The sequence below is a fragment of the Streptomyces curacoi genome (assembly GCF_001513975.1).
Classification (GTDB): domain Bacteria; phylum Actinomycetota; class Actinomycetes; order Streptomycetales; family Streptomycetaceae; genus Streptomyces; species Streptomyces curacoi.
Genome location: NZ_KQ947985.1, coordinates 801,689 through 859,359 on the forward strand (window position 1 = coordinate 801,689; position 57,671 = coordinate 859,359).

The 57,671-nt window shown below is 71.3% G+C and carries 47 protein-coding genes, 1 tRNA gene and 1 pseudogene (2 of these 49 running past the window's edge); 34 read left to right on the forward strand and 15 right to left on the reverse strand.

Annotated features, from left to right (window positions below):
- From AQI70_RS09160 to AQI70_RS37190, 4 genes and pseudogenes are all read left to right on the forward strand, one after another.
- On the forward strand, window positions 1-254 hold the 3' portion of the coding sequence (locus AQI70_RS09160; protein ID WP_062146259.1) for a type II secretion system F family protein. The gene continues 535 nt to the left of window position 1, outside the view; only the last 254 of its 789 coding nucleotides appear in the window; its start codon lies beyond the left edge, outside the window; it ends in the stop codon at window positions 252-254.
- A gap of 119 nt (window positions 255-373) precedes the next feature.
- The gene (locus AQI70_RS09165) at window positions 374-583 is read left to right on the forward strand and encodes a DUF4244 domain-containing protein (protein ID WP_062146261.1); all 210 of its coding nucleotides are present in this window, start codon (window positions 374-376) and stop codon (window positions 581-583) included.
- Window positions 570-974 (forward strand): TadE family type IV pilus minor pilin, encoded by a 405-nt coding sequence (locus AQI70_RS09170; protein ID WP_079051208.1) that lies wholly within the window; start codon window positions 570-572, stop codon window positions 972-974. Before AQI70_RS09165 ends, AQI70_RS09170 begins: the two co-directional genes overlap by 14 nt.
- Window positions 971-1,426: pseudogene (locus AQI70_RS37190) on the forward strand (Rv3654c family TadE-like protein); the annotation flags it as partial. The gene AQI70_RS09170 and the pseudogene AQI70_RS37190, both read left to right, overlap by 4 nt.
- On the opposite strand, the gene AQI70_RS09175 reads toward AQI70_RS37190, so the two are convergent.
- Window positions 1,356-3,896 carry a DEAD/DEAH box helicase gene (locus AQI70_RS09175; protein ID WP_079051209.1) on the reverse strand — a complete coding sequence of 847 codons (2,541 nt, stop codon included), beginning with the start codon at window positions 3,894-3,896 and terminating at the stop codon, window positions 1,356-1,358. The pseudogene AQI70_RS37190 and the gene AQI70_RS09175 sit on opposite strands and share 71 nt — an antisense overlap.
- Before the next feature lie 82 nt (window positions 3,897-3,978).
- Between AQI70_RS09175 and bldG the strand changes: the two genes are divergently transcribed.
- From bldG to AQI70_RS09230, 11 genes are all read left to right on the forward strand, one after another.
- Window positions 3,979-4,320 carry an anti-sigma factor antagonist BldG gene (gene bldG, locus AQI70_RS09180; protein ID WP_003975386.1) on the forward strand — a complete coding sequence of 114 codons (342 nt, stop codon included), beginning with the start codon at window positions 3,979-3,981 and terminating at the stop codon, window positions 4,318-4,320.
- Between the two features lie 122 nt (window positions 4,321-4,442).
- A complete protein-coding gene (locus AQI70_RS09185) occupies window positions 4,443-4,880 on the forward strand; it encodes an ATP-binding protein (protein ID WP_003999171.1) in 438 nt (145 codons plus the stop codon).
- 305 nt (window positions 4,881-5,185) lie between these two features.
- Window positions 5,186-7,591: a sodium-translocating pyrophosphatase gene (locus AQI70_RS09190; protein ID WP_062146267.1), complete on the forward strand. Its 2,406-nt coding sequence runs from the start codon at window positions 5,186-5,188 to the stop codon at window positions 7,589-7,591.
- A 195-nt stretch (window positions 7,592-7,786) separates the two neighbouring features.
- On the forward strand, window positions 7,787-8,401 hold the full coding sequence (locus AQI70_RS09195) for a hypothetical protein (RefSeq protein ID WP_062146269.1): 615 nt from the start codon (window positions 7,787-7,789) through the stop codon (window positions 8,399-8,401).
- Window positions 8,402-8,438: 37 nt separating this feature from the next.
- Window positions 8,439-9,968: a DUF7059 domain-containing protein gene (locus AQI70_RS09200; RefSeq protein ID WP_062146270.1), complete on the forward strand. Its 1,530-nt coding sequence runs from the start codon at window positions 8,439-8,441 to the stop codon at window positions 9,966-9,968.
- Between the two features lie 575 nt (window positions 9,969-10,543).
- Window positions 10,544-10,741 (forward strand): hypothetical protein, encoded by a 198-nt coding sequence (locus AQI70_RS09205; RefSeq protein ID WP_062146272.1) that lies wholly within the window; start codon window positions 10,544-10,546, stop codon window positions 10,739-10,741.
- Window positions 10,742-10,987: 246 nt separating this feature from the next.
- Entirely contained in the window at window positions 10,988-13,810 is a 2,823-nt protein-coding gene (gene topA / locus AQI70_RS09210) for a type I DNA topoisomerase (RefSeq protein ID WP_062146274.1), read from the forward strand.
- Between the two features lie 210 nt (window positions 13,811-14,020).
- Window positions 14,021-17,296, forward strand: coding sequence for a dTMP kinase (gene tmk / locus AQI70_RS09215; protein WP_062146276.1), 3,276 nt, complete (start codon window positions 14,021-14,023; stop codon window positions 17,294-17,296).
- Between the two features lie 165 nt (window positions 17,297-17,461).
- Window positions 17,462-18,667 carry a DNA polymerase III subunit delta' gene (locus tag AQI70_RS09220; protein WP_062146580.1) on the forward strand — a complete coding sequence of 402 codons (1,206 nt, stop codon included), beginning with the start codon at window positions 17,462-17,464 and terminating at the stop codon, window positions 18,665-18,667.
- Window positions 18,668-18,809: 142 nt separating this feature from the next.
- A complete protein-coding gene (locus tag AQI70_RS09225; protein ID WP_244181528.1) occupies window positions 18,810-20,441 on the forward strand; it encodes an alpha/beta hydrolase in 1,632 nt (543 codons plus the stop codon).
- 184 nt (window positions 20,442-20,625) lie between these two features.
- Window positions 20,626-20,699: transfer RNA gene (locus AQI70_RS09230), tRNA-Thr, on the forward strand.
- Between the two features lie 135 nt (window positions 20,700-20,834).
- Here AQI70_RS09230 and AQI70_RS09235 read toward each other — a convergent pair.
- From AQI70_RS09235 to AQI70_RS09245, 3 genes are all read right to left on the reverse strand, one after another.
- The gene (locus AQI70_RS09235) at window positions 20,835-25,154 is read right to left on the reverse strand and encodes a S1 family peptidase (RefSeq protein WP_062146278.1); all 4,320 of its coding nucleotides are present in this window, start codon (window positions 25,152-25,154) and stop codon (window positions 20,835-20,837) included.
- Entirely contained in the window at window positions 25,135-25,485 is a 351-nt protein-coding gene (locus AQI70_RS09240) for a CU044_2847 family protein (RefSeq protein WP_208607318.1), read from the reverse strand. Before AQI70_RS09240 ends, AQI70_RS09235 begins: the two co-directional genes overlap by 20 nt.
- A gap of 307 nt (window positions 25,486-25,792) precedes the next feature.
- Window positions 25,793-26,872 carry a methyltransferase domain-containing protein gene (locus AQI70_RS09245; protein WP_244181529.1) on the reverse strand — a complete coding sequence of 360 codons (1,080 nt, stop codon included), beginning with the start codon at window positions 26,870-26,872 and terminating at the stop codon, window positions 25,793-25,795.
- Window positions 26,873-27,162: 290 nt separating this feature from the next.
- Here AQI70_RS09245 and AQI70_RS09250 point away from each other — a divergent pair, with 290 nt between their 5' ends.
- Complete coding sequence (locus AQI70_RS09250) at window positions 27,163-28,560, forward strand: hypothetical protein (protein ID WP_062146284.1); 1,398 nt, start codon at window positions 27,163-27,165, stop codon at window positions 28,558-28,560.
- 545 nt (window positions 28,561-29,105) lie between these two features.
- Here AQI70_RS09250 and AQI70_RS09255 read toward each other — a convergent pair.
- On the reverse strand, window positions 29,106-31,484 hold the full coding sequence (locus AQI70_RS09255; RefSeq protein ID WP_062146286.1) for an ATP-binding SpoIIE family protein phosphatase: 2,379 nt from the start codon (window positions 31,482-31,484) through the stop codon (window positions 29,106-29,108).
- Window positions 31,485-31,768: 284 nt separating this feature from the next.
- On the opposite strand from AQI70_RS09255, the gene AQI70_RS09260 reads away from it, so the two are divergent.
- Entirely contained in the window at window positions 31,769-32,665 is an 897-nt protein-coding gene (locus AQI70_RS09260; RefSeq protein WP_062146287.1) for a glycosyltransferase family 2 protein, read from the forward strand.
- A gap of 441 nt (window positions 32,666-33,106) precedes the next feature.
- Window positions 33,107-36,337, forward strand: coding sequence for an AfsR/SARP family transcriptional regulator (locus AQI70_RS09265; RefSeq protein WP_062146289.1), 3,231 nt, complete (start codon window positions 33,107-33,109; stop codon window positions 36,335-36,337).
- On the opposite strand, the gene AQI70_RS09270 is transcribed toward AQI70_RS09265, so the two are convergent.
- The gene (locus AQI70_RS09270) at window positions 36,338-38,041 is read right to left on the reverse strand and encodes a bifunctional 3'-5' exonuclease/DNA polymerase (RefSeq protein WP_062146291.1); all 1,704 of its coding nucleotides are present in this window, start codon (window positions 38,039-38,041) and stop codon (window positions 36,338-36,340) included. It lies immediately after the preceding gene.
- A gap of 34 nt (window positions 38,042-38,075) precedes the next feature.
- Window positions 38,076-38,819: a Clp protease N-terminal domain-containing protein gene (locus AQI70_RS09275; RefSeq protein WP_062146292.1), complete on the reverse strand. Its 744-nt coding sequence runs from the start codon at window positions 38,817-38,819 to the stop codon at window positions 38,076-38,078.
- 132 nt (window positions 38,820-38,951) lie between these two features.
- Here AQI70_RS09275 and AQI70_RS09280 point away from each other — a divergent pair, with 132 nt between their 5' ends.
- Complete coding sequence (locus tag AQI70_RS09280) at window positions 38,952-40,067, forward strand: DUF2786 domain-containing protein (protein ID WP_062146294.1); 1,116 nt, start codon at window positions 38,952-38,954, stop codon at window positions 40,065-40,067.
- Window positions 40,068-40,073: 6 nt separating this feature from the next.
- Here the strand turns inward: AQI70_RS09280 and AQI70_RS09285 are convergent, their stop codons facing one another.
- The 4 genes from AQI70_RS09285 to rpmB form a co-directional block, all read right to left on the reverse strand.
- Window positions 40,074-40,655, reverse strand: coding sequence for a DUF4232 domain-containing protein (locus tag AQI70_RS09285; protein WP_244181530.1), 582 nt, complete (start codon window positions 40,653-40,655; stop codon window positions 40,074-40,076).
- Complete coding sequence (locus AQI70_RS09290; RefSeq protein ID WP_062146586.1) at window positions 40,655-41,143, reverse strand: hypothetical protein; 489 nt, start codon at window positions 41,141-41,143, stop codon at window positions 40,655-40,657. The genes AQI70_RS09285 and AQI70_RS09290 overlap by 1 nt, the downstream gene beginning before the upstream one ends.
- Before the next feature lie 160 nt (window positions 41,144-41,303).
- Window positions 41,304-41,609: a 30S ribosomal protein S14 gene (rpsN, locus tag AQI70_RS09295; protein ID WP_062146296.1), complete on the reverse strand. Its 306-nt coding sequence runs from the start codon at window positions 41,607-41,609 to the stop codon at window positions 41,304-41,306.
- Window positions 41,609-41,845, reverse strand: coding sequence for a 50S ribosomal protein L28 (gene rpmB / locus AQI70_RS09300; RefSeq protein WP_031482567.1), 237 nt, complete (start codon window positions 41,843-41,845; stop codon window positions 41,609-41,611). Before rpmB ends, rpsN begins: the two co-directional genes overlap by 1 nt.
- A gap of 61 nt (window positions 41,846-41,906) precedes the next feature.
- Between rpmB and rpmG the strand changes: the two genes are divergently transcribed.
- The 5 genes from rpmG (at window position 41,907) to AQI70_RS09325 (ending at window position 44,369) form a co-directional block, all read left to right on the forward strand.
- Window positions 41,907-42,071 carry a 50S ribosomal protein L33 gene (gene rpmG / locus AQI70_RS09305; protein WP_003999141.1) on the forward strand — a complete coding sequence of 55 codons (165 nt, stop codon included), beginning with the start codon at window positions 41,907-41,909 and terminating at the stop codon, window positions 42,069-42,071.
- Window positions 42,072-42,080: 9 nt separating this feature from the next.
- On the forward strand, window positions 42,081-42,338 hold the full coding sequence (locus tag AQI70_RS09310) for a type B 50S ribosomal protein L31 (RefSeq protein ID WP_062146298.1): 258 nt from the start codon (window positions 42,081-42,083) through the stop codon (window positions 42,336-42,338).
- 1 nt (window position 42,339) lies between these two features.
- Complete coding sequence (locus AQI70_RS09315) at window positions 42,340-43,563, forward strand: CobW family GTP-binding protein (protein WP_062146299.1); 1,224 nt, start codon at window positions 42,340-42,342, stop codon at window positions 43,561-43,563.
- Window positions 43,564-43,803, forward strand: coding sequence for a 30S ribosomal protein S18 (gene rpsR, locus AQI70_RS09320; protein WP_208607330.1), 240 nt, complete (start codon window positions 43,564-43,566; stop codon window positions 43,801-43,803).
- 347 nt (window positions 43,804-44,150) lie between these two features.
- The gene (locus AQI70_RS09325; RefSeq protein ID WP_052032434.1) at window positions 44,151-44,369 is read left to right on the forward strand and encodes a DUF397 domain-containing protein; all 219 of its coding nucleotides are present in this window, start codon (window positions 44,151-44,153) and stop codon (window positions 44,367-44,369) included.
- A 95-nt stretch (window positions 44,370-44,464) separates the two neighbouring features.
- Here the strand turns inward: AQI70_RS09325 and AQI70_RS09330 are convergent, their stop codons facing one another.
- Entirely contained in the window at window positions 44,465-44,968 is a 504-nt protein-coding gene (locus AQI70_RS09330) for an ATP-binding protein (RefSeq protein WP_062146303.1), read from the reverse strand.
- A gap of 354 nt (window positions 44,969-45,322) precedes the next feature.
- Between AQI70_RS09330 and AQI70_RS09335 the strand changes: the two genes are divergently transcribed.
- From AQI70_RS09335 to AQI70_RS09365, 7 genes are all read left to right on the forward strand, one after another.
- Window positions 45,323-46,147, forward strand: coding sequence for a helix-turn-helix domain-containing protein (locus AQI70_RS09335; RefSeq protein ID WP_062146305.1), 825 nt, complete (start codon window positions 45,323-45,325; stop codon window positions 46,145-46,147).
- Between the two features lie 112 nt (window positions 46,148-46,259).
- Entirely contained in the window at window positions 46,260-47,720 is a 1,461-nt protein-coding gene (locus AQI70_RS09340) for an aldehyde dehydrogenase family protein (RefSeq protein ID WP_062146306.1), read from the forward strand.
- Window positions 47,721-47,783: 63 nt separating this feature from the next.
- Window positions 47,784-48,047 carry a type II toxin-antitoxin system prevent-host-death family antitoxin gene (locus AQI70_RS09345; RefSeq protein WP_062146308.1) on the forward strand — a complete coding sequence of 88 codons (264 nt, stop codon included), beginning with the start codon at window positions 47,784-47,786 and terminating at the stop codon, window positions 48,045-48,047.
- Window positions 48,044-48,295 (forward strand): type II toxin-antitoxin system RelE family toxin, encoded by a 252-nt coding sequence (locus AQI70_RS09350; protein WP_062146309.1) that lies wholly within the window; start codon window positions 48,044-48,046, stop codon window positions 48,293-48,295. The genes AQI70_RS09345 and AQI70_RS09350 overlap by 4 nt, the downstream gene beginning before the upstream one ends.
- Window positions 48,296-48,360: 65 nt before the next feature.
- A complete protein-coding gene (locus AQI70_RS09355; RefSeq protein ID WP_062146311.1) occupies window positions 48,361-49,002 on the forward strand; it encodes a PadR family transcriptional regulator in 642 nt (213 codons plus the stop codon).
- 75 nt (window positions 49,003-49,077) lie between these two features.
- Entirely contained in the window at window positions 49,078-50,043 is a 966-nt protein-coding gene (locus tag AQI70_RS09360; RefSeq protein WP_062146313.1) for an ATP-binding cassette domain-containing protein, read from the forward strand.
- Window positions 50,040-50,795 (forward strand): ABC transporter permease, encoded by a 756-nt coding sequence (locus tag AQI70_RS09365; RefSeq protein WP_062146314.1) that lies wholly within the window; start codon window positions 50,040-50,042, stop codon window positions 50,793-50,795. The genes AQI70_RS09360 and AQI70_RS09365 overlap by 4 nt, the downstream gene beginning before the upstream one ends.
- Window positions 50,796-50,807: 12 nt before the next feature.
- Here AQI70_RS09365 and gad read toward each other — a convergent pair whose 3' ends face one another.
- Window positions 50,808-52,235, reverse strand: coding sequence for a glutamate decarboxylase (gene gad, locus AQI70_RS09370; protein WP_062146316.1), 1,428 nt, complete (start codon window positions 52,233-52,235; stop codon window positions 50,808-50,810).
- A gap of 88 nt (window positions 52,236-52,323) precedes the next feature.
- Here gad and AQI70_RS09375 point away from each other — a divergent pair, with 88 nt between their 5' ends.
- Both AQI70_RS09375 and AQI70_RS09380 read left to right on the forward strand, forming a co-directional pair.
- Window positions 52,324-53,085 (forward strand): MerR family transcriptional regulator, encoded by a 762-nt coding sequence (locus AQI70_RS09375; protein WP_062146318.1) that lies wholly within the window; start codon window positions 52,324-52,326, stop codon window positions 53,083-53,085.
- Between the two features lie 218 nt (window positions 53,086-53,303).
- Window positions 53,304-54,254, forward strand: coding sequence for a DedA family protein (locus AQI70_RS09380; RefSeq protein WP_062146320.1), 951 nt, complete (start codon window positions 53,304-53,306; stop codon window positions 54,252-54,254).
- Between the two features lie 56 nt (window positions 54,255-54,310).
- Here AQI70_RS09380 and AQI70_RS09385 read toward each other — a convergent pair whose 3' ends face one another.
- Together AQI70_RS09385 and AQI70_RS09390 are read right to left on the reverse strand one after the other, a co-directional pair.
- Window positions 54,311-55,948, reverse strand: coding sequence for a threonine/serine exporter family protein (locus AQI70_RS09385; RefSeq protein WP_062146322.1), 1,638 nt, complete (start codon window positions 55,946-55,948; stop codon window positions 54,311-54,313).
- Window positions 55,949-56,082: 134 nt separating this feature from the next.
- Window positions 56,083-56,574, reverse strand: a complete 492-nt coding sequence (locus AQI70_RS09390) for an inorganic diphosphatase (RefSeq protein ID WP_062146588.1) — start codon at window positions 56,572-56,574, stop codon at window positions 56,083-56,085.
- Window positions 56,575-56,653: 79 nt separating this feature from the next.
- Here AQI70_RS09390 and dacB point away from each other — a divergent pair, with 79 nt between their 5' ends.
- Window positions 56,654-57,671 carry the 5' portion of a D-alanyl-D-alanine carboxypeptidase/D-alanyl-D-alanine endopeptidase gene (gene dacB / locus AQI70_RS09395; protein WP_244181532.1) on the forward strand. Its footprint extends 605 nt past the window's final position, so 1,018 of the gene's 1,623 nt are visible here — the first part of the coding sequence; the start codon lies at window positions 56,654-56,656; its stop codon lies beyond the right edge, outside the window.

Here is a 57,671-nt window from a genome sequence, read left to right on the forward strand (position 1 = left end):
CGGGGGCCGGCGCGCTGGCGCGGTTGCTGGAACGGGCCGATGTGTCGGGGCTCCCGGCGGCCGGGCCGGTCGCGCGGCTCGCCGCGGACGCCCGCGCCGACTGGGCGCGCGCTGCTACAGAACGGGCCCGGCGGGCGGCAGTCATGGTCACGGCACCAGTGGGGCTGTGCTTCCTGCCCGCCTTCATCGCGATCGGCGTGGCGCCGGTGGTGATCGGGCTGGCGGGCGGGGTGCTGGGAGGGAGCGGGGGATGACGGGGGTGGTGGGAGGGGTGAGGGGGTGAGCGCGACGAACGGGCGCAGACAGCGGCAGTGATCCAGCAGCAGGCATTCGACGGCTGTTTTCAACGGGACTGAACCTTACGGGGGTTGAGATGTGCAAGGCGGTACGGGCGCGGATGCGCGCGTGGGTGTGCAGGGTGCGGGCGGCGCGGAGGGATGCGGGGATGGTCACCTCCGAGTACGCGATGGGGATCGTGGCGGCGGTGGCGTTCGCCGTGGTGCTCTACAAGGTCGTGACGAGCGGGCAGGTCAGCGCGGAGCTGCAGGACATCGTGAAGCGGGCGCTCGATGCGCGGATGTGAGCGGGAGGCGAGAGAGCGGGGGCCGCACCGGAGGTGGTCCCTGGGGTCGGACCGGGGGTTCGTGACGGCGGAGTCGGCAGTCGTGCTGCCGGTGCTGGTGATGTTCGCGATGGCGCTGGTGTGGGGGCTGCTGGTCGTGGCCGCGCAGATCCAGTGCGTGGACGCGGCACGGGCGGGCGCCCGCGCGGCGGCCCGGCAGGATCCGGCCGACGCGGTCATCGAGGTGACGCGTGAGGCGGCACCGCGCGGGGCGGCGGTCACCGTCGGCCGGGAGGGTGACGAGGTCCGCGTGGTCGTCGTGGCCAAACCGCCGGTGCTGCGCGGACTGCCCTTCGAGGTACGGGAGGAGGCCGTGGCGTCGGCGGAGGAGATGGTGGGGGCGGGGCCATGAGAGCGGGCTTGGCAGTGAGCGGACAAGCGGACCAGGGCCATGCCGTCCACCGACAAGCGGACCAGGGCCGTGCCGTCGGCCTGCGCTCCGACCGCGGTTCCGCCACCGTATGGAGCGTCGGCGCCATCACCGTGCTCTGCGTCGTCTTCGGGGTCGTACTGGCCCTGGGGCAGGCCGTCGTGACCCGGCACCGTGCGGCCGGCGGTGCCGATCTCGCGGCGCTCGCGGCGGCCGACCACTGGGCGCAGGGCGCTACGGCGGCCTGTGCCCGGGCGGACCAGGTGGCCCGGGCACAGGGCGTGCGGCTCGTGCGGTGCGCACTGGTGGGCGAGATCTCGGACGTGACGGCGGCGTCGGGCCGGGGGCCGTTCGCGGCGGAGGTCAGGGCGAGGGCGGGACCGGCCGACCCCGCCTCTCCTCCTGGGCCGGTGCAGGCTCCCCCTCCCCGGCCAGGCCCGACGACTCTCCCTTCTCCTCCGGTGCCCCCCGAAGCAGCACCGTGAGCAACCGCACCGCCCCTCTCTTGTGCAGCGGGTCGTTCCCGTTGCCGCACTTGGGGGACTGGATGCAGGACGGGCAGCCGGCGTCGCACTCGCAGGAGGCGATGGCCTCGCGGGTGGCGGTGAGCCAGGCGCGGGCGGTGTGGAAGGCGCGCTCGGCGAAGCCCGCGCCGCCGGGGTGGCCGTCGTAGACGAAGACCGTCGGGAGCAGCGTGTCGGGGTGCAGCGGGATCGAGACGCCGCCGATGTCCCAGCGGTCGCAGGTCGCGAAGAGGGGCAGCAGGCCGATCGAGGCGTGCTCGGCGGCGTGCAGGGCGCCGCCGAGGATCTCCGGGTTGATCCGGGCCTCGTCCAGCTGGTCCTCGGTGACCGTCCACCACACGGCGCGCGTGCGCAGCGTACGAGGAGGGAGGTCGAGTTTCGTCTCGCCCAGTACTTCACCCGTGATGAGCCGACGACGCAGGAAGGAGACGACCTGGTTGGTGACCTCGACGGAGCCGTAGCACAGGCGGCCGTCGCCCCAGGGGACCTCGATGTCCGTCTCCAGGACGGAGATCGACGTCGTGTCGCGGGCGACCGTCGAATACGGCGGGGCGGCCTCCTCGACCAGGGCGACCGAGTCCTCCAGGTCGAGGGAGCGCACGAGATAGGTGCGGCCCTGGTGCAGATGGACCGCACCCTCGTGCACCGTGCCGTGCGCGGCGCCCGCGTCGACCGTGCCGAGCAGCCGGCCCGTCCCGGCCTCGACCACCTGGACCGGGCGGCCGCTCTCGCCGCGGATGTCGGTGAGGTCGGCGGCCCGTTCCCGGCGCGTCCAGTGCCATGCCTTCGTCCGGCGGCGCAGCAGCTTCGCCGCCTCCAGTTGCGGCAACAGCTCCTCGGTCTCCGGGCCGAACAGGGCCAAATCCTCTTCCGTCAGCGGGATTTCCGCGGCGGCGGCGCACAGGTGCGGAGCCAGCACGTACGGGTTGTCGGGGTCGAGGACCGTCGACTCCACCGGCCGGTCGAACAGGGCCTCGGGATGGTGGACGAGGTAGGTGTCCAGCGGGTCGTCCCGGGCCACCAGGACGGCCAGCGCGCCCTGCCCGGAGCGGCCGGCCCGGCCCGCCTGCTGCCACAGGGAGGCGCGGGTGCCCGGGTAGCCGGCGATCAGTACGGCGTCCAGGCCGGAGACGTCGATGCCGAGCTCCAACGCGGTCGTGGCGGCGAGACCCAGGAGTTCGCCGGAGTGCAGGGCCTGTTCCAGGGCGCGGCGCTCCTCGGGGAGGTAGCCGCCGCGGTAGGCCGCGACACGCCGGGCCAGGGAGCGGTCGACCTCGGCGAGGCGTTCCTGGGCGATGACCGAGATCAGCTCGGCGCCGCGCCGGGAGCGGATGAAGGCGACCGTGCGGATGCCCTGCACGGCGAGGTCGGTCAGCAGGTCGGCCGTCTCGGCGGTGGCCGTGCGCCGGACGGGCGCGCCCTTCTCGCCCTGGAGTTCGGTGAGCGGGGGCTCCCAGAGGGCGAAGACCAGCTCGCCGCGTGGAGAGGCGTCGTCGGCGACCTCGACCACCGGGAGGCCGGTGAGGCGGCGGGCGGCCACCGCGGGCTCGGCGGCGGTCGCGGAGGCCAGCAGGAAGACGGGCGAGGCGCCGTAGCGGGCGCACAGGCGGCGCAGGCGGCGCAGGACCTGGGCGACGTGGGAGCCGAAGACGCCGCGGTAGGTGTGGCACTCGTCGATGACGACGTACTTGAGCGCCTTCAGGAAGGAGGACCAGCGGGGGTGGGACGGGAGTATGCCCCGGTGCAGCATGTCGGGGTTGGTGAGGACGTAGTTGGCGTACTGGCGGATCCACTCGCGTTCCTCGAATGGAGTATCGCCGTCGTACACAGCCGGGCGTACGGAATTGCCCAGCGGATGTGAAAGTTCCTTCACCGAACGGCACTGATCCGCCGCAAGCGCTTTGGTCGGAGCCAGGTAGAGGGCGGTGGCGCCACGGCCGTTCGGGGCCTCGGAGCCGTCCAGGAGCGCCGAGAGGACCGGCACGAGGTAGGCCAGCGACTTGCCCGAGGCCGTGCCGGTGGCGACGACCACCGAGTCGCCGTCCAGGGCGTGCTCGGCAGCCCGTGCCTGGTGGGCCCAGGGGTGTTCGATTCCCGCGTCCCGCACGGCGGCGATGACCTCGGCGCGGATCCGATCGGGCCAGACGGCATGGCGGCCCTCGCGCGGGGGCACATGCTCCGTATGAGTGATGCGCGAAGCCCGGCTCGGCCCCGAGGCGAGCCGGCCCAGCACCGTGCCCGGGTCCGCCCGGGAGACGGGGCCCGTCGGGGATCGATCGGATCGGTGATTCTTGGCCATCGGCACCGAGTGTGTCACTGGCGTGACGGACAATGGGACCAAGGCGTCGTGCACGCCTGCCGGTAAGTGATTGAATGCCATCGCGGCTGGCGAACCGTCCTTGGGGCTGCAAGCCGAGGTGTCCCGAGGGACGACCGCTCGATAGCAAGGTGCTGGAGGATCCGTGGACCTGTCCCTGTCGACCCGTACCGTCGGCGATCGTACGGTCGTCGAGGTCGGTGGCGAAATCGACGTATATACCGCGCCCAAGCTGCGCGAGCAGCTGGTCGAGCTGGTGAACGACGGGAGTTTCCATCTCGTCGTCGACATGGAGGGCGTGGACTTCCTCGACTCCACCGGGCTCGGCGTGCTGGTCGGCGGCCTGAAGCGCGTGCGTGCCCATGAGGGCTCACTGCGCCTGGTCTGCAACCAGGAGCGCATTTTGAAGATCTTCCGCATCACCGGTCTCACCAAGGTGTTCCCGATCCACACCTCGGTCGAGGAAGCGGTTGCGGCGACCGACTGACCACCGGACCCGGGCGCGCCGCAGCGCGTGCCCGGGGGCGGCAGAAGTTGAAAGAGAAGGGGGGCCGGGCTTTCGGCGGCCCGGTCCTCCGGACAGCACGCCCGTAGTTCCGAGGGGGATGCATGGCCACCGTTGAACTCCGCTTCAGCGCGCTGCCCGAGCACGTCAGGACCGCCCGGTTGGTGGCGGCAGCGGTGGCGCGCAGGGCCGGAGTGGACGAGGCCGTACTGGACGAGGTGCGACTCGCCGTCGGCGAGGCGTGCTCCCGTGCCGTCGGACTGCATCAGAGTGGCGGCATCACGGCGCCGGTGAAGGTGGCGCTGATCGAGGAGGAGAAACAGTTCTCCATCGAGGTCGGCGACGAGGCGCCGCACTCCACCCCGGGCGAGCGGGCATCCGGCGCCGCGGGCGACGACGGCGACGTGGAGGCCGAGGAGGACGAGATGGGCCTCGCGGTCATCAGCGGGCTCGTCGACGACGTGGAAGTCTCCGCCGGGGAGCACGGCGGTCTGATCCGCATGACCTGGCCGACCGCACCGCCGGCCGCAGTGCTCTCCTGAACCCACCTCATCTCCACCCGTTCATCGCGAAGGGGCCCTGCTGAGCAGGGCCCCTTCGCGATGTTTCGGCGAGCCAGGGGAATTCGTGAAGGAATTCACGATCAGTCTGCCGATAATTTGATCAAGTCAATGCGTGCGTCAATGGTTTTAGGGCGTTAGCCCTTTCGGGTTCAGTGGCGTGACGTCGATCATTTGCTGAACGGCACCTGAAGGCCAATTCCGTTTACCGCCATCTGTTTTGATCAGGTTCCGGTACCTAGAATCCGTCCACATCTTGAGCTCAGCCCAAGCGTCAAGGAGGACGAATGGCGGGGCTTTCTACCCCTCATCAGCTTGACCACCCCACAACCCTCGCAGCCGCGGTGCTGACCGACGACAACCGGATCATCATCACGATCATCGGCGTCGTCGCACTGGCAGCGCTCGTGGTCGCCGGCGTCCTGGTGCGCCAGGTGCTCGCGGCGGGCGAGGGCACCGACAGCATGAAGAAGATCGCGGCAGCCGTCCAGGAAGGTGCGAACGCCTATCTGGCCAGGCAACTGCGCACGCTCGGCGTATTCGCCGTCGTTGTGTTCTTCCTGCTCATGCTGCTGCCCGCGGACGACTGGAATCAGCGCATCGGCCGATCGGTGTTCTTCTTGATCGGCGCCGCGTTCTCGGCGGCCACCGGTTATATCGGCATGTGGCTCGCCGTCCGCAGCAATGTGCGCGTCGCCGCGGCCGCACGGGAAGCGACCCCGGCGCCGGGAGAGCCGGAAAAGGATCTCACCGCCGTCTCGCACAAAGCCATGAAGATCGCTTTCCGCACGGGCGGCGTCGTCGGCATGTTCACGGTGGGGCTCGGTCTGCTGGGCGCCTCCTGTGTGGTGCTGGTGTACGCGGCCGACGCGCCGAAGGTGCTCGAAGGATTCGGTCTCGGCGCCGCACTGATCGCGATGTTCATGCGTGTCGGCGGCGGCATCTTCACCAAGGCCGCCGACGTCGGCGCCGACCTGGTCGGAAAGGTCGAACAGGGCATTCCGGAGGACGACCCGCGCAATGCCGCGACCATCGCCGACAACGTGGGCGACAACGTCGGCGACTGCGCGGGCATGGCGGCCGACCTCTTCGAGTCGTACGCCGTGACCCTGGTCGCCGCCCTGATCCTCGGGTCGGCGGCATTCGGCGACTCCGGGCTCGCCTTCCCGCTGATCGTGCCCGCGATCGGCGTGATCACCGCGATGATCGGCATCTTCGCGGTGGCTCCGCGCCGCTCCGACCGCAGCGGCATGACGGCCATCAACCGCGGGTTCTTCATCTCCGCGGTGATCTCGATCGTGCTGGTCGCGGCCGCCGTGTTCATCTACCTGCCGTCGTCGTACGCCGACCTCGACGGCGTCACCGACGCCGCGATCGCGGGCAAGGACGGCGACCCGCGGATCCTCGCGCTCGTCGCGGTGGCGATCGGCATCGTGCTGGCCGCTGTCATCCAGCAGCTGACCGGCTACTTCACCGAGACCAACCGTCGCCCGGTCATGGACATCGGCAAGACCTCGCTGACCGGCCCGGCCACCGTCGTCCTCGCCGGTATCTCGGTCGGTCTCGAATCGGCCGTCTACACGGCCCTGCTGATCGGCCTCGGCGTCTACGGGGCGTTCCTGCTCGGCGGTACGTCGATCATGCTGGCGCTGTTCGCGGTGGCGCTGGCCGGCACCGGTCTGCTCACCACGGTCGGCGTGATCGTCGCCATGGACACCTTCGGGCCGGTCTCCGACAACGCGCAGGGCATCGCCGAGATGTCCGGCGACGTCGAGGGCGCGGGCGCCCAGGTGCTCACCAACCTGGACGCGGTCGGCAACACCACCAAGGCCATCACCAAGGGCATCGCCATCGCCACCGCCGTCCTCGCGGCGGCGGCGCTCTTCGGGTCGTACCGCGACGCCATCACCACCGGCGCGCGGGACGTGGGCGAGAAACTCAGCGGCGAAGGCGCGCCGATGAGCCTGATGATGGACATCTCGCAGCCCAACAACCTCGTCGGCCTGATCGCGGGCGCGGCGGTCGTCTTCCTCTTCTCGGGACTCGCCATCAACGCCGTCTCGCGGTCGGCGGGTGCCGTGGTCTACGAGGTGCGGCGGCAGTTCCGCGAGAAACCCGGGATCATGGACTACAGCGAGAAGCCGGAGTACGGCAAGGTCGTCGACATCTGTACGAAGGACGCGCTGCGAGAGCTGGCGACTCCCGGGCTGCTCGCCGTGATGGCGCCGATCTTCGTCGGATTCACGCTCGGCGTCGGCGCCCTCGGCGCGTTCCTCGCGGGCGCGATCGGCGCCGGCACGCTGATGGCGGTGTTCCTCGCCAATTCCGGCGGCGCCTGGGACAACGCCAAGAAGCTCGTCGAGGACGGCCACCACGGAGGCAAGGGCAGCGAGGCCCACGCCGCGACGGTGATCGGCGACACGGTCGGCGACCCCTTCAAGGACACCGCCGGTCCCGCGATCAACCCGCTGCTGAAGGTGATGAACCTGGTGGCGCTGCTCATCGCGCCCGCGGTCATCCAGTTCAGCTACGGCGAGGACAAGAACGTCGGCGTACGGGTCGCGATCGCCGTACTGTCGCTCCTCGTGATCGTCGGCGCGGTGTACGTCTCCAAGCGGCGCGGCATCGCCATGGGTGACGAAGACAACGCCGAACGGGTGGCCAAGTCGGCCGATCCCGCGGTGGTTTCATAGGCAGTCTCACGACGGCCCAGCTCAAGGGGCGGGCGGGCGGCGCACAGCGATGCGCCGCCCGCCCGCCTCGTGCTTGTTCACGCCCTTGCCGTGACCCTTCTCTCACATGGTGCAAAGAGCACGAAAAGTCATACATGGAGCATTCGGCGTGTGGCTGTCTTGTGCGCGGTGTGTAAAGTCCGGGGGCCGAGAGCCATGGAAGGGACCGATCCGGTGAACAAGAAGCTCGCGGCCGCACTGTCCGGCGGTGCGGTGCTGGTACTGGCACTGACGGGATGCACGAGCGACGAGGGCAACCCGGAGCTGGACGCCTGGGCCAAGAAGGTCTGCGACGCCGTGCCGACGCAGAACGCGAAGATCTCGGCGGCCTACGTCGCGATCACGAAGGCGGCCAAGGACACCACCAGCACGCCCAAGGAGCTCCAGCAGGCCGACTCCAAGGCCTTCCAGGACCTGGCCGACGGCTACAAGGCGCGCGCGACGCTCATCAGCAACGCCGGGGCGCCCCCCGGCGTCGAGGGCGGCGCGCGGATCCAGAAGGACGTCGTCAAGAAGCTCACCGCCCTCTCCGCGGCCTACGCCGACCTGAAGAAGCAGGTCGACGGGCTGAACACGAAGGATCAGGCCAAGTTCGCGTCCGGTCTGAAGGACGTGTCGGCGGAGATGAAGCAGGTGGAGACCCAGCGAAAGAGCGCGGTCAAGGCGCTGAAGAAGCTGGAGTCGGGCGACACCAAGAAGGCGCTGGCCTCGCAGGAGGGCTGCAAGCAGGCCGCGTCGGCGTCCGCGTCGGCCCCCGCCACCGACAGCTGAGCCGCCCTCGGGGGCGGGCGCGGGTGACAATGAGGGCGTGAGTGACTCCCGCCTGTCTGCCCTGCCCGCCACCGACCGCCCCGATGTGGCCGCCCGGCTGCGTGACGCCCTGCTCGGGGCCTCCTTCACCGCCGACGGGTTGCTCGAACTGCTCGGCGCGCCCGCGTACGCGGCGCTCGCGCGCAGCGAGACCGTGCCCGCGCTCCGTGCGACCCAGGGGGACACACCGCTGGAGGCGCTCGTACGGCTGTTCCTGCTGCAGCAGCCCGTGCCCCACGCGCGCGTGGCGGGCGTTCTGCCCGTCGAAGCCTGTCTGGAGAGCGGGTGGCTGGTCCGGGTCGGTGGCGACCTGGGCGGCGACCTCGCCGCGACCGTGGACGTGCGGCCGTACGGCGGGCCCGGCGGCGAGGACTGGTTCATCGTGTCCGACCTCGGGTGCGCGGTCGGCGGGGCGGGCGGCATCGGCAGCAAGGAGGAGGGCGTCGTCCTCGGCGTCGGCGGCGCCTCCACGACCCTCGCCGGCATCACCGTCCGTACGCCCGTCGCCTCCGCCCTCGACCTCGGCACCGGCTCCGGCATCCAGGCGCTGCACGCCGCACAGCACGCCACGCGCGTGACGGCGACCGACCTCAACCCGCGCGCGCTGCACATCACCGCCCTGACGCTCGCGCTGTCCGGGGCCCCGGCCGCGGACCTGCGGGAGGGCTCGCTGTTCGAGCCGCTCAAGAACGGTGAGACGTACGACCTGATCGTGTCCAACCCGCCCTTCGTGATCTCGCCGGGCGCGCGGCTGACGTACCGCGACGGCGGAATGGGCGGGGACGATCTGTGCCGGTCGGTCGTTCAAGGAGCGGGGGAGCGGCTGAACGAGGGCGGGTTCGCGCAGTTCCTCGCCAACTGGCAGCACGTGGAGGGGGAGGACTGGCAGGACCGGCTGCGCTCGTGGGTGCCGAGCGGGTGCGATGCCTGGATCGTGCAGCGCGAGGTGCAGGACGTCACGCAGTACGCCGAGTTGTGGCTCAGGGACGCCGGTGACCACCGCGGTGACGTGGCCGAGTACCAGGCGCGATACGACGCGTGGCTGGACGAGTTCGAGGCGCGCAAGGTCAAGGCCGTGGGGTTCGGCTGGATCACCCTGCGGAAGACGTCGGCCGCCGTGCCCACGATCACGGTGGAGGAGTGGCCGCATCCGGTCGAGCAGCCGCTCGGTGACACGGTCCGGGCGTACTTCGACCGCCTCGACTACCTGCGGGCACGTGACGACGCGGCCCTGCTGGCAGACCACTTCAAGCTCGTCCCCGAGGTCGTGCAGGAGCAGGTCGGGCTGCCCGGCGCCGAGGACCCGGAGCACGTGGTGCTGCGGCAGAACCGCGGCATGCGCCGGGCCACCAAGGTGGACACGGTCGGCGCGGGCTTCGCGGGCGTGTGCGACGGCTCGCTGAGCGCGGGCCGCATCCTGGACGCGATCGCCCAACTGATGGGCGAGGACGCCGTGTTGCTGCGCGACCGTACGCCCGCGCAGATCCGGCTGCTCGTGGAGCAGGGGTTCCTCGAACCTGTGCGGTGACGCCGCGCGGGACACGCTCCAAGGAGGGAACACACTCCAAGGAGGCGGAGCGCACCCCAAGGAGGCGGAAGACACCGCAAGAAGAGGACGACGGTTACGACGCCCCGCTCGGCGACTGCGCCAAACCGCACACCGACCAGGTCATAGGCGCTGTTCGCGAGCCGGTGAAATGAGCCACAAGAAGGGCGCCGACAACGCGGTCAAGCCGTGCGGCAACAAATACGAGTCGATCTCAACGCCGGATGCGGAGCGCACCGGCTACGGCTGGATCCCGGAGTGGGTGGACCGGGATGAGGGTTGGGAAGAGGCTTCAAGAAGATCGTGTTCACGGTCAGCCGGACCGACGACAAGAAGTCGACCGGAAAGATACTCATGGCCCGCGTGCTCTGAGGTTTGCGAGGCCGGTGAGGACCGCGGGGGTCGTGGGGCTGCCGTGCCCTTCTGGGGCCCAGGTTCCGCGAGTCGACTGCCGCGTCGGCCCGGCGTTCACCTGAGGTTCGCCTGAGCGCTGCCCGGGCGTGTCAGTCTCGCCGGGCTGGGCACTCGCGGACGGGAGAAAAGGGGCAAGCGGAACCATGGAAAGGGGACCGGCGATCTTCGCTGGGGTGGTGTTCGCCCTGTTCGGTGGTGGGCTGCTGGCATGGACCACGGTCCGCGTACGGCAGCGCCAACCCGTCGCTCACAGTGTGAGCCCCGTCGCATCTGCGACGCTCGCCGGCCTTGTCTCGGTGATCGCGCTGATCATCGGAATCTGGTGCTTCACCCGCCTCTGAGAACGGCCCGCGAGCTGCGAGGCCGATAATTGGGAGGACGCCTTCCGGAAAGGCTCGAAAAGGACGGTGGGCACTCCGGGCGGCAGGAATGACGGAAGTCGGGTTACCGTTCGAGTGGCCGTTGCGGGCTTTTCCCGTTTGACAACGGGGCGGGATGTACCGTCACACTCCGCAGCGTCACCACCCACCCGACCCCGGGACGTAGGCCTGGGGAGGCCCCAGCGTCGACCGGAGAGAAGAGCGAAGTTGTCCCCGACCAGCGAGACCGCACAGGGCGGCCGCCGACTCGTCATCGTCGAGTCGCCTGCCAAGGCGAAGACGATCAAGGGCTACCTGGGCCCCGGCTACGTAGTCGAAGCGAGCGTCGGGCACATCCGCGACCTCCCCAACGGCGCCGCGGAGGTGCCCGAGAAGTACACCGGCGAGGTCCGCCGCCTCGGCGTGGACGTCGAGCACGACTTCGAGCCGATCTATGTCGTCAACGCCGACAAGAAGGCCCAGGTCAAGAAGCTCAAGGACCTGCTGAAGGAGTCCGACGAGCTCTACCTCGCCACCGATGAGGACCGCGAGGGCGAGGCCATCGCCTGGCACCTCCAGGAGGTCCTCAAGCCCAAGGTCCCGGTCAAGCGGATGGTCTTCCACGAGATCACCAAGGCCGCGATCCAGGCCGCCGTGGCCAACCCGCGCCAGCTCAACCAGAAGCTCGTCGACGCCCAGGAGACCCGCCGCATCCTCGACCGCCTCTACGGCTACGAGGTCTCGCCGGTCCTGTGGAAGAAGGTCATGCCGCGCCTGTCGGCCGGCCGTGTCCAGTCCGTCGCCACCCGACTCGTCGTGGAGCGGGAACGCGAGCGCATCGCGTTTCGTTCTGCTGAGTACTGGGACCTGACGGGCACCTTCGCGACCGGCCGCGCGGGGGATCCGTCGGACCCGTCGTCGCTGGTCGCCCGCCTGCAGACCGTCGACGGCAGGCGAGTCGCGCAGGGCCGCGACTTCGACTCCCTGGGACAACTCAAGAGCGCGAACACCCTCCACCTCGACGAGGCGAACGCCCGCGCCCTCGCCGCCGCCCTGGAGAACACCCGCTTCTCGGTGCGGTCCGTCGAGTCCAAGCCGTACCGCCGCTCGCCGTACGCCCCGTTCCGTACGACGACGCTGCAGCAGGAGGCGAGCCGCAAGCTCGGCTTCGGCGCGAAGGCCACGATGCAGATCGCGCAGAAGCTGTACGAGAACGGCTACATCACGTACATGCGTACCGACTCCACGACGCTGAGCGACACCGCCATCGCCGCGGCTCGTGCCCAGGTCACGCATCTGTACGGCGCCGACTACCTGCCGCCCCAGCCGCGTACGTACGCCGGGAAGGTCAAGAACGCGCAGGAGGCCCACGAGGCGATCCGCCCCTCCGGCGACCGCTTCCGCACGCCTGCCGAGACCGGGCTGACCGGCGACCAGTTCAAGCTCTACGAGCTGATCTGGAAGCGGACCGTCGCCTCCCAGATGAAGGACGCGACCGGCAACAGCGTGACCGTGAAGATCGGCGGCGCCGCCGCCGACGGCCGGGACGTCGAGTTCAGCGCGTCCGGCAAGACGATCACCTTCCACGGCTTCCTGAAGGCCTACGTCGAAGGCGCCGACGACCCGAACGCCGAGCTGGACGACCGCGAGCGTCGCCTGCCGCAGGTCAACGAGGGCGACGCGCTGAGCGCCGAGGAGATCACGGTCGACGGGCACGCCACCAAGCCCCCGGCCCGCTACACCGAGGCCTCGCTGGTCAAGGAGCTGGAAGAGCGCGAGATCGGCCGCCCGTCGACGTACGCGTCGATCATCGGCACGATCCTCGACCGCGGCTACGTCTTCAAGAAGGGCACGGCCCTGGTGCCGTCCTTCCTGTCCTTCGCCGTGGTCAACCTCCTGGAGAAGCACTTCGGGCGGCTCGTCGACTACGACTTCACCGCCAAGATGGAGGACGACCTCGACCGCATCGCCCGCGGCGAGGCGCAGGCCGTGCCGTGGCTGAAGCGGTTCTACTTCGGCGAGGGCACCAGCAACGGCGACGCGGCCGACGCCGGCAACGGCGACGGGGACCACCTCGGCGGCCTCAAGGAGCTGGTGACCGACCTGGGCGCGATCGACGCACGCGAGGTGTCGTCGTTCCCGGTGGGCAACGACATCGTGCTGCGGGTCGGCCGCTACGGCCCGTACATCGAGCGCGGCGAGAAGGACACCGAGCAGCACCAGCGCGCCGACATCCCGGACGACCTCGCCCCCGACGAGCTGTCCGTCGAGCTGGCCGAGGAACTGCTGGCCAAGCCCAGCGGTGACTTCGAGCTGGGCACCGACCCGGCCACCGGTCACACGATCGTCGCCAAGGACGGCCGCTACGGCCCGTACGTCACCGAGGTGCTCCCCGAGGGCACCCCGAAGACCGGCAAGAACGCCGTCAAGCCGCGTACGGCCTCGCTGTTCAAGTCGATGTCGCTCGACACGGTGACGCTGGACGACGCGCTCAAGCTGATGTCGCTGCCGCGTGTCGTCGGCACCGACGCCGAGGGCCAGGAGATCACCGCGCAGAACGGCCGCTACGGGCCGTATCTGAAGAAGGGCACGGACTCGCGTTCCCTGCAGTCCGAGGAGCAGCTCTTCACGATCACCCTCGAAGAGGCACTGGCGATCTACGCCCAGCCCAAGCAGCGGGGCCGCGCCGCCGCCAAGCCGCCGCTGAAGGAGCTGGGCGCGGACCCGGTCAGCGGCCAGCCGGTCGTCGTCAAGGACGGTCGCTTCGGGCCGTACGTCACGGACGGGGAGACCAACGCGACGCTGCGCTCCGGCGACAGCGTCGAGACGATCACCCCGGAGCGGGGCTTCGAGCTGCTCGCCGAGAAGCGTGCGAAGGCGCCCGCCAAGAAGACGGCGAAGAAGGCCGCCGCGAAGAAGACGACCGCCAAGAAGGCCGCCCCGGCCAAGAAGACGGCCGCCAAGAAGACCGCGGCGAAGAAGACGACGACGGCTGCGAAGAAGACGACCACGAAGCGGGCGGCGGCCTCGAAGTCGTCGGCGGAGGACTGAACCGCCCCCTCCGCGCCGCCCGACGGGCCTCTGTGAAGGCCAAGAGGGCTCTCGCAGGGGCCGGTTGACGGCCGGTCGACGGCCGGTCGACGGTCCGGCTCTTCACCACCGGTTCGCAAAACGAACGCCTCGGCATCAGTTTGGTGTCGGGGCGGGCGTTCGTTCGGACGGGCGCGCCGGGCTGTCAGTGCGTCCCGATAGGCTGAAAGCATGACGCGAGCCGAGCAGCCAACGGCCCCCAACACCGCACCGGACGACGCCCTCGCGGTGGACTCCCGCGAGCGCGCCGTCCGCGCCCTGCTGCGCCGACCGCAGCTCAGGCGCTTGTGGAGCGCGCAGTTGGTGGGAGGTGTCGGTGACATCCTCGCGCTCCTGGTGCTGGTGCTGCTGGCCCTTCAGGCGGCGATCGCCGAGGGGTCCTTCGGCGGCGGCTACCGGGGCGTGGCGTTCGCAGTGGCGACCGTCTTCGGGGTGCGCATCCTGGCGACGCTGCTCTTCGGTGCCGTACTCCTCGGCCCCCTGACGTCGCTCACTGCCCAGGAGGGTCCGCTCGACCGGCGCTGGACCATGGTCGGCGCGGACGGCCTGCGGGCCGCCCTGCTGATCGTCGCGCCGCTGTGGATCGACTGGACGCCGGACAACGCACTGGCCGTCCTCCTGGTCACCGTCTTCGTGACCGGCGTCGCCGAGCGTTTCTGGACGGTGTGCCGGGAGAGCGCGGCCCCCGCCCTGCTGCCGCCTCCGCCCCCGGAGGGCGCGACGGTACGACCGCTGCCGGACCACATGGACGCCCTGCGCCGTCTGTCGCTGCGTACGGGCTTCGTCGCGATCCCCCTGGCCGCCGCCGCACTCGTCGTCGCGGCGCTGCTGAACAACCTGCTCGGTGCCGGACTCGACTGGTTCGGCCAGCACCAGGCGGCCCTCGCGTCGTATGTCGCGGCCGGCCTGTTCGCCGCGTCCCTGTCCGTGCTGACCTTCCTGGAACTGCCCGGCACACGCACCCCCCGCGCGCGGTCGCCGCTTGAGGGGCTGCGTCGGCCCAAGACCGGCACGGGCGTCGACAAGGGCCGTACCGGCGCGATCCCGCTGCTGGTGACGGCGTGCGCGGCCGTCGCCGGGGCGGTGTCCGCCGGGGTCGCGGTGGCCGTGCTGCACGCCAAGGACCTGGGCGGCGGGCCGGTGCTGTACGGCCTGCTGGTGCTCGCGCTGACCGGCGGCGTGGTCGTCGGCATCCGTACGGCTCCCTCCGTGCTGCCCGCCCTGTCGCGGCGCCGGCTGCTGGCGCTGGCGATCGCCTTCACCGGCATCGCGCTGCTGGCCGCGGGACTCGTCCCGGACGTCACCACCGTGCTGCTGATCGTCGCGCTGTCCGGGATCGGCGCGGGCGTGGCCGCCAACACCGGGCACACGCTGCTCGACCAGGAGGCCGAGGAGTTCCGGCGGCCCCGGACCACGGAGCATCTGCACGCGGTCGCCCGGGTCTGTGTCGCGCTCGGCGCGGTGCTCGCGCCGCTCGTTGCCGCGCTCATCGGGCCGCACCGGCTGGAGAGCGGCAAGTTCGTCTTCGCGCACGGCGGTGCCGCGTTCACGCTGATGCTGGTCGGCGCGCTGCTGCTGCCCCTGGCCGCGCTGGTGCTGGCCAAGGCCGACGACCGTTCCGGTGTGCCGCTGCGGCAGGACCTGAAGGACGCGCTGCTCGGTGGGGACGACCCGGAGCAGGTGCCCGCGACGTCCGGCTTCTTCATCGCCCTGGAGGGCGGCGACGGCGCCGGGAAGTCCACCCAGGCCGAGGCGCTCGCCGAGTGGATCAGGAACAAGGGCCACGAGGTCGTCGTCACGCGCGAGCCCGGGGCGACGCCGGTCGGCAAGCGGCTGCGGTCGATCCTGCTGGACGTGTCGAGCGCCGGACTGTCGCACCGCGCGGAGGCGCTGCTGTACGCGGCGGACCGCGCCGAGCACGTCGACACGGTGGTCCGGCCCGCGCTGGAGCGCGGCGCGGTCGTGATCTCGGACCGCTACATCGACTCCTCGGTCGCCTACCAGGGCGCCGGCCGTGACCTGTCCCCGACGGAGATCGCCCGGATCAACCGCTGGGCGACCCACGGCCTCGCGCCGCATCTGACGGTGCTGCTGGACGTCGCGCCGGAGGTCGCTCGCGAGCGGTTCACCGAGGCTCCGGACCGGCTGGAGTCGGAGCCGGCCGAGTTCCACGCGCGCGTGCGGTCCGGTTTCTTGACCCTGGCCGCGGCCGACCCCGGCCGGTACCTGGTGGTGGACGCGGGCCAGGAGCCCGAGGCGGTGACGACCGTCATCCGGCACCGGCTCGACCAGATGCTGCCGCTGTCCGAGGCGGAGATCCAGGCGCAGGAGGAAGCGCGCCGCAAGGCCGAGGAGGAGGCCCGCCGCAAGGCCGAGGAAGAGGCCGCCCGCAAAGCCGAGGAGGAGCGCCTGGAGCGTGAGCGCCAGGAGCAGCTCGCCCGGCTGCGCGCCGAGGAGGAGGAGCGCAAGCGGCGCGAGCTGGAGGAGGCACAGCGCCGCGAGGCCGAACGGCAGGCGGAGGAGGCCCGGCAGCGGGCCGAGGAAGCGCGTCGGCGGGCCGAGGAGGAGCGCCAGCGGCTCCTCGCCGAGGAGAAGGCCCGCGCCGAGGAAGAGGCGCGCCGCAAGGCCGAGGAGGAACGGCGCCGCAAGCAGGCCGAGGAGGAGGCGCGGCTGCGGGCCGAGGCCGAAGCACTCCGCCTGGAGAAGCAGCGCAAGGCGGAGGAGGCTCTGCTGCGGGCCGAGGAAGCCCGCCGGCTGGCCGAGCAGGCGGCGGCTCAGGCACAGGCGGGGCCGAGGCCGGCGGGGCCCGGGGCGGGGGTCGCCGCGGGAGACGCGGCGACTGTGCCCACACCGGTGGTGACGCCGGGGAAGGCGCCGGACGGGGCGTCGGACGAGACGACCGTGCTGCGGCCGGTGCGGGACGAGGAGCGGGGCGGTGAGCGATCCGCCGCCGACCGTGCTCCCCGGGAGTCCGACTCCGAGGTGACGACGAAGCTGCCGCAGCCGCCGGTTCCTCCGGGGGCGGACGAGACGTCGGTGCTTCCGCCGGTGGTGCCCGGTGCCGCGGACGAGACGTCGGTGCTTCCCCCGGTGGTGCCCGGTGCCGCGGACGAGACGTCGGTGCTTCCCCCGGTGGTGCCCGGTGCGGCCGACGAGACGACAGTGCTTCCGCCGGTTCCGCCGGGGGCCGCGGACGAGACGGCTGTGCTGCCTCCCGTGTCGGGGGAGCCCGCGGATCGCGTTCCGCCGGGGCTCTTCCGGAACGACGAACGCACTCGTGAGATGCCTCAGGTCGACGAGACGGGTGCGCCTCGGCAAAGGGCTCGCTCCGACTGGGCCGAGGAGACGCCGCTGGACGATCTGCCGACGTTGGCGGACGAACTGCTGGGGCCGCACGAGGACGAGTACGACGACGAGGGCGGCCGGGGACGGGGCCGGCGGCGCTGAGCGGTGCCTCTTGGTCACACGCTTGGTCTGCCGCTTGGTTCCGCTGGGTCTGACCGCCCAGCGGTCGGCCGCGGAGCTGCCGGGCAGCGGTGCCGGGCCTGTTGTCAGTGGGCCCCCGCACAATGGATCCCGCACCGCGAAATGTGAGCGAAGGGCGGCGTGACCGTGACCGTATGGGACGACCTGGTCGGCCAGGAGAAGGTGAGTGAGCAGCTGGCCGCTGCCGCTCGGGACGCCGATGCCCTCGTCACCGCAGTCGCCGCCGACGCGCCGCTGCCCGAGGCGTCGAAGATGACGCATGCCTGGTTGTTCACGGGGCCGCCAGGAGCGGGCCGGAATCAGGCGGCGCGGGCCTTCGCCGCCGCCCTGCAGTGCGTCAGCCCCGATCGGGCTCTCGGCGGAGTCCCCGGCTGCGGTTTCTGCGACGGATGCCATACGGCGCTCGTCGGCACGCACGCCGATGTCACCACCGTCGCCGCCGTCGGCACCCAGATCCTCGCCGACGACATGCGCGACACCGTCCGCAAGTCGTTCACCTCACCGGCCATCGGACGCTGGCAGATCATCCTCGTCGAGGACGCCGAGCGGCTGAACGAGAAGTCGGCCAACGCCGTCCTCAAGGCGGTCGAGGAGCCGGCCCCGCGGACGGTCTGGCTGCTGTGCGCCCCCTCCATCGAGGACGTCCTGCCCACCATCCGCTCCCGCTGCCGCCACCTGAACCTGCGCACCCCCTCGGTCGAGGCCGTCGCCGACATGCTCGTCCGGCGGGAGGGCATCGAGCCCGACGCCGCCGCCGCGGCGGCCCGCGCCACGCAGGGGCACGTCGACCGGGCCCGCCGCCTGGCCACCGACCCGGCCGCCCGTGAGCGCCGGGCCGCCGTCCTCAAGCTGCCCCTGCGCCTCGGCGAGATCGGCGGCTGCCTCAAGGCCGCCCAGGAACTCGTCGACGCCGCCGCCGAGGACGCCAAGCAGCTCGCCGAGGAGATGGACGGCAAGGAGACCGAGGAGCTGAAGGCGGCGCTGGGCGCGGCTCAGGGCGGCCGGATGCCGCGCGGCACGGCGGGCGTGATGAAGGACCTGGAGGACAAGCAGAAGCGGCGCCGTACCCGGACGCAGCGCGACAGCCTCGACCTCGCCCTGACCGACCTGACCGCCTTCTACCGTGACGTCCTCGCCCTCCAGCTCGGCTCCCGCGTCGCCCTCGCCAACACCGACGCCGAGGACGCCCTGGAGCGCCTGGCCCGCGACAGTTCCCCGGAGTCCACGCTGCGCCGCATCGAGGCGATCGCCGCCTGCCGCGACGCCCTCGACCGCAATGTGGCGCCGCTGCTGGCGGTGGAGGCGATGACCATGGCACTCAGGGCGGGCTGAACACCGGAGTCCACGCAGTCCCCTCCCGCCCCTCCCTCCTCCCCCCCCCGCAAGTGATCAACGGAGGTTGACCATGTAACTCGTACGAGCCGTGGTGTGCACGCACGGCATCCGAGCCGCTGCGCAGAGTTACGCTCGCCTGATGCACACCAGGCGCAGCTCCCTACTCAGCCAAGCTCCGAGCCCGAGCGGGCGCGGTCCACGCCAACGCCGCTCGAACCCCCGCCGAGCACGCACCGCCGGCGCCCTCCTGGCCGCCGCCACGCTGCTCGTCTCCGCCTGCACCGCCGGTGGGCGGCCGAGCAGTCCGGGGCGCCCGGCGGCCGAGGCGGCGCTGACCGCGCTGCCGCGGTCGACGCCCGCAGCGGTCGCGTCGTACTACGGGCAGAAGCTGAAGTGGCGCGACTGCGGGGCACCCGGCTTCCAGTGCGCCACCATGAAGGCGCCGCTCGACTACGCGAAGCCCGACGCCGGGGACATCCGGCTCGCCGTGGCCCGCAAGAAGGCGACGGGCCCGGGCGAGCGGCTCGGGTCGCTCCTTGTGAACCCGGGTGGCCCGGGCGGCTCGGCGATCGGCTACCTCCAGCAGTACGCGGGGATCGGCTACCCGGCCGATGTGCGCGCCCGCTACGACATGGTCGCGCTCGACCCGCGCGGAGTCGCCCGCAGCGAGCCCGTCGAATGCCTTGGCGGGCGGGAGATGGACAGGTACACGCAGACGGACTTCACACCCGACGACGAGCAGGAGACCGGCGAGCTCGTCGACGCGTACAAGAGGTTCGCCGAAGGGTGCGGCGCGGATGCGCCGGGCCTCCTGCGCCACGTCTCCACCGCGGAGGTGGCCCGGGACATGGACATCCTGCGGGCAGCGCTGGGCGACGAGCGGCTGACGTACGTGGGCGCGTCGTACGGCACCTTCCTCGGGGCGACGTACGCCGGGCTCTTCCCGGACCGGGTGGGCCGGTTGGTCCTGGACGGCGCGATGGACCCCTCCCTGCCCGCCCGCCGGATGAACCTCGACCAGACGGCGGGCTTCGAGACGGCGTTCCAGGCGTTCGCGCGGGACTGCGTCCGACGGCCGGACTGCCCGCTGGGCACGAAGGCGAGCGACGTCGGCGCGAACCTCAAGGCCTTCTTCCGCAAGCTCGACGCACGGCCCGTACCGACCGGCGATCCGGACGGCCGCAAGCTCGGCGAATCCCTCGCCACCACCGGCGTGATCGCGGCGATGTACGACGAGGGCGCCTGGGCGCAGCTGCGTAACGCGCTGTCCGCGGCGATGGAGGAGAGGGACGGCGCGGGCCTCCTCGCCCTCTCCGACAGCTACTACGAGCGCGACGCCGACGGCCGCTACACGAACCTGATGTTCGCCAACGCGGCCGTGAACTGCGTGGACCTCCCGGCGGCCTTCGCCACCCCCGACGAGGTCCGCCGATCCCTCCCCGCCTTCGAAAAGGCGTCCCCCGTCTTCGGCGAGGGCCTCGCCTGGGCCACCCTGAACTGCGCGTACTGGCCGGTGGCGCCGACCGGCCAGCCGCACCGGATCGAGGCGCGGGGCGCGGCCCCGATCGTCGTGGTCGGCACCACCCGCGACCCGGCGACCCCGTACCGCTGGGCCCGCTCCCTCTCCCGCCAGCTCTCCTCGGCCCGCCTCCTCACCTACGACGGGGACGGTCACACGGCGTACGGACGGGGCAGCACCTGCGTCGACAAGACGATCAACGCGTACCTGCTCCGCGGGACGCCGCCCACCCGCGACAAGCGCTGCTCATAGCCCCTGGCCCGGCCCCGGACACCGCCGTGCCGGGGCCGGGCCAGCGGCCGCACAGCGTCTGGGGGTGGGCCCGGGGCGGGCCGGTGCGGGCCCGGGTGCGGGGCCGGAGGGGGCTGGTACGGAGCACCTCGGAAACTGTGTAGACTTACCGACGTTGCTGATCGCACCATAGTGCGGACGGCGCGCCGCCTTAGCTCAGATGGCCAGAGCAACGCACTCGTAATGCGTAGGTCTCGGGTTCGAATCCCGAAGGCGGCTCTTCTGAAACCCCAGGCCAGACGCATCTGACCTGGGGTTTTCTGATGTGACTCAGGGGTGGGCGGACCGAGGGCCTCGTTCGCGCTCCCGGTAGCGGTTGTCACGCGTCGGCCTCGGGGATCTGGGTCGCGGACGTCAATCCTTGGTGGGGCAGGGCGGTTGTCTGGGGGCTTCGGGGCGGAGTTGATTGCGGACTGTCGGCGGGTAGCGGTCTCCGACGGCCTGGCAGAGGCGGGCGACCAGGGGGCCTGACTCCAGTGGCACGGAGACGGGGCCGACCAGCCCGTATCCATGGAGCGCTGAGCTTCGAAACTCCCACACGGCTACGTTGGTCAGGCTGGTCAGGCCGGCGATGCGCCGGCCGTCGGTGTCCCAGATCTCGATGGACTCGTAACCGCCTGGGTTTCTGGAGACGTACATCGCGATGCGGTTCTTGCTGAACGCCGCGATCGAGGACAAGCCTGCCACCCGCACATGGCGCACTTCTCGACCAAGTCCGGGTTGCCAGAGTGCGAGACCCGCGTTTGTCAGCACGGCCGCCGTGTCGCCCTCGGCGTTGAAGAGTGCGCTGTCTTCGGCCGCTGCCGCATACTCCGGAATGCGGTGGGACTGGGACCTGATGCGCTGCTCGCCGGCAGGGGGAAGGTGCCAGAGTTCGGCGACTCCGTCTCCACGCACCAGCAGAAAGTCGTCGTGATGGGCGGGCCGGGCCACCAGATGAGTGCACGTTCGGCTCTGCGGGCCGGTCGAAGGGGGTGCGCACTTCGGTCCTTCGAAGTCCGAGAGCCTCCCGGTGGTGCCGTCGAGCCGGTGCAGTCCCCTGCTGTCGAGCAGAAGGAAATCGCTGTCGCCAAAAGGTTGAACGGAGATAATTTCGTCACCCGACCCCGATGCTCTTTCGATTTCGTGGAGTCCGTTCACCTCGTACAGGCCCCAGCTGGAATATCCATGTGTGAGCAACATGGCGGAGTCATTGCTGAACAGAGGGTGTGTCGAATGGTCCGCTTCGACGTGCACCGTCCTCTGCTCAAGATTGCGCAATGCGTTGCCGGGGCTCGCGATCGAGAGAACCGCTTTGGCTTTTTCGGTGGGGACCAGCGCCGCGATCCGTTTTCCGCTGGGGGACAAGGTCATGTCCTCCATAGCGCTGCTCGGATCGAACCCTGGAAAGGGATGACGTGTCTGCTCCATCAGGGCGTACAGCACGTCTGCGCCCTGCGCCGTGACCATGAAGGTTCTGCCCCGGTCCTCGCTCACGACGACTCCGACGGGTTCCTGGGTGTAGGGGAGGACTCCCGAGTGGCGTTTCCCGCTTCCGCTGTCGTGCCAGAAGGCGAGAGTCGCCTCGCCCTCGCCGAACGTGCCCTGTCCACTCTTCCCGAAATACCTCCCGGTGGCATCGGATTCCTCGACACCCCAGGCTCGGCCGCCCGCGGGGACTGGTTTCGCGGACGTGGGGCTGTGGAAGGTCCAGGATCCGTCGGGCTGCCTGAACGCGAGCGTCCGGCCACCGCTGCCCGTGACCACATCGTGCAGGCTCTGCTTCTTCCAGACCGGCTGTCCGGTGTCCACATCGGCGAGGCGTACGGAATACCTGCTCTCGACACGGTTCTGCTCGCCGGGTACGGGCACATCAAAACCCGAAATGACCAGTATCGATTCGTTGCTCGCAGCAGGGCTCGCAGCAGGGCTCGTAGCAGCGCTCCCAGCAGGGAGTGCCACCGTGTCCGGACATTCGTCCGCCCCAAGGAGACCGTCCGGCAGAGAGACGGTCTTTGCGGCGTCGATCTCCCGAAGGTGCAGTCTTGTCCTTGTCTCGCCCTTCTCACCGCACACGGTGTCGTAATTGTTGTGCGACATGAAATGCAGCAGTCGTCGGCCGTCCGCCGAGAAGTCCAGAACCTCGGTGGTCGCTGCATGCTTGCCCGGCTTCCAGCGCCAGTCCGCGATCCGCTCGCCTGAATCCGCCGCCCACACCACGATGCGCCCCTCGCTCGTGGCGGCAGCGATCCGACTCCCGTCGTCACTGACAGCCACGGCCTCGGTCTCGGCCGGCGTGCCTGCCAGGCGCCGCTCGGCCGGATGGGCGGCGTGGATGCCGGCGACGGAGACGACTTGGGAGCGACCGTAGGAGCCGTACAGCACAGCGAGTCGGCCGGCGTCCCGGGAAGCCTGAATGCTCCGCACGGCGCCGCTCACAAAACCCGGGCGAGCCTTCGAGACCGAGAACATCCGCTGGTACTGACGCAGCAGTGCCTCATACGCCCTGGGCGTGTCGGCGGAGCCCCGTGCGGCGAGGGCCAGGAAGACGCTGTTCACGGGGTCACGCTGCGCGTACTCGTCGGACAGCGCGGCGAGACGCTCGGAGTCCCTCTCGGCGGCCTGGCGGTCGTCGGCCCGCTGAACGGCGAGGATGAGAAGGCCGGCCAGCACGCACAGGGCCGTGACCAGGCCGACAGCGGTTCGGCTGCGGACCAGGCCGCGACGGTGACGTCGTTGGCTCGCGGCGAGGAACTCCCTTTCGCGCTCGGTGAGTCGGGTGGAGTGCTTGCCCGCCTGGACGCGGGCGGTGGTGAGGTCCCTGCCCTGTAGAAGCAGCGCGGGGTCGCGGTCACCGTCGCGCCATTCGCCGAGGCGGCGGCGGAACTGCTCCTGCCAGGCGCGGAAGTCGCGGGACTCGTCCAGCCAGCTGCGCAGCCGGGGCCACGCGCGTACCAGGGATTCATGGGCCAGGGTGACCGTTTCCTGACCGGCGCTGTCACGGCCGAGGACCACAAGCCGTGAATCGGCCAGGATGTCGGCGGCGGCACGAAGGTCGCCGGGCAGGTCGGCGAGAGCGAGCGAGGTGAGACCGTATCCCGCCTCGCCCGTGGGGATGGCCAGTTGTTCGAAGAGGCGACGGGCGGCGGTCTCGTCGAGTCGGCCGCCCGGCCGGCACACCATGGCGAGGCGCTGCTCGGCGTACGTGGACAGCGCGCCCCACACGCCACCGATCTCCTGATACGCGCAGTGGGTGAGCAGGCCGTTGGTCCTGCGTTCCCAGAGTTGGGCGAGGACAAATTCGATCATGGGCAAGGCGCCGGGCGCATGGCCGACGTCGGCGCCGGCGTCGGCGAGGATCCGCTCCGGCAGCCCGGTCTCGAAGGCGGTCCCGGGCAGGCTGCGCACCGGAGCGCTGATGATCTCCGCGAGTTGACCGGCGCTCATGGGGGCGAGCATCTGGACGCGCACGCTGAGCGTTTCGGGTTCGTGCGAGACGACAAGGTCCTCCAGGGAGGCGGACCGCAAGGTCGCGAGCACACGCAGCCGTCGGCCGTCCGGTCCCGTCGCACGGGTCATGGCGAGCAGCGTGTCGAGCAATTCACGTGCCTGGTCCGGATGCGCGCCGACCACTTCCTCGAACTGGTCGAGCAACACCACATGACCGGCGTGGCCCGCGTGCTGAAGCAGATGAGCCGCGAACAGTACGGCGGTCTCGGCCCGCGCCGCGGCACTGTCGGCGTTCGCACACACTTCACCGGCCAGCTCGGCGAGGAGAACCGCATGGGGGAACTGGCCGCGCAGGGCGGTCAGCAGGACGCGCGTGGGGTTCGCCCCCGGCTGACGGACAAAGTCGGTGACCGTGTACCCCGTCCCGCGCAACAGGGGCAGCACACCGGCTCGGACGAGGGAGGACTTGCCGACACCGGAGGCACCTGCCACCGGGACGAAGGCGGTGTCGGCGACCGCGTCGGCGATGCGGACGGCGTCCCTGGTCCGCCCGTGGAAGACGGACGCGTCCTCTTCGCGAAACGCCTGGAGGCCGCGGAAAGGGCATGTGCGTGAGGCCGGGTCGAGCGCCAGCAGGGTGGCGGTGGGGATCAGATAGGCGGTGGTGGCCGCCTCGCCGTGATCCGCGGCCACGGTCATGCCGACCACGCCGCCCTGCCTCAGATCCCACACCGGGGCCCCGCTGAAGCCCTTGCCGATCGGGGCACCCCAGGGTGAGGGCCGGGTTTCCATCGCCGTCCAGCCGTTGCCGACGGGTGCGCGCAGCCGGCCACTGACCCAGACACCGTGGTCACTGTGCTGGGGGAAACCAAGCACGCGAAACGGGTGACCCCACACCGGCGCGTCGCCCGCCAACGGCAACGAGCCGGTTCCCGGAACCGGCTCGGGCAGTCTCAGCAGGGCGATGTCCCCGCCGCCATCCGCCCGGACGGGCACCCACCGCTCCACGACCGCACGGGCATCGGTCCGTACCTCGCTGAGCAGAGGGAAGTCCACACACACCGGGTCCGAGGGCGGCACCACATCGGTCTCGTCGGTGCCGAGTGCCTGGGCTACCACATGGGCGCACGTGCACACCAGGTCGGCGCCGAGGAGGAATCCACTGCCGATGACCTCGCCGTGGACGCTCCACACGCGAACGGTGCCACGGACGATGACTTCGTCGTCAGCGGGCCCCGGTGGCATCCGCGGACTCCGGTCCGTCTGCGGGGGCAGGCGATGGCGCCCATTCCATGGAGACCGTGAAGTTGGCCTCCGTGGTGCCCCGCGCGATCACCACGCCGACTTCGGCGGAAAGCGAGATGCCGAACTCCACCGTCACCGCGCTCGGAGGTTCGGTAAGGCTCCGCGCTGTCTCCATCACGGCACTCAGAGCGGGTCGTGTCCGAGCCAGGGCCTGCTGCAACGTCTGTGCCGCGCCGACGACCACCCTGTCCCCGCGCCCCACGCGATCGACGCCACCGGGCCTGGCCCCCGACACCTGCACCAGCACCCGATCGCCGCTGTCGAGGAGCATCTCCCCAACCCACTCCATCAACGCCCCCCTGCCGTGGCTGCGCGAACCGTCCTCCTGCGATTACAGACCGAGCGCCCTGCCGCGGCCACCGAGATGAGAGGCGTTCACCGCCATGAACGACATACAGGGAAAACGTCCCGCACCGACAGGGGGTGGATGCTAGGGGCCGCCTCCCCGCCCGCGCCTCAACCGGTTGAAGCACCGGCAGGAGTCTTCACCTGCTGGGAGAAGACCGCGGCTCCACCTGGCTGGCAAGTCGCCGACCACGGGCCCGCTCTCCCGTGGAACGGGTCAGCCGTGGAACGGGTCAGTGCGTCAGGGACACGATCGCCGGGTGGGTGCCCATGAGGCTGACCGTCTGCTCGTCGTGGACGTGCAGACCCGCCGATTCGGCGAGGCGCAGGTGTTCCTCGGCGTTGTGCAGCAGCAGTACCGCTCGTCCCGTGCCGGGCTTCAGTACGCGGCGGACCTGCTGGTAGAACGCGGACGGTTGCCGGGCGAGTACGCCGGCCGGGTCGACCTGGAGACCCCAGGGCGGGTTGCCGATCACCCGGTCGATGGTCCCGTCGGCGACCGGCAGGCGTCCGGCGTCGGCGACCGCCCAGGCGATCGGGTCCTGCCCGGCGGGCCGGGCCGCGGCGGCGTTGGCGGCGGCCAGGGCCAGCGTGGCCGGGTCGTGGTCCGTGCCGAGCAGCCGCAGGCCGCTCACCGACAGCTGGGATTCGATGAGGAGGGTGCCGGTGCCGCAGGACGGGTCCAGGACTCGGGCGCCGGGGAAGAGGTCCGTGAGTCCGGCCATCGCCGCGGCGAGCGGGGGGTGCAGCGTGCCGCGTACCGACTCCTGCTTGTACGTACGCCGGTGCAGGGGCCGTTCGGCGATCCGCACGGCCAGCACGGCCTGATCGCCGTCGAGCGTCACCCGGACCGGGAAGGCGGTGCCCTCGTCGCGGACCGGGCCGTCGCGCCGGGAGCGGTAGGGCAGCCCCAGGACGGCCGACACCTCGCGGCCGACGGCGTCCTCGATGTCGTACCGGTTGAAGTTGCGCTTGCCGAGGTAGGACGCGACGACGTCCACCCGGGTGGCGCCCTCCGGGCCGCCGCACCGGTGGCGCAGCCGCAGCAGCTCACGCCACTTCGCGGTCCGCGCGGGCTTGTCGAACCGGGCCAGGTCCGCTTTGGTGTGCCCGACTCCGCCCAGCGTCGCCGCCACCAGGAACACATCGTCCACGGTCCGCAGTTCCAGCAGCCTGCTGTCGGGCTCCTCACAGGAGAAGTGGACCTCACGGTGCCGCAGCCGCTTCACGACGCCCAGACCGCGTGAGGTGATCTCCTGGGCGGCGATCTCCTCCAGCCCTCGCAACGTCCGTGCCAAAAGCCGCACGTTCACGTGCGATTCCTCCCGCTGGCTGTGCATGGCGTCCAGGAACCGCTGACCTCCCGGAACCCGAGAAGTGTACCGGGGTCGCCGCGCCGGACCCCGGGGCCGCCGCCTCGGCCGGAAGTGGCGCAGTGCGCGGGTGCTGTCCCAATGAGGGCACGGCGGCGCGTCAACGCGTGCGGGCTCTCTTCTTCATGACCTTCCAACTGCCGGGCGCGCCAGGAGCGTTGACCAGCCGCGTGTGCGCCAGCAGAATGAGCGCGCATCTGTGAGAGCGCTCTCAAGACCGAGGGAGACCCATGACCGGCAGGACCGGCAGGACCGGCAGACCAGGCCCGGCGGTCAGTCGGCGTACGTTCATGGGGGTGAGCGTCGGCATCGGTACCGGCGCGCTCACCGCGGTCGGTGCCGGCGGGGCCCGCGCGGCCGGATCCGGGGCCCCCGCCCAGCGCCGGGGCCACGCCTTCCTCGCCGCCGCCATGGACGCCTACCCCGACCACGGCGCCATCCGCCTGGCCCAGAGCTACACCGACCAGGCGGGCCTGTTCAGCACCGCCTTCACCTACGACAACGCCCTCGCGATCCTCGCCCACCTCGCCGCGCGGACCCCGGACGGGCGGGCCCGGGCCATGGTGCTCGGGGACGCGCTGCTGTACGCCCAGGAGCACGACCCGGCGCACGACGACGGCCGGCTCCGGCAGGCCTACAACGTAGGGCCGTACACCTTCTACGACGGCTCCCGGCAGCCGGACGGGTTCGTGCGGGCGGACGGCACCGCCAACGTGGGGACGCAGTTCGGCTTCACGGGTACGGCCGTCGGGGACATGGCGTGGGCCGGGATCGCGCTCGGCGCGCTCGCCCGGCGAACGGGGGAGCGGCGGTTCCTCGCCGGTGCCGTGCGGATCGGGGAGTGGATCGAGCGCAACGGCCGTACCGACGAACCCCTCGGCGGGTACAAGTTCGGGGTCGACGGGGCGGGCCAGAAGCTGCCCTTCACCTCCACCGAGCACAACACCGACCTCGTCTGTCTCTTCGGGCGGCTCGCTCGGCTCACGGGGGAGGGGGTGTGGCTTGAGCGGCGTGCTCGTGCCCGGGCGTTCGTCGAGAAGATGTGGGAGCCGGCCGGCGGCTTCTTCTACACCGGGACCAATGACGGGGTGACGGTCAACAAGTCGCCGATCCCCGAGGACACCCAGACCTGGACCCACCTCGCCCTCGACTCCCGCACCCACGCCCGTTCGCTGGACTGGGCCGCGCGCGAGCTGGCCGTCCTCGACCACGCCGACCGGCCCAACAGCACGGTGCCCGCGGGGCAGTCGTACGAAGGTGTCACCTTCAGCTCCGCCAGTCTCCTCGCCAACGAGGACGCCCCGATCGCCGACTCCCAGCCCAGGCCGGACCGCAACGGTGTGTGGTTCGAGGGGACCGCCCATCTCGCACTCGCCCTGCGCGAGCGGCGGGGGCGTGGTGACGAGGCGCGTGCGCGGCGGTTGATCGGCTCGATCGAGCGTGCCCAGGATCTGCTCGGCCCGGGCCAGACCGTGGGCGGCCGGGCGCTTCCCGAGCGGTCCGGGATCGTGTCGGCGAGCAGCCCGCTGGACACCGGTTTCGGGTTCGGTTACTACCCTTACCGGCATGTGGGGGCCACTGCCTGGTACGTGATGGCCGTGGCCCGCTTCAATCCGTTGCGGGGCTGAAGTCTGTCGTGTGCCGTGGGCTTGACGTCGGTCGTGTGCTGCGGGCTTGACGTCGGTCGTGTGCCGTGGTCTGAGCCCGGTCGTCTGCCGTGGGTCTGAGGCCGGTCGTCCGGCGTGGGCTTGACGTCGGTTCGTTTGCCGTGGGTCTGAGGCCGGTCGTCTGCCGTGGGTCTGAGGCCGGTCGTCCGGCGTGGGCTTGACGCCGGTCGTTTGCCGCGGGTCTGAGGCCGGTCGTTTGCCGCGGGTCTGAGGCCGGTCGTTCGCCGCAGGCCTCGCCCCGGTCGTCTGCCGCCCGGCCCTGGTCAGCCGGTGCCGCCTGGTCGTGGTCAGCCGGTGCCGGCCCGGCAGTGGTCAGCCGATGCCGCCCGGCCCTGGCCAGCAGATGTCGCCGGCCGTGGTCAGCCGACGCCGGCCCGCCCTCGTCCGCCGGCGCCCGCCCGGTCCTGGTCAGCCGACGCCGGCCCGCCCTCGCCCGCCGATGCCCGCCCGGTCCTGGTCAGCCGATGCCCGCCCGGCCTGGGCAGCCGACGCCCGCCCGGTCCTGGTCAGCCGACCGGCAGGGGCTGCTCCGCCCAGATCGTCTTGCCGGTGGGGGTCTGGCGGGTGCCCCAGCCCTGGGTGAGCTGGGCGACCATGTGCAGTCCGCGGCCGCCCTCGTCGTAGGTGCGGGCGCGGCGCAGATGCGGGGCGGTGCTGCTGGCGTCGGACACCTCGCAGATCAGGGTGCGGTCCCGGATCAGGCGCAGTCCGATGGGGACGTCGCCGTACCGGATGGCGTTGGTGACCAGCTCGCTCACCACCAGCTCGGTGACGAACGCCGCCTCCTGAAGCCCCCACGCCGCGAGCTGCCGCGAGGCCTGCGCGCGGGCGTCGGCCACGATCGCGGGGTCGGACGGCAGGGCCCAGGCGGCGACCTGGTCGGCGTGCAGGGCGCGGGTGCGGGCGAGGAGGAGCGCCACGTCGTCGGCGGGGCTCTCGGGGAGCAGGGCGTCGAGGACGGCGTCACAGCTGGCTTCCAGCGAGGGGACCGTGGCGGCCAGGGCCTGGCAGAGCCGTTCGAGGCCGAGGCCGACATCGCGGTCGCGGGCGATCAGGCCGTCGGTGTAGAAGGCGAGCAGGCTGCCCTCGGGCAGTTCCAGCTCGGTCGCCTCGAAGGGCAGGCCGCCCACGCCGAGCAGTGGGCCGGGGGTGAGGCGGACGATGCTGACCGATCCGTCGGGCAGCAGTACGGCGGGCGGGACGTGGCCGGCGCTGGCCAGGGTGCAGATCCGGGAGACCGGGTCGTAGACGGCGTACAGGCAGGTCGCGCCGACGCCGCCGGTGTACGGCAGGTCCCGGACGATGTTGTCGTCGTCCGAGGTGAGATGGGTGACCAGGTCGTCGAGATGGGTGAGGAGCTCGTCCGGGGGCAGATCCACGTCGGCGAGGGTGCGTACGGCGGTGCGCAGCCGTCCCATCGTGGCGGAGGCGTGGATGCCGTGTCCGACGACGTCGCCGACGACCAGGGCGACGCGGGTGCCGGACAGCGGTACGACGTCGAACCAGTCGCCGCCCACGCCGGCGCCCGTGCCGGCGGGCAGATAGCGGTACGCCACCTCGACGGCCGCCTGCTGGGGCAGGTCCCGGGGGAGGAGGCTGCGCTGGAGGGTGAGCGCGTTGGTGCGTTCGCGGGTGTAGCGGCGGGCGTTGTCGACGCCGACGGCCGCCCGGCCCGCGAGTTCCTCGGCGAGGACCAGGTCGTCCTGCTGGAAGGGCGGCGAGCCCTTGGCACGGACGAAGACCGCGACCCCGAGGATGATCCCCCGGGCCCGCAGCGGCACCGCCATGACCGAGTGGAAGCCGTGCTCCCGGACCACGGCGGCCCGCGCCTCGTGCGCGGCGACCCACCGGGTGAAGTCGGGGTCCTCCTTGCCGCTGAGCACGGGCCGCCCGCCGGCCAGCGAACGGGCGGGCGGCGAGAACGGGGGATAGGTGTCGATGCCGCCGAGCTCGACGGCGGCCTCCGGCACGTCCGCGCCCTCGGTGACGGACTGGTGCGCGACCCGGCGCAGCACCACGGCGGCGTCGACCGGCCCCGGCACCGGCTCCTCCCCGCGCATCACGGAGTCGAGCAGGTCCACGCTGGCGAAGTCGGCCAGCCGCGGGACGGCCAGGTCGGCGAGCTCCTGGGCGGTGCGGCCGACGTTCAGGGTGGTGCCGACGCGGGTGCCCGCCTCGTTCAGCAGGGCCAGCCGCTGCCGGGCCGCGTACTGCTCGCTGCTGTCGAAGGCGGCGGTGCCGACCCCGGCCACCTCGCCGGAGCCGGGGTCCCGGACGGGCCACAGCTCCACGATCCAGGAGCGCCGGCGGGCGGCGGCGGAGGAGGGCGGGGCCGGGGTGAACACCTCGTACCGCATCGGTACGGCTTCCTCGGCGACCCGCCGGACGCACCGCAGGAACCCCTCGTCGGACCTGGCGTCGCCGAGCGGGTCGGCCCGCGCGCCCGAGTTCAGCCGCCACGAGTCCGACGAGGCGTTGTAGGTGGACAGGGCGATCGAGGACTGCGCGAAGGCCCACTCCAGCATGCGCCGGTCGCGGGCCGAGCCGGCGGTGCCCGTGGCGGCGGTGACGACGAACGCCTGGGTCGCGTCGGCGCGGTCCAGCAAGGGGCGGGCGTGCAGGGTCAGTTCCACGCGGTGGCCGTCGCGGTGCCGGAGCGCCGCCGTGCCCGTCCACTCCTGGGAGCCGACCGCGGTGAAGCCGGTCGCCTCCCGGTCCACGAGGAGGTCGGCCGCGGCCCGTCCCACGGCCTCGGAGGCGCGGTACCCGAGCAGACGCCGGGCTCCCTCGCTCCATCCCGTGACGACGCCCTCCAGGCTGATGGTGGCGGTAGCGGCATCTGGTGACCACCCGTAGTGACCGAGCTCCTGATCAAAAGTGGCCATCACTGCTCAATTCGCGCCGGTGATGTTACTCACGGTTCCAGCGTGCGCGTCACGCGAGCATCGGACAAGTCGGATTCCCGTGCATGGAGATGCCCTGGACATGCCTCTGGAGATGCCTCTGGAGATGCCTCTGGAGATGCCTCTGAGATGCCCCAGCAGGTGCCCCCTGGAGATGCCTGTCACCGAGAACGCGCTGCGCGGCAAAACGGCGTACTCAAGACGTCCCCACCGTGAACGACTAGCATCCGCCGGTAGTTGCAGCCGGGACGAAATGAGGGCAGGGCATGGCGGAGCCGAGGATCGCCGTCGCCGTGGTGAGCATGGGCAACCGCCCCGCCGAGGTCGACGCGCTGCTCCGGTCCGTGGCCAAGCAGGATCTCGCCCCGGCGCGGATCGTCGTCGTCGGCAACGGCTGCCCGCTGCCCGAGTTCGCCGAGCGGCTGGCGCTGCCCGGCGAGGTCACGCCGATCGAGCTGGAGGAGAACCTGGGCTGTCCGGGCGGCCGGAACGTGGCCCTCGGCCGCCTGCGCGAGTTCGGGGACGTCGACGTCGTCGTCGAGCTGGACGACGACGGGCTGCTCGTCGACGCCGACGTCCTGCGCCGCGTACGCGATCTGTACGCCGCCGACGACCGGCTCGGCATCGTCGGCTTCCGCATCGCCGACGAGCACGGCGAGACACAGCAGCGGCACGTGCCGAGGATCGGCAGGTCGGATCCGCTGCGGGGCGGCTATGTCACCGGCTTCCTCGGCGGCGGCCACGCGCTGCGCATGGCGATGCTGGCGGAGACCGGGGACTGGCCCGCCGAGTTCTTCTTCGCCCACGAGGAGACCGACCTGGCCTGGCGGGCCGCCGACGCGGGCTGGCGCATCCTCTACGCCCCCGAACTCCTGCTCCAGCACCCGAAGACCTCGCCCGCCCGGCACGCCATCTACTACCGGGTGAACGCCCGCAACCGGGTCTGGCTGACCCGCCGCCGACTGCCGCTCGCGCTCATCCCCGTGCATCTCGGGGTCTGGATGCTCCTCACCCTCGTACGCAACCGGTCCTCGCCCGCCGGGCTGCGCGCCTGGTTCGGCGGCTTCCTGGAGGGCCTGCGGGAGCCGGCCGGTGAGCGGCGGCCGATGCGGTGGCGCACGGTGTGGCGGCTCTGCCGGCTGGGACGGCCGCCGGTCATCTGACAGCAGGCCATGGGAAGGCCGTGGGCAGGCCGTGGGAAGGGACGCGGGCCCCGGTCGTTCACCTCCGCCGACCGGGACCCGGATGCGTCCGCGGATCCGGCCGCGGCGGCGACACTCCCCCGAGTTACGCGTTCTACGCGCGCACCGTCGGGCCAGATCCGATGAAGTGATCACATCAGGCCGCACCAACGGATCGCTAACATGTGGCCAACGATGTTCCGTTTCGGTGTCGTTCAATTGGCGCGAAGTCGACGGACGGTACCGGGAAACGGCCCGGATGGGAACGGTTTCCGGCCGACAGACGTCAAGAAGTGGGTGGCGGGAAACCGTCGTACATGGGGCGGATCTTCGCCAGGCACGGTGGTTTGACGTCGTGCGGTGGTCTCCGTCGTGGAGCGCGGGTGCGGGTGCGGGCCCGCCGCGTGGGAAGGCAGTGGCGGCGTGAAGCGGTGCGAGCTGCGGTTCGGACTGCTGGGGCCGCCGGTTCTCTACGAGATCGAGCGGGTCCAGCCGGTCCAGCCGGTCCAGCCGGTCCGGAACGGTTCCTACGACGGCCAGGGCCCCGACGACGACTCCGCGGGCGCGCCCGACCGCGCCGTCCGCACCATCCGCAGCCCCAAGGTGCGGGCCCTGCTCGCCGCGCTGCTGCTCGAAGGCGGTCGGGTCGTCTCCGTGGCGTCACTGACGGACGCGCTGTGGGGCGGGGCCCCGCCCGCGTCCGCGCGTGCCTCGCTGCACAACCACGTGGCCCGGCTGCGGCGGCTGCTCGACGACCCCGACCGGCTGCGGGCGGTGCCGCCCGGCTATGTGCTGCGCGTCGACGAGGGCGAGCTGGACGTCGACGTCTTCGTGAGCGGCGTCGCCGCGGCCCGCGCCGCGCATGCCGGGCGGGACTGGGAGCGCACGGTGCGCGAGTCCACGGCGGCGCTGGCGCTGTGGCGGGGTACGCCGCTGTCCGGCCTGCCCGCCGAGGTCGGCGGTTACGCCCTCGTGCAGCGGCTTCAGGAGGCACGGCTGCTGCTCCTGGAGTGGCTCCACGACGCCGAGCTGGCCGTCGCCGGCCCACGACTCGGCGCCCTGATACCGGAACTGGCGGCACTGGCCGCCGAGCACCCCCTGCGCGAGTCCTTCCACCGCCACCTGATGCTCGCCCTCCACCGCACCGGCCGCCGTGCCGAGGCCCTGGCCGTCCACCGTGATCTGCGTACGCGACTGATCGAGGAACTCGGTGTGGAGCCGGGGGCGGGCGTGCAAGCGGCGCATGTGGAGGTGCTGCGAGGCGATTCGGAGCCGGAATCCGGCCGGAATCTGCCAGGAGCCGTGAAGGGCGCAACCTGCGAGGCGGGCATGCCGACCGGTCGGTCCCTCCATGTGGCGGAAGCGTCTGCCGCTGCGGCCGTCGGCGGTGCGGAGGAGTCGGCTGTTCCGGCGTTGCGGGAATCGAGCGGCCCCCACCCCGCCCAACTCCCCCCGCCTCCCGCCCACTTCACCGGCCGTGCCGCCGCCCTGCGCGACCTGCTCCGCAGCCTCGACCCCGCTCTGACCGGGCGGCCCATCCGCACGGTCGCCGTCATCAGCGGTATGGCCGGTGTCGGCAAGAGCGCGCTCGCGCTGCAGGCCGCGCATGGGTTGGCGAATCGTTTCCCTGACGGGCAGCTCTACGTCAATCTGCACGGCGCCACCCCCGGCATGCCCCCGCTCACCCCCGGCCAGGCCCTCACCGCACTGCTCCGCGACCTCGGCGCCGACCCCCGCTCCATCCCCGAACACCCGGACGCGGCCACCGCCTTGCTGCGCTCGCTGCTCGCACCGACCCGCACGCTCCTGGTCCTGGACGACGCCGCCAACGCCGCGCAGGTACGGCCGCTGCTCCCGGCCGGCCCCCACTGCGCGGTGATCGTCACCAGCCGCTCTCCGCTGACCGCCCTGGACGGCGTCCGCCGCTTCCCGCTCACCCCCCTGAACGCCGAGGACAGCGCGGCCCTGCTGCGTGCGGCCTCGGGGCGCGACGGCCGTGAGGCCCATGACGCCGTCGATGATGCCGTCGGCGGCGAAGGCGGGCTGGACGGCGACGGCATCGACGCCGTTCACCCCCTCGTCGCACTGACCGGCGGCCTCCCCCTCGCCCTGCGCGTCGTCGCCGCCCGGCTGGCCGCACGACGCGCCCTCACCCCGGACGTACTGGCCGAGCAACTGGCCGCCACCGAGGGCAGGCTGCACCACCTGGAATACGACGACCTGAGCGTCCGCCGCTCCCTCGCCGTCGCCCACGACGCCCTCGCCGCCTCCGACCGCGTGGCCGACCGGGACGCCGCCCTCGCCCTGCGCCGGATCGGCGCCCTCGACCTGCCCACGTACGGCGCACCCCTGCTGGCCCGCCTCACCGGCACCGACGAGCGCCGTGCCGAGGCCGCCCTCGACCGCCTCGTCGACGTGGCCCTGCTGGAGGAGACGGCGTACGGCCGCTACGCCCCGCACGACCTGATCCGCGACTTCGCCCGCGAGCTGGCCCGGGAGGAGGGCGACGGCGACGCGACCCTCACCGCCCTGCGCTGGTACGCCGCCGTCGCCGAGCGTGCCCTGACCGCGGTCGTCGAGCCGGGCCTGGATCAGGACGACCGCCTTCGGCCCACCGCGGCGCAGCCGCCCGAGCATGCCGACCACGTCCGTGCCGTGCCGGCCTTCCGGGGTTCCGACGAGGCGTTCGCCTGGGGGGAGCGGGAGTCGGAGAACGTCGTCGCGCTCGCCGAGCGCTACGCCGACGTCCCCGACGACCTTATGGCGGCCCACCTCTCCACCCTCATCCGCCTCTTCTTCCCCTACGTCCAGCGCAGCGGCCGCGTCGCCGAGATGGAGGTGCTGGGCCGGGCCGCGCTGCGTGTGGCACGGCGGCTCGGCGACGAGGCGGCCGAGGCGTACGCCCTGAACGACCTCGCCGGCCTGCACTTCCTGACCGGCCGCCAGTCCGAGGCCCTCGACCTCAACGACCGTGCCCTGACGATCTGGCGGCGGCTCGGGGTGGTCTCCTGGATGCGCCGCTGCCTCAACAACCGGGGCCTGCTGCTCGAAGGGCTCGGCCGCCACGCCGAGTCCGGTCGGGCGCTGCGTCAGAGCCTTGAGTACTCACGGCAGTTGAACGACCCGCACGGTGAGGCCGTGACCTACAGCCACCTCGGCAACCTGTACGAGCACACCGACCCCCGGGCGGCCATCGAGCAGCACCGCCGCTCGCTCGCCATCGGCGACGAGATCGGCAACGTCATCGTGCAGCACTCCGCCCACTGCAACATCGGCTACGCCCACCTCACCCTCGGCGAACCGGCGGCAGCGGCCGCGCACTTCGAGGAGAGCCTGCGCATCCTCGGCGGCCACGGCGACTGGCACGGCGAGTCCCAGACCCGTCTCGGCCTGGTCCGCGCCCTGCGCCTCCTCGGCCGCGCCGACCGCGCCACCCACGAATGCGCCGAACTCCTCACCCGCGCCGACGCCCGAGCCGACCGCTACACGGGTGGCCTGGCCCGCCACCAGCAGGGGCTTTTGCTGCGGGAGCGCGGACGGGTCCGGGAGGCGCACGCCGAGTGGCGCGCGGCCCTTGCCGCGTTGGACGGTACGGACGAGAAGTCGGTCGTCCAGGAGCTCCGGCAGCTGCTGGACGCGCCGGACGTACGGTGATCACTTCGCGTCCGCGTAACACTCCACCACCGCCGTGGTGAACGGAAACCGCACCGGCGTCCGGCCGAACGTCAGCCGTCCCGCCAGGTCCGCCGCCTCGCGGATCGCCGTCACGACCGCTTCGGCCTCCTCCTCCGGACAGTGCACGATCACCTCGTCGTGCTGGAAGAAGACCAGTTCCGCCGCCATGTCCGCACAGGCCTGGCGCAGCGCGGCGAGCAGCAGCAGCGCCCAGTCGGCGGCGCTGCCCTGGACGACGAAGTTGCGGGCGAAGCGGCCCCGGGCGCGGGCGTTGGTGGAGGCGTAGCCCGGCACCCACTCCTGCGGACCGGAGCCCTCGGCCGGTTCGTCCTGGGTGTCCGGGGCCGGGATCCCCGCCTCCTCGGCCGCGTCGTCCGTCGCCCCGGCGGCCGGCGGGCAGGTCCGCCCCAGCCAGGTCCGCACGAGCCGTCCCTCCTCACCGGCCCGCGCCGCCTCGTCGACGTACGCCACCGCCTTGGGGAAACGGCGTCTGAGTGCGGCGAGGTTCTTGAGCCCGTCGCCGGAGGTCTGGCCGTAGACCGCGCCCAGCACGGCGAGCTTGGCCTGGGCGCGGTCCCCGGCGAAGGCGCGGTCGGAGACGGACTGGTAGAGGTCGCTCTCCCGCCCGGCCACCTCCATCAGCCCGGGGTCGCGGGAGATCGCGGCGAGCACCCGGGGCTCCATCTGGTCGGCGTCGGCCACGACCAGCCGCCAGCCCGGGTCGGCGACGACGGCACGCCGGATCACCTTCGGGATCTGCAGCCCGCCCCCACCGTTGGTGACCCACCGCCCGGTGACCGTCCCGCCCGCGAGGAACTCCGGCCGGAACCGCCCGTCCCGCACCCAGTCCTGCAGCCAGGACCAGCCGTGCGCCACCCGGATCCGGTACAGCTTCTTGTACTCGACCAGCGGTTTCACCGCCGGGTGGTCGAGGGACTCGATCTCCCAGCGACGGGTCGATCTGATCCTGATCCCGGCCTGCGCGAAGGCCTTGATGACGTCGGCCGGCAGATCGGGCCGGACCCGGCGCCCGAACGCGGCCGACACCTCGTCGGCCAGCTCGGCCAGCCGCCGCGGCTCACCCCCGCCCGCGTACCGCTCGCCCAGCAGTTCGTGCAGCACGCGGCGGTGCACCTCGGCGCTCCACGGGAGCCCCGCCCGGTTCATCTCGGTGGCGACGAGCATGCCCGCCGACTCGGCCGCCGTCAGCAGCCGCATCCGCTCCGGGTGCGCGGTCTTGTCGTGCCGGCGCTGCTGGTCGGCGTACACCTCGATGAGGTCGGCCAGCGGCACATGGACCGACTGCGGCTCGAAGAGCGGGGACTGCGAGCCGGGTGCGGCGGAGCGCTGGGGCGGATCGGGCGGGACCGGGCCGCCGCGCAGCCGGGCGAGGGCCGCGGCGGCCGACCTCGGTTCGCCGTACCGCCCCTCGTGGCCGAGCAGGAGCGTCTCGGCGTCCTCGATGTCGTAGCACCGCTCCACTCGCACCCCCGTGGCGAGCAGCCGCGGATAGACCTCGGCGGTGGACCGCCACACCCACCGCGTGACCTCCGGACGCTCCCGCACGGCCCGGGCGAGATCCGGCTCCCGCCGGACCGGCCCCGCGGGCAGCCCGTCCCGGCCGAGGGGGGCGAGCTCCACGCCGCCGTCCTCGGCCGGTGCGAGCGCCCACCGGTCGGTCATGCTGCGAGTGTGGCACCCGGGTCTGACAACGCCCTCAGCTCTGTTCCTCCTCCTGCTGGCTGATCTTGAGGAACTGGGCCAGCGCCTTGACGACCCACTCCTCCACCGCCTGCTTGGTGATGCCGAGGCCGGACAGGACTCCCTCGCCGTTCTCGAACTCCAGCAGGGCCAGCAGGATGTGCTCGGTGCCGATGTAGTTGTGGCCGAGGCGCAGGGCCTCGCGGAAGGTGAGCTCTAGGACCTTCTTGGCGTCGGAGCCGTAGGGGATGAGCTCGGGGACCTCGTCGGCGGCCTCGGGCAGCGCGGCGGTGGCGGCCTGGCGTAGGGAGTCCAGGAGGACGCCCTGCGCCGTGATCGCCTTCGCGGCCAGGCCGTCCGGCTCGGCCAGCAGGCCGAGTACCAGGTGCTCGGGGCGGCCCTCGGGGTTGCGGGCCGCGGTGGCCTCGTTGTGGGCGGCCACCACCACGTTGCGGGCGCGCGGCGTGTAGCGGCCGAAGCCCTGCTGGGGGTCGAGGTCGGTCGACTCCTTCGGCACGAAGCGCTTCTGCGCGGCCTGCCGGGTGACGCCCATGCTCTTGCCGATGTCGGTCCAGGAGGCACCCGAGCGCCGGGCCTGGTCCACGAAGTGGCCGATCAGGTGGTCGGCCACCTCACCGAGGTGATCGGCGGCGATCACCGCGTCCTGGAGCTGGTCGAGGGGCTCGTCGTGGACCTTCTTGATGGCCGCGATGAGTTCGTCGAGACGTACGGATGAGGTGATGCTCTGGTTCGTCGACATATGTCAACCGTAGGTTGACAGTCAGAGAGGTGTCAACCCGTGGTTGACATCGGGCTCCGCGAGCTGAGCGGCCCCTGGGCCGCGGCGGCAGGCGCTCTCCTCCGCCTTCCCCGACGCACTTACGATCCCTTGGTGAGCACGCCCAGCACAGTCGACCGCGCCTTCGAGACCGCCCTCTACGACACCGAGCACACCACGCTCGACACCGGCGCCTCCCTCCTCGCCGCCGACCCCGCGGCGGACGCCGAACTCGCCCGGCGCGGCCAGGAGTTCCTCGCGGCGGCCTGGCGGCGCGGCTGGCAGCCGGCGGATGTCGTACGGCTCGTGCGGCGCGACCTGGACGACGTACACGTACGACTGCTCTCGGCGCTGATCCGCGCCCAGGCGCCGGACGACCGCCCCCGCGGCCCGCGCTGGCAGGCACAGCTCGACGAGCTGCCGGCCGGGGCCCCGCCGCGCACCGACCGCTTCTCGCACGCGACGGCCGTGCTGGAGCTGTACCGCCTCCTGCTGCGACTGCCCGCCCTGGAGTCCCTGGACGAGGTGGCCGGGCCCGCCGCCCGCCGCTCCCAGCCCGAGTCCCGCATGCTCAGCCGTATCCGCGCGCTGCTGGCGAAGGCGGAGGCGACCGGTTTCCCCGAGGAGGCGGAGGCGCTCAGCGCCAAGGCTCAGGAGCTCATGGCCCGGCACAGCGTCGACGAGGCGGTGCTCGCGGCCCGCGACCACGTCAGGAAGGACGCCCCCAGCGCCTGCCGGATCGGTGTGGAACCGCCGTACGAGCAGGCGAAGGCCGTCCTGCTGGACGCGGTGGCGACCGCCAACCACTGCCGGGCCGTATGGAACGAGCCGTTCGGCTTCTCCACGGTCGTCGGCTTCGAGGCCGACCTGGAGGCGGTCGAGCTCCTGTACACCTCGCTCCTGGTACAGGCCCAGACCGCGATGACGAAGGCGGAGGCGGCCCAGCGCGCGGGCGGCCGCAAGCGGACCAAGACCTTCCGGCACTCGTTCCTGGCGGCCTACGCCCACCGCATCGGCACCCACCTGGCCGCGGTGGCCCAGACGCAGGTGACCCAGGACCTGCTCCCGGTCCTCGCCTCCCGCGAGGTGGCGGTCACCGACCGCCTGGAGCGCATGTTCCCGGAGACCACCACCACCCGCCTGCGCGGCGTCAGCGACGAGGCGGGCTGGGTGGAGGGTTCCGAGGCGGCCGACAGGGCGCAGATGAGACCGCGTCGGCCGCTGCGCTGAACGGCGTCACTCGCCGGTCTGCTGGAACCCGCTCACCGAGGCGTCCGGGGCCTGTCCGTCGCTCTTCAGCGCTACATCGCCGTAGGACCACTTGAAGCTGTGTGTCTCCGTGGACCCGGGCAGAGAGATCTTCGCCGTCTGCACGGCGAGGCTCTTGGCGCCGCCCTCCGCGCCCCGGACATAGGTGAGAGTGAAGGCGGTGGAGGCCTCCTCGGCGAGGGTCGTCTTCTTCGCCCTGGCCGCCTTGTCTGGCTCGACGGCGGCCGAGGTGCCGCCCGCCTGGAACGCGACGGCGGGCAGACCGTCCAGGGTGCACTCGGAGCCGCTGCGGTTGGTCAGGGTGACGGGCACGTTGCCGGTGTCCCCGGCGGCGGGTGCGGTGTTGGCGGGCCCGACCCGCACGGCCATCTCGCCGATCCGGCAGGCGGAACCGGCCGTGCTGTTCTGGCTGTCGTCCCCGTCCCCGCCCTCGGTGCAGGCGGTCAGGAGGAGGGCCGCGGCGAGGGCGGCGACGGTGACGGAAGTGGTCGCGCATGAGGTCCTCTGGCAGTGACGGAGGTGACCGGGCGGGCCGCACCGGTCGGACATCACGATCCCAGACCGGCCGTGGGCAGGCCCGTCGGCAGCTTCCCGCCCTCCGCCTTGGTGTACGTCTCCGTGCCGAGACCGCCCTCCCAGGTCACCTTCAGCCGCGTCCTGCTGACGGAGTCGACCGTCCCGCTCGCCCGCTCCTTGCTGCCGCCGGGGCACTTGAGGCGGATCGTGCGCGTTCCGTCCACCTCACCGGCGGTGCCGCTGCACACGGTCGCGCCGGTCGTGAAGAGCGCGGCCTCCTTGCCGTCGACCATGAGCACCACGGCCTTGCCGTCGGTCGTGGCCAGCCAGCTGCCCTCCAGCTCATCAGCCGCGGACGCCGACCCGCCCGTGCCGCCGCCCGCGGTCGCGGAGGCGTCGGCGGTCGCGGAGGCGCCGGCACCGGCCGAGGGGGAGTCATCGGCGCCGGAGTCGCCGTCGCCGCTGCACGCGGTCAGCGCGAGCGCACCCGCCAGGGCCGCGGTCACGGCCGCGACCCGCATCCGCCGGGCCGGCATCGTGCGGGTGCGCGAGAAGGTCGCCGAGGTCACTGGAAGCTCCCAAGCTGTAGCGGTCGGCATACGGCCGAGTCGGCCCGCCGGGCCGAACCGACCGCAGCAAGCTACCAGGGAGTACCGGCCGCAGCCGCAGAGCCGGCGAGACCTACCAGGACGCCTTGCGCACGCCCGGCAGATACCCGGCGTGCGCCTGCTCCCGCAGACTCACCCGGGACAGCCCGAACGCACGGAAGTACCCGCGCGGCCGTCCGTCCGTCTGGTCGCGGTTGCGCACCCGCGTGGCGCTGGCGTCCCTCGGCTGCCTGCGCAGCTCACGCTGGGCGGCGAGCCGTTCGGCGTCCGTGGACGACGGCCTGCGGATGATCTCCTTCAGCTCGGCCCGCCGCGCGGCGTACCGGGCAACGGTCTCCTGCCGCTTCTCGTTCTTGGCGATCTTGCTCTTCTTCGCCATCAGACCTTCACCCCCCGGGCGCGGATCCGGGCGACGGCCGCCTCGACGCCGATGACGTCGACCGTCTTGATCCCCCTGGCGCTCAGCCGCAGCCGCACATACCGGCCCTCGCTGGGCAGCCAGTAGCGCTTGGTCTGGATGTTGGGGTCGAAGCGGCGGGAGGTCCGCCGATGGGAGTGGGAAATGGTGTTGCCGAAACCGGGCTGGGCGCCGGTCAGCATGCAGTGGGCGGACATGGTGACGAACCTCTCCTCAAACGCTCCTGTTAATGGAATTCATTTTCAGTAAGATAGCAGCATGGCACGCAACGAACTCCGCCCGGTCATCAAGCTCCGGTCCACCGCCGGCACCGGCTACACCTACGTGACCCGAAAGAACCGCCGCAACGACCCGGACCGCATGACCCTGCGCAAGTACGACCCCGTCGTCGGCCGTCACGTCGACTTCCGAGAGGAGCGCTGAACCACCGCCATGCGCAAGGGAATCCACCCCGAGTACGGCCCCGTCGTCTTCCGCGACCGCGCCGCGAACCACGCCTTCCTCACCCGCTCCACGCTGGCCGGCGTCCCGACCGGCAAGACGATCGAGTGGGAGGACGGCAACACCTACCCCGTGGTCGACGTCGAGATCTCCAACGTCAGCCACCCCTTCTACACCGGCACGGCCCGCGTCCTGGACACCACCGGCCGCGTGGAGCGCTTCGAGCGCCGGTACGGAAAGAAGGGCTGAGGTGCCCGAGCTCTCCGTCGTGATCGTCGGCGGGCTGCACGCCGACGCCCGCAGGGCGACCGTGGCACAGCTGCTCGCCGACGTCCCCGACAGCGTCGTACTCCACCACGACCTGGCGACGGCCACCGCCGGCACGGTGGTGCGGACGATCAGCGACGCCACAGGAGTCGTGTCCGCCGGCGAGGCGCCCCTCGTCAACGACTGCGCCTGCTGCGCCCTGCGCGAGGACCTGGTGCCGGAGCTGCTGCGGATCCGGGACGCCGGCGGCACCCGGATGGCGGTCGTGGAACTGTGGGACTCGGTCGAGCCGAAGGCCATGGCCGAGGTGGTCACGGCCGGCGGGCTCACGGTCACCGGTGTGATCACCGCGGTCGACCCGGCGCTGGTCCTGCCCTACCTGGGCAACGGCGACGACCTGGCCGAGCGGGGCCTGGCCGCCGCGGCGACCGACCAGCGCACGGTCGCCGACACCTTCGCCCGCCAGCTCGAATACGCCCCCGTCCTCGCCGTCGTCGACTCACCGGAGGCCGACGACGAGGACCGCGAACTGCTCGCCCAGCTCCACCCGACGGCCCGCCAGGTCCCGATCGGCCACGGTGACCTGGCGGGCGCTCCGGCCCCCGGCGCGATCGCGCCGGACCCGGCCGAAGGGGGCCTGACGGTGCCCGCCCCGCGCCGGCGCCCGCTGTCGCCGCTGGCCCAGGCGGCCCTCGCCGGCTTCGACGTCGAGGCGGCCGACGCCGCGCAGCACCCGGCGTGCGCCCTGCTCCCCGCCGAGGCCGACGCGCATGGTGTCTCCACCTTCGTCTGGCACCGCCGCCGCCCCTTCCACCCGGAGCGGCTGTACGCGGCGCTGGAGGACCTGACCTGCGCGGCGGCCCGCAGCCGGGGCCGGTTCTGGCTGGCCGACAAACCCGATGTCCTCCTCCACTGGGACGCGGCGGGCGGCGCCCTGTGCGTGGAGAGCGTGGGTCCCTGGCTCGCCTCCCTCCCCGACGCGGCCTGGGAGATGGTCCCGCCGGTCCGCCGGGCCGCCGCCGCGCTGGACTGGCACCCCGAGCACGGCGACTGCTGCCAGCACCTGGTCTTCACCTCGCCCGGCCTCGACCGCGACGGCCTGGCCCAGCTCCTGGAGTCCTGCCTGCTCACCGACGCCGAGTACGCCGCCGGCCGCGACGCCTGGAAACAACTCCCGCCCGCCTTCGACACCCTCCTGGAGGTCTGAATCCCCATGCCCCGCAAGACCGACCGCAAGCCGGCCAAGAACCGCCCGAACCCCCTGGACCAGGCCGGCATCACCTATGTCGACTACAAGGACACCGACCTGCTCCGCAAGTTCATCTCCGACCGCGGCAAGATCCGCAGCCGCCGGGTCACCCGGGTGACGGTCCAGCAGCAGCGCCAACTCGCCAAGGCCATCAAGAACGCGCGCGAGATGGCACTTCTGCCGTACGCGAGCCGCTGAGGCCGCCGCACCGCATCCCCCGGGGGCTGCCGCCCGGTTCAGCCAAGTGGACCGCCGCTTGTCGGATGGAACACGATGGCCACGTATCGCGTCTCTTCCCAGTGCACGCATGTGAGGCGATCCCCGGGGCTTGCACTGGAACGCATATGGAGCCGCGTACGTCACAGGAGTAACCACAGCACCACCCCGCGTGCACGTGCATCTGCTCGCGCAGCCGCACGTGAAACAGGGCTATGATCCGGGAGCGGTTGACAGCTGCACGACCACTGCACCACCTCTCGCATCATTGGCCTCGAAGCCACCGCACCACCGGGGAGCGACCTGTGGACCACGACGTGTACAACGGCATGGCAGCCACGGATCTGAACGGGGTGGCCTGGCAGAAGAGCAGGCACAGCAACTCGCAGGGCTCCTGCGTGGAGTTCGCGCGGCTGCCCGGCGGTGACGTGGCGGTGCGCAACTCCCGTTTCCCGGACGGCCCGGCGCTCGTCTACACCCGCGCCGAGATCGAGGCGATGCTCCTGGGCGTCAAGGACGGCGAGTTCGACCACCTGGTCGCGGGCTGACCAGCCAGGGCAATCGACGCCTTTTCGTACCGTAACGGCTGTCCAACGCGCCGTAACGCGCGTAGAACCGCGGCGTCAGCGAACGCCGCGGTTCGTCATTCCGCCGGAGCCGGGACCACCCCGGGCCGCGCGGGCTGCAGGCGGAACAGCGCCCAGACCACCTTGCCGCTGAGCGTCCCCGCGAGCGGATGCCATCCCCAGCTGTCACTGAAGGAGTCGACGAGGAACAGCCCGCGACCGGACTCCGCCGAGAAGTCGTCGGAATCGCGCGCGACCGGACTGTCGTGGCTGGGGTCGCGCACCGCGCACACCAGCCGCTCGGTCCACCGCATCAGATGCAGCCGCACGGGCGGCGTCTGCTCCGGCATCCGCTGCGCGCTCGCCGGCAGCGCATGGCGCAGCGCGTTGGTCACCAGCTCGGAGACCACGAGGCAGACGTCGTCGAAGCGCTCGCCCAGATCCCACTGGTCAAGGGTGTTCCGGGTGAACTTCCGCGCCTCGCGCACCGCTTCGTAGCGGGCGGGCAGAGCGCAGGAGGCGGCGTTGGACACGGTCGCGGGATCCAGCGGCGGAAGGCCCTGCCGTAACGGCTCGAGCATGGTCGATCCATTCGTCCCCATGCGAGGCACTCCCGGGAGTTCGCGGTCGTTGCGATGCAGCGGTTGCGCGGGACCATGGTTTCGGATGCGCAGAGCAGATGCAAGGGCAGATGCACGTGCACGTGACCGAATTGGACGCCCCCGTACCGCTTGTTGGCCATTTTTTCCGCCAACTTCACTGCCTCTTCTTGTCTTCCCTTGCCACCTTCCTGAGTGGAATCCTTGGCTTCTTTCCGTCTCTGTAATCGGACGAGTACTGCTCGAAGTGATTTAGTGGCAGACTGCGGGCCCTGAGGACGGTTGGGGAGGCTGGCGAACGTGAGCGCGGGAGAGCCCGGATCGGTGGTGCGGCGCATGCTGCTCGGCTCGCAACTGAGGCGACTGCGGGAAGCGCGCGGGATCACGCGCGAGGCCGCGGGGTACTCGATCCGTGCGTCCGAGTCGAAGATCAGCCGGATGGAGTTGGGCCGGGTGAGCTTCAAAACACGGGACGTCGAGGACCTGCTGACGCTGTACGGCATCACGGACGAGCAGGAACGCAACTCGCTCCTCTCCCTCGCCCGCGAGGCCAACGTCGCGGGCTGGTGGCACAGTTACTCGGACGTCCTGCCCAGCTGGTTCCCCACCTACGTGGGCCTGGAGGGCGCCGCCAGCCTCATCCGGGCGTACGAAGTGCAGTTCGTGCACGGGCTGCTGCAGACGGAGGCGTACGCCCGCGCGGTCGTCCGGCGCGGCATGAAGGGCGCGAGCACGGCCGACGTCGAAAAGCGCGTGGCGCTGCGCCTGGAGCGGCAGAAGTGCCTCGTCGCCGAGAGCGCCCCCGAGTTCCACATCGTCCTGGACGAGGCCGCCCTGCGCCGGCCCTACGGCGACCGCGAGGTGATGCGCGGTCAGCTCCAGTACCTGATCGAGATTTCCCAGCGCCCCAACGTCCGGCTGCAGATCATGCCGTTCAGCTTCGGCGGCCACTCCGGCGAGTCCGGCGCCTTCACGATCCTCAGCTTCCCCGAGTCGGACCTCTCCGACGTCGTCTACCTGGAGCAGCTCACCAGCGCGCTCTACCTCGACAAGCACGAGGACGTCGCCCAGTACGAGAAGGCGATGAAGGAGCTCCAGCAGGACAGCCCGGGGCCCGACGAGAGCCGGGATCTTCTCAGGGGACTCCTTCAACTCTCTTGAAACGCAAGTACGATGACGTGTGATCACACCGTGAAGGCGATCGAGGCCCGCCGCGCAGCGGCTGTCGAATGCAGCTGGCCGATCGGATGTCTGCCAGAGATTGAGGGATCACATGTCGTCCTACTTCACCGACCTGGCTCAGCAGTACATCGACGGTGAGTGGCGTCCGGGCACAGGCTCCTGGGACATCATCGACTTCAACCCGTACGACGGCGAGAAGCTGGCGTCGATCACCATCGCCACGGTCGACGAGGTGGACCAGGCCTACCAGGCGGCCGCCCGCGCCCAGAAGCAGTGGGCCACGACCAATCCGTACGCCCGCCGGGCCGTCTTCGAGAAGGCGCTGCGGCTGATCGAGGACCGCGAGCAGGAGATCACCGAGGCGATCATCGCCGAGCTCGGCGGCACCGGGCTGAAGGCGGCCTTCGAACTCCACCTCGCCAAGGAGTTCCTGCGCGAGGCGATCCACCTGGCCCTGCGCCCCGAGGGCAAGATCATCCCGTCGCCGGTGGACGGCAAGGAGAACCGCGTCTACCGCGTCCCGGTCGGCGTCGTGGGTGTCATCAGCCCCTTCAACTTCCCCTTCCTCCTCTCCATCAAGTCGGTCGCCCCGGCCCTCGCGCTCGGCAACGGCGTGGTCCTCAAGCCCCACCAGAACACCCCGGTCTGCGGCGGCTCCCTGGTCGCGAAGATCTTCGAGGACGCGGGCCTGCCCGCCGGCCTGCTGAACGTCGTCATCACGGACATAGCCGAGATAGGCGACGCCTTCATCGAGCACCCGGTCCCGAAGGTCATCTCCTTCACCGGCTCCGACAAGGTCGGCCGCCATGTGGCCACCGTCTGCGCCTCGCACTTCAAGCGCTCGGTCCTCGAACTCGGCGGCAACAGCGCGCTGGTGGTCCTCGACGACGCCGACATCGACTACGCCGTCGACGCGGCGGTCTTCAGCCGGTACGTCCATCAGGGGCAGGTCTGCATGGCCGCGAACCGGGTGCTCGTGGACCGCTCGATCGCCGAGGAGTTCACCGAGAAGTTCGTCGCCAAGGTCAGGTCCCTCAAGGTCGGCGACCCGCGCGACCCGCAGACCGTCATCGGCCCGGTCATCAACTCCTCCCAGGCGGACGCCGTTTCGGGCGTGGTCGAGCAGGCGATCGCCGAGGGGGCGACGGCCCTGGTGCACGGCACGACGACGGACAACCTGGTCGAGCCGTCGGTCCTCACGAACGTTCCCGCGGACTCCGCCCTGCTGAAGCAGGAGGTCTTCGGGCCGGTCGCCTTCCTCATCCCGTTCGACGGCGAGGAGGAGGCCGTACGCCTCGTCAACGACACCCCGTACGGCCTGAGCGGCGCCGTCCACACGGGGGACATCGAGCGCGGTGTCGCCTTCGCCAAGCGGATCGACACCGGCATGTTCCATGTGAACGACGGCACGGTCCACGACGAGCCGATCGTCCCCTTCGGCGGCGAGAAGCACTCCGGGCTCGGCCGGCTGAACGGCGAGACGATGCTGGACGCGTTCACGACGACGAAGTGGATCTCCGTGCAGCACGGCAGGAGCGGCTTCCCCTTCTGAGTCAGGAGCGGCTTCCCCTTCTGAGTAACGCGGCGGACATATATCCAGGTGTACACTAGATGCATGTCTGCTACGTATCCCATCGCGGAGGCGAGGGGTAGGCTCGGTGAACTTGCCCGTCGGGCTGCCCAGCATGAGCACATCACCCTGACGGACCGCGGTGTTCCGGCCGCCGTCCTCATCTCGCCCGCGGAGCTGGAGGACCTTGAGGACGCGCTCGCGCTCGCCCGCCTTGAGCGCGATCGTGCCCTCGGGCGGGCCGAGACTCCCATGCCGCATGACGAAGCCCGCCGCGCGCTGCTCGAAGCGGCGGGGCGGGGCGAGTGACCTGGCAGGTCGTGTGGGAACCGGCGGCCCTCAATGCCGCCGTAGGGCACCTCAAGGGCGACCCGCACAGCGTCGACGCGCTCCTGCGGGCCGCTGACCAGCTCGCGGAGAATGAGCGGCCAGAGGGGTCCCGTGCCTGGGGCGCCGAGCACCGCCGCCTCCACCATGGGCCCTGGCGCATCCTCTACCGCGTCGACCCGGACACACGCACCGTCCACATCGAGCACGTAGGGCGCACCGGTGCCTGAAGAGGAACCGGTCGCTCGCGGGGTTGCTCTCGGGCCCCTACCGCCCCGGCTCTAATCTGGACCGCATGTCAGCGATCCGTCTCCTCGTGCTCGGCGCGGTCCGGCAGCACGGGCGGGCCCACGGGTACCAGGTGCGCAACGACCTGGAGTACTGGGGCGCGCACGAGTGGTCCAACGCCAAGCCCGGCTCGATCTACCACGCCCTGAAGCAGATGGCGAAGCAGGGGCTGCTGCACGCCCACGAGATCGCGCCGTCCACGGCCGGCGGGCCGCCGCGCACGGAGTACGAGATCACCGAGAAGGGCGTCGAGGAGTACTTCGGGCTCGTGCGCGAGTACCTCACGGCGTACGACCAGAGACCGGACGTGCTCACTGCCGCGCTCGGTTTCATGGTCGACCTGGACCGCGCGGAGGTCCTCGCCCTCCTGGAGGAGCGGGTGCGCAGCATCGAGGAGTGGCGCAAGTCCGTCACCGAGTACTACACGCCCGAGGACGGCCCCGGCCAGCTCGGTCACATCGGCGAGATCATGAACTTCTGGGTCCACTCCGCCGACACCGGCGCCGAGTGGACCCGCGGCCTCATCGAACGCATCCGGGGCGGTGCCTACACCTTCTCCGGAGAGGGCGACCCGTTCGTCGGAATCCTCGCCGAGGACCAGGAGAACCCGTACGCCACGGGGGAGCGGCATCCCCGGGGCGACAGCTAATCAAGTTTGACCAATCGCCCCCCGGGGCATTAACGTCGGGGCGGGTAGTCAAGTTTGACTAGCGAGGGAGTCTCAGTGGCCGACGCGACGATCATCGTCGAAGGGGCACGTAAGAAGTACGGCGGCAAGAACGGCAAGAACGCACTGGACGGGCTCGACCTCACGGTCGCGCGCGGCACGGTGCACGGAGTGCTCGGGCCGAACGGCGCGGGCAAGACGACCCTGGTCCGGATCCTCTCCACGCTCCTGCGGCCGGACAGCGGCCGTGTCGAGGTGGCCGGACACGACGTGGTGCGCCAGGCATACGACGTACGCCTGCGCATCGGCCTGCTCGGCCAGCACGCGGCGGTGGACGAGGAGTTGGGCGGCCGGCAGAACCTGGAGATGTTCGGCCGCCTCTACCACCTGGGCGCCCGGCACGCGCGCGTGCGCGCCGACGAGCTCCTGGAGCGCTTCGGCCTCGCCGACACCGGCCGCAAGCCGGTCAAGCAGTACAGCGGCGGCATGCGACGGCGACTGGACCTGGCCGCCTCACTCATCACCGACCCGGAGGTGCTCTTCCTGGACGAACCCACCACCGGCCTCGACCCGCGCGGCCGCGCCGAGGTCTGGTCCGCCGTCCGCTCACTCGTCGGCGGCGGCACGACGGTCCTGCTCACCACCCAGTACCTGGAAGAGGCCGACCAGCTCGCCGACCGCATCTCCGTCGTCGACGCCGGCCGCGTCATCGCCGACGGCACGGCCGACGAGCTGAAGGCCCTGACCGGCGGCGACCGCATCGACGTCGTGCTGCGCGACGCCGGCCGGCTGGGCGCGGCGGCGGCCCTGCTGCCCGTGCCGAAGGACGACGTCTCGGTCGACCCCGACCGCCGCCTGCTCAGCGCCCCGGTCACCGACCGGATGGCGGCGCTCTCCGGTGTCGTACGGGCGCTGGAGGAGGCCGGCATCGAGGCGGAGGACATCGCGCTGCGCCGCCCGACGCTGGACGAGGTGTTCCTGCATCTGACCGGGCGCGAGGACCGAGTGAAGGAGGCCGCGTGACCACGTACGCCCTGACCGACTCCTGGACCATGACCCGCCGCGAACTCGCCCACTGGGCACGGCAACCGGTGCAGGTCGTGGTCAACCTGGTCTTCCCCGTCATGCTGCTGCTGATGTTCGGCTACCTCATCGGCGGCGGCCGGGGCGTCCAGGGCTCCTACATCGACTATCTCCTCCCCGGCATGCTCGCGCTCACCATGGCCTTCGGACTGGAGGGCACGATGATCGCGGTCACCCAGGACCTCAACAAGGGCGTGGTCGACCGCTTCCGCTCCATGCCGATGGCCAACGGCGCGGTGCTGGTGGGCCGTTCGGCGGCCGACATGCTCCAGTCGGCGCTGGCCCTGCTCGTCCTCATGGGCGTCGGCTACGCCCTCGGCTGGCGCGCGGACGGCGGCCCGGGGGCCTTCCTGGGCGCCGTGGGACTGCTCCTGCTCTTCCGCTTCGCCATGCTGTGGATCGGCATCCATCTGGCCCTGGTGGCCGGAAAGCCGGAGATGGTGCAGGCCGTGCAGATCCTGGTCTGGCCGATCGGCTTCCTGTCCAACGCCCTCGCCCTGCCCGAGACCATGCCCGACTGGCTGGGCACGGTCGTCGAGTGGAACCCGATGTCACAGACCGCGACGGCCGTACGGAACCTCATGGGCGGGACGGGCACCGAGCACGTAGGGGCGGCGATCGTATGGCCGTTGCTGCTCCTGGCGGTGTTCTTCCCGCTGGCGGTACGGCGGTTCGCGCGCCTGAGCCGCTAGCTCGCCGGCTGCTCAGTGATGGAAGCCGGTGGCCGCCTCCTTGTCCCGGGTGAACGGATGCGGCTGCCGGCGCAGCTCCGGCAGCAGTCGGCCCAGGTCCTCCACGAACAACTCGGCGAGGTCGGCGGAGAAGCCGTTGCGGCACACGACCCTCAGCACGGACAGATCCTCGCGGTGGGGCGGGAAGGTGTACGCCGGCACCAGCCAGCCGCTCTCGCGCAGCCGCCGGGAGACGTCGAAGACGTCGTACGCCCGCACGTCCGGGGCCGTGGTGAAGGCGAACACGGGCAGTTGGTCGCCGCGGGTCAGCAGCCGGAAGTCGCCGAGCTCCGCCACGGCCTCGGCGACCTTCCCTGCCACGTCCCGCGCGGCCTGCTGCACGGCCCGGTAGCCCTCCCGCCCCAGCCGCAGGAACGAGTAGTACTGCGCGACGACCTGCGCGCCCGGCCGGGAGAAGTTGAGCGCGAAGGTGGGCATGTCGCCGCCCAGGTAGTTGACCCGGAAGACGAGCTCCTCGGGAAGTGCCTCCCGGTCCCGCCACAGCGCCCAGCCGACGCCCGGGTAGACGAGCCCGTACTTGTGCCCCGAGGTGTTGATCGAGGCGACCCTCGGCAGCCGGAAGTCCCACACCAGGTCCTCGTCCAGGAAAGGCGCCACCATCGCCCCGGACGCCCCGTCGACGTGCACGGGGACATCGAGGCCGGTCCGCTCCTGCAGCGCGTCCAGGGCGGCACACAGGTCCGCGATCGGCTCGTACGACCCGTCGAAGGTGGAGCCGAGGATCCCGACGACCCCGATGGTGTTCTCGTCGCACAGCTCGGCCGCCGCCTGCGGATCGAGATGGAACCGGTCGCCCTCCATGGGCACCTGCCGGGCCTCCACCTCCCAGAAGTTGCAGAACTTCTCCCAGCAGACCTGGACGTTGACGCCCATGACCAGATTCGGGCGGGCGTCGCGCGAGGGATACCGGTCGGCGTTGCCCCGCGCCCAGCGCCGCTTCAGCGCCATCCCGGCGAGCATGCACGCCTCGCTCGACCCCGTCGTCGAACAGCCCACGGCCGCCGCCGGGTCGGGCGCGTGCCACAGGTCCGCGAGCATCGCCACACACCGCTTCTCCAACTCGGCGGTGCGCGGGTACTCGTCCTTGTCGATCATGTTCTTGTCCCGGCACTCCGCCATCAGCACCCCGGCCTGCGGCTCCATCCAGGTGGTGACGAAGGTGGCCAGGTTGAGCCGGGAGTTGCCGTCCAGCATCAGCTCGTCGTGCACCAGCTGATACGCCGTCGACGGCGGCAGCGGGGCGTCGGGCAGCCGGTGCCTGGGCGGGGCCTCGGTCATCCCGCCGACCGGATTCGCCTCGCCGTGGAAGGGGTTGACGGCGAGCCGGCGCCGGCCGCCCTCGTCGTCCGGTGCTTCGCTGTCCCCACGATGCAGTGGCATGCCTACGACGGTAGGTCCGCGCCGCCGGGCTTGCACCTCACGCGACGTGAGGACTCACCGTGGAGTGCGTAAGAAGAAGGGAGCGGAAGTGAGCTACTCCGTGGGACAGGTCGCCGGCTTCGCCGGAGTGACGGTGCGCACCCTGCACCACTACGACGACATCGGCCTGCTCGTGCCCAGCGAGCGCAGCCACGCGGGCCACCGGCGCTACAGCGACGCCGACCTCGACCGGCTGCAGCAGATCCTGTTCTACCGCGAGCTCGGCTTCCCGCTGGAGGAGGTCGCCGCCCTGCTCGACGACCCGGACGCGGACTCGCGCGAACACCTGCGCCGGCAGCACGAGCTGCTGACCGCCCGGATCGAGAAGCTGCAGAAGATGGCGGCGGCCGTGGAGCACGCCATGGAGGCGAGCAAGATGGGGATCAACCTCACGCCGGAGGAGAAGTTCGAGGTGTTCGGGGACAAGGACCCCGAGCAGTACGCCGAGGAGGCCGAACAGCGCTGGGGCGGCACGGAGGCGTACGCCGAGTCGCAGCGCCGCGCGGCCCGCTACACCAAGGAGGACTGGAAGCGCATCCAGGCCCAGGTGAACGACTGGGGTGAGCGCTACACGGCCCTGGTCGCCGAGGGCGAGTCGCCGACCGGCGAGCGCGCCATGGACCTGGCCGAGGAACACCGCCGGCACATCGGCACGTGGTACTTCGAGTGCCCGTACGAGATGCACAAGTGCCTCGGCGAGATGTACGTCGCCGACGAGCGCTTCAAGGCGTACTACGACTCGATGCGCGAGGGTCTCGCCGAGCACCTCAAGGAGGCGATCCTCGCCAACGCCGCCCGGCACACCTCGTAACCCCCTGGCCCGGGGGTGCTACTCCCGGGCCAGGACCACCGCGGTCCCGGCCCCCTGACGGCCGCCACTCTTCGATGCCCATGACTCACAGCTTTGACCCGGCAGGGGCACAGTGCATCCTGAGGGGGTCCAAGGAACCTGGGCGACCGGTGCAGCGTTGATATTTTGAGCAGTCAGCTGCACTTCGCCCGCCCCCACCCAGCAGGAGCCACAATCCCGTGACCACGCTTGCGCTCGGCCCCGAGTGGCTCGACCCGAACTATCTGATCGAGACCTTCAGCCTCCCCGGCATCCTGCTGATCGTCTTCGCCGAGTCCGGCCTCTTCGCGTTCCTGCCCGGTGATTCGCTGCTGTTCACGGCGGGCCTGTTCGTGGCCCAGGGCCAGTACATCAGCCAGCCCCTGTGGCTGGTCTGCACGCTCATCGTCCTGGCCGCTGTCATCGGCGACCAGGTCGGCTACATGATCGGCAAGTTCTTCGGCCCGAAGATCTTCAACCGCCCCAACTCCAAGCTCTTCAAACAGGAGAACCTGGAGAAGGCCCACGAGTTCATGGAGAAGTACGGCCCCAAGGCGATCGTCCTCGCCCGCTTCGTACCGATCGTGCGCACCTTCGCCCCCATCGTGGCGGGCGCCGGCCGTATGCAGTACCGCACGTTCTTCACGTACAACGTCATCGGCGGCATCGCCTGGGGCACCGGCGTCACCCTCGCGGGCTACTGGCTGGGCCAGATCGAGTTCATCAGGACGAATGTCGAGGCGATCCTCGTCCTGATCGTCTTCGCCTCCGTGGTCCCGATCATCATCGAGTTCCTGCGCGAGCGCGCCAAGAAGAAGCGCGCGGCGGCCGAGACCCCGGCCCCCGTCCAGCAGCAGCCCATGATGGACGACGCGACGACCCAGCTCCGCCGCGTCCCGTCCGACGACCAGCCCCAGCCCCAGCAGCAGTACGGCAACCAGGGCCAGCAGTACGGAAACCAGGCGCAGCAGTACGGCAACCAGGGCCAGGAATACGGCAACCAGGGCCAGCAGTACGGCTACGACCAGCAGCACTACGGCCAGCAGCCCCAGCAGCAGCCGTACGCCCAGCAGTACCCCCAGGGCTACGGCCGGCAGCAGCCGTACGGCACTGAGCAGAACCAGCAGTACCCGCCCAACCAGGGGTACTGAGGCGCCGGTAAGGGGCGCCGAAGGACACAGCCGGCCGAGCGCGTGGGCACGCGGCGTCAGAACCCGCGTGTCCGCTTCGCGGCCTTGCGCCCCGCGTCCGATCCCCCCGGAATCCGCAGGAACAACCGCGAGATCTCGGACCCGAGGTTCACCCCGATCGCAATGGCCATGGCCAGTGACGCGGCCGTGGCCAGCGAGACAAGCCCCGCGTCCACCTCGTTCTGCGCGATCGACAACAGCCCGAAGTACGTGGCGGACCCCGGCAACAACGGCCCGATCGCCGCAGTCGTATAGGGCAGCGCCGACGCGAACCGATACCGCGCCATCAGCTGCCCGAACAACCCCACCAGCCCGGCCGCGACGGCCGTGGAGGCCACCGGCGAGAACTCACCGACGTAGTGCATCGCGCCGTACACCACCCACGCGACACCCCCGTTGAGCGTCACGGCGAGCACGGTGGACCGTTCCTGCTGGAGCAGCACCGCGAAGGTCAGCGACAGCAGCATCGACGCCGCGATCTGCCAGTACGGCCGCTCGGAGGCGTGCAGGGCCTCGTCCGGGGTGAGCTTGGCGCCCAGGTTCACGCCGAAGTACAGGATCACCAGCACGCCGACGACGATGCCGACGAAGAAGTACATGACCTCCAGCAGGCGCGCGGACGCGGTGATGTAGAAGCCGGTCAGCCCGTCCTGCACGGCCGCCACCAGCGCCCGCCCGGGCAGCAGCGCGAACAGCCCACCGGTGATGACCGCGGACGCCTTCACATCGACGTGCGCCAGCGTCAGCGCGACCCCGATCGCGGCCGGCGGCATCGCCGCCACCGTGAACTGGTAGAACTCCGGCAGTCCGCGCCCCGCGCACAGCCACGCCAGCCGGTCGCCGAGCATCGCGCCCAGCATGGCCGCGATGAAGACGATCACGTCACCGCCGACCAGCACGGAGGCCGCGCCGGCGAGCAGCCCGCTCGCCCCGGTCAGCACCCAGGTCGGGTACGGGTGCCGGTTGCGGCGGATCTCCGCGAGCCGCCGGTAGGCCTCCTCCAGCGAGAGATGGCTCTCCGGGTCGCTGAGGTCGTCGACGAGCCGGAAAACGGCCGCCAGACGCGTGTAGTCGGTACCGCGCCGCCGTACCGTACGCGCCGCCGACACCGGATCGTCCACCAGCGACGGCTGGTACGTGATCGACAGCAGGGTGAAGGTGACGTTCGGCTCGCAGCGGTCCAGGCCGTAGGACCGGCAGACCGCGAACATCGCGGCCTCCACGTCCTCCGCGCCCTCACCGCCCGCCAGCAGCAGCTCGCCGATACGCAGCGTCAGGTCCAGCACGCGCGGGACGGCCGGACCCTCCTCCTCCGCCTTCGGCATCCGCTCCGGCGCGGGCCGCTCGGTCACCGGCATGCGCAGCATCGTGCGCATCCGGTCCTGCCACGGCAGGTCCTTGGTCAGGCTGACCAGCGGAATGCCGGTGGGGGGAGTGAACGCGGTGAGGGCGTCCTCGGGGCTGTAGACGCTCGGCGTGCTGAACGCAGACCCCTCGGGTTCCGGGGACGGCGGCTGCGGTGCGTCCAGCCCTCTGGGGAGGGCGAACTCGGAGGTGGTCTCCGACTCGCTGTCCCCCACCTCGACCCCGGCGGGCGGCGCGAAGGCCATCCTCGCCTCGTCCGACTGCGGCTTGCGGTCCTCCGCGTCCGTCACCTGAGTAGCGCTCCCTGTACGACACCTCCTGCCGCCCTCAGTATGCGCACAGACACACGAACGGGCCGCACGCGCATGCGTACGGCCCGTCTCACACGGCTCGAAGGCTACGGGTGCCGGGTGCGTGAGGTGCCTCAGTGGCCGCCCTGCTCCTTGAAGCGCTTGTACGACCGCTCGATCTCGGCCTCGGCGTCGACGCGGCCCACCCAGTTGGCGCCCTCGACGGACTTGCCGGGCTCCAGGTCCTTGTAGACCTCGAAGAAGTGCTGGATCTCCAGGCGGTCGAACTCGGAGACGTGGTGGATGTCACGCAGGTGCTCCACCCGCGGGTCCGTCGCCGGCACGCACAGCAGCTTGTCGTCGCCGCCGGCCTCGTCCGTCATACGGAACATGCCGATCGCGCGGCACTTGATGAGGCAGCCCGGGAACGTCGGCTCGTCCAGGATGACCAGCGCGTCCAGCGGGTCGCCGTCCTCGCCGAGGGTGTTCTCGACGAAGCCGTAGTCGGTCGGGTAGGCGGTCGAGGTGAAGAGTCGACGGTCCAGGCGGATCCGACCGGTCTCGTGGTCCACCTCGTACTTGTTCCGCGAACCCTTCGGAATCTCGATCGTGACGTCGAACTCCACCGGTGGCTCCTCCATGATCAGCACATAGTTCTGGTGGTTAAGTGTCCCTCACGCAGGTGTGTGATCGCGAAAGGGGCTGGTGGTCGTGCCAGAACTGAGGCCGTGGCGAGCCGCGAGACCGCATGTGACGCGGGTCGCGGGCGCCGTACGACCGCGTCTGGCACGTGCCGCGGAGGCCGTACGCCCACGTCTGGCACGCGCCGCGACGGCCGCCGGGCCACGGGTCGCACGGCTCGCGCGAGCCGTCTCCCCGCAGGCCGCGCGGACACGCAAGCCGAAGACCTGGCAGTACACCGCGGGCGCCGCCACCGCCGGACTGGCGCTGGCCGCCGGAGTGGTGACCGCCGCCGGCCCCTGGGACTCCACCGGTCAGCGTACGGCCGAGCGGGACTGGGCGGCCGCCCAGGAGCGCACGGGTGGCGCAGATCACGGCCGTAATGCCGATAGGTCCGACACGTCCGATACGGCGGCCGGGGCGCCGCGCCCCGCGCCCAGCGCCGCCTCCGTCCTGACCGGCCTGGGCGGCGGCACCGGCACCCCGAGGAGCGATGCCCTCGCCGACCTCCTGGGCCCCCTCCTGGACGCCCCGGAACTCGGCGACCGCAGCACGGCGGCGATCGTGGACGTGGCCACCGGCAAGCGCCTCTACGGCGACGGAGCCGCCGAGGCCCTCACCCCCGCCTCCACGACGAAGATCGCCACCGCCGCGGCCGCCCTCGCCGCGCTGGGCCCCGACCACCGCCTCACCACCCGCACCGCCCTGGAACCCGACACCAGGGAACTGGTCCTCGTCGGCGGCGGCGACCCCACACTGACCGCCCGCAAGAAGGCCGACGGCTGGGCGAGCCTGCGCGAGCTGGCCGACGCCACCGCCGAGGCGCTCAAGAAGCGGGACCTGCGCGAGGTCACCCTCTCGTACGACAAGACGCTCTACGCCGGCCCCGAACTGCACCCGATCGGCAGGAACGTCAATCTCGCCCCGGTCAGCGCCCTGACGGCCGACGAGGGCCGCACGGACGACTCCACCAGCGGCACGGCGATCCGGGTGACGGACCCGGCGAAGGACGCGGCGGACAAGTTCGCCTCCTTCCTCGCCG

Coding starts and splice junctions, on each gene's coding strand:
- AQI70_RS09165 (WP_062146261.1), top strand. CDS start 374: ATGTGCAAGGCGGTACGGGCGCGGATGCGCGCGTGGGTGTGCAGGGTG.
- AQI70_RS09170 (WP_079051208.1), top strand. CDS start 570: ATGCGCGGATGTGAGCGGGAGGCGAGAGAGCGGGGGCCGCACCGGAGG.
- AQI70_RS09175 (WP_079051209.1), bottom strand. CDS start 3,896: ATGGCATTCAATCACTTACCGGCAGGCGTGCACGACGCCTTGGTCCCA.
- AQI70_RS09185 (WP_003999171.1), top strand. CDS start 4,443: ATGGCCACCGTTGAACTCCGCTTCAGCGCGCTGCCCGAGCACGTCAGG.
- AQI70_RS09190 (WP_062146267.1), top strand. CDS start 5,186: ATGGCGGGGCTTTCTACCCCTCATCAGCTTGACCACCCCACAACCCTC.
- AQI70_RS09195 (WP_062146269.1), top strand. CDS start 7,787: ATGGAAGGGACCGATCCGGTGAACAAGAAGCTCGCGGCCGCACTGTCC.
- AQI70_RS09205 (WP_062146272.1), top strand. CDS start 10,544: ATGGAAAGGGGACCGGCGATCTTCGCTGGGGTGGTGTTCGCCCTGTTC.
- tmk (WP_062146276.1), top strand. CDS start 14,021: ATGACGCGAGCCGAGCAGCCAACGGCCCCCAACACCGCACCGGACGAC.
- AQI70_RS09225 (WP_244181528.1), top strand. CDS start 18,810: ATGCACACCAGGCGCAGCTCCCTACTCAGCCAAGCTCCGAGCCCGAGC.
- AQI70_RS09235 (WP_062146278.1), bottom strand. CDS start 25,154: ATGCCACCGGGGCCCGCTGACGACGAAGTCATCGTCCGTGGCACCGTT.
- AQI70_RS09240 (WP_208607318.1), bottom strand. CDS start 25,485: ATGCTCCTCGACAGCGGCGATCGGGTGCTGGTGCAGGTGTCGGGGGCC.
- AQI70_RS09250 (WP_062146284.1), top strand. CDS start 27,163: ATGACCGGCAGGACCGGCAGGACCGGCAGACCAGGCCCGGCGGTCAGT.
- AQI70_RS09255 (WP_062146286.1), bottom strand. CDS start 31,484: ATGGCCACTTTTGATCAGGAGCTCGGTCACTACGGGTGGTCACCAGAT.
- AQI70_RS09260 (WP_062146287.1), top strand. CDS start 31,769: ATGGCGGAGCCGAGGATCGCCGTCGCCGTGGTGAGCATGGGCAACCGC.
- AQI70_RS09270 (WP_062146291.1), bottom strand. CDS start 38,041: ATGACCGACCGGTGGGCGCTCGCACCGGCCGAGGACGGCGGCGTGGAG.
- AQI70_RS09275 (WP_062146292.1), bottom strand. CDS start 38,819: ATGTCGACGAACCAGAGCATCACCTCATCCGTACGTCTCGACGAACTC.
- AQI70_RS09285 (WP_244181530.1), bottom strand. CDS start 40,655: ATGTCCGACCGGTGCGGCCCGCCCGGTCACCTCCGTCACTGCCAGAGG.
- AQI70_RS09290 (WP_062146586.1), bottom strand. CDS start 41,143: ATGCGGGTCGCGGCCGTGACCGCGGCCCTGGCGGGTGCGCTCGCGCTG.
- rpsN (WP_062146296.1), bottom strand. CDS start 41,609: ATGGCGAAGAAGAGCAAGATCGCCAAGAACGAGAAGCGGCAGGAGACC.
- rpmB (WP_031482567.1), bottom strand. CDS start 41,845: ATGTCCGCCCACTGCATGCTGACCGGCGCCCAGCCCGGTTTCGGCAAC.
- rpmG (WP_003999141.1), top strand. CDS start 41,907: ATGGCACGCAACGAACTCCGCCCGGTCATCAAGCTCCGGTCCACCGCC.
- AQI70_RS09310 (WP_062146298.1), top strand. CDS start 42,081: ATGCGCAAGGGAATCCACCCCGAGTACGGCCCCGTCGTCTTCCGCGAC.
- AQI70_RS09325 (WP_052032434.1), top strand. CDS start 44,151: ATGGCAGCCACGGATCTGAACGGGGTGGCCTGGCAGAAGAGCAGGCAC.
- AQI70_RS09330 (WP_062146303.1), bottom strand. CDS start 44,968: ATGCTCGAGCCGTTACGGCAGGGCCTTCCGCCGCTGGATCCCGCGACC.
- AQI70_RS09335 (WP_062146305.1), top strand. CDS start 45,323: ATGCTGCTCGGCTCGCAACTGAGGCGACTGCGGGAAGCGCGCGGGATC.
- AQI70_RS09340 (WP_062146306.1), top strand. CDS start 46,260: ATGTCGTCCTACTTCACCGACCTGGCTCAGCAGTACATCGACGGTGAG.
- AQI70_RS09345 (WP_062146308.1), top strand. CDS start 47,784: ATGTCTGCTACGTATCCCATCGCGGAGGCGAGGGGTAGGCTCGGTGAA.
- AQI70_RS09355 (WP_062146311.1), top strand. CDS start 48,361: ATGTCAGCGATCCGTCTCCTCGTGCTCGGCGCGGTCCGGCAGCACGGG.
- gad (WP_062146316.1), bottom strand. CDS start 52,235: ATGCCACTGCATCGTGGGGACAGCGAAGCACCGGACGACGAGGGCGGC.